Origin of the sequence: Streptomyces sp. NPDC006529, from assembly GCF_040611795.1 — a bacterium.
In the GTDB taxonomy this organism is placed as follows: Bacteria; Actinomycetota; Actinomycetes; order Streptomycetales; family Streptomycetaceae; genus Streptomyces.
Genome location: NZ_JBEXPB010000004.1, coordinates 56,295 through 112,321 on the forward strand (window position 1 = coordinate 56,295; position 56,027 = coordinate 112,321).

Consider the following 56,027-nt stretch of genomic DNA (forward strand, 5'->3'; position numbering starts at 1 on the left):
CGCCGACGAGCTGCACGCGGACGTCCTGATCGAGGACGGCCGGATCGCCGCGCTCGCCACGCACGGCTCGGCGGCCGCCACCGCCTGGACGGCCGACCGTACGATCGACGCGAGCGGGAAGTACGTCATCCCCGGTGGCGTCGACGTCCACACCCACATGGAACTGCCCTTCGGGGGCACCGCCGCCTCCGACACCTTCGAGACCGGCACCCGCGCCGCCGCCTGGGGCGGCACCACCACCATCGTGGACTTCGCCGTCCAGAGCGTGGGCCAGGCCCTGCGCGAGGGCCTGGACACCTGGTACGCCAAGGCCGACGGCAACTGCGCCATCGACTACGGCTTCCACATGATCCTCTCCGACGTCAACGAGGGCACCCTCAAGGAGATGGACCTGCTGGTCGAGGAGGGCATCACCTCCTTCAAGCTGTTCATGGCCTACCCCGGCGTCTTCTACAGCGACGACGGCCGGATCCTGCGCGCCATGCAGCGCTCCGCGCACAACGGCGGGCTGATCATGATGCACGCCGAGAACGGCATCGCCATCGACGTCCTCGTCGAACAGGCCCTGGCCCGCGGCGAGAGTGACCCCCGCCACCACGGCGAGGTCCGCAAGGTGCTCCTCGAAGCCGAGGCCACCCACCGGGCGATCGCCCTCGCGCGGGTCGCGGGCGCGCCGCTGTACGTCGTCCACGTCTCGGCGGAGGAAGCGGTGGCGGAGCTGGCGGCCGCCCGCGACAAGGGGCTCCCCGTCTTCGGCGAGACCTGCCCGCAGTACCTGTTCCTGTCCACCGACAACCTCGCCGAGCCGGACTTCCAGGGCGCCAAGTACGTCTGCTCCACGCCGCTGCGCCCCCGCGAACACCAGGCGGCCCTGTGGCGGGGCCTGCGGACCAACGACCTCCAAGTGGTCTCCACCGACCACTGCCCCTTCTGCTTCCGCGGCCAGAAGGAGCTGGGCCGCGGCGACTTCTCCAAGATCCCCAACGGGCTGCCGGGGGTGGAGAACCGCATGGACCTGCTCCACCAGGCCGTGCTGGACGGGCACATCAGCCGCCGCCGCTGGATCGAGATCGCGTGCGCGACCCCTGCCCGGATGTTCGGCCTCTACCCCAAGAAGGGCACCATCGCCCCCGGCGCCGACGCCGACATCGTCCTCTACGATCCGCACGCCGAGCAGGTCATCTCCGCAGAGACGCACCACATGAACGTGGACTACTCGGCGTACGAGGGCAGGCGGATCACCGGACGCGTCGACACGGTCCTCTCGCGCGGCGAACTCGTCATCGACCGGCGCGAGTTCGTGGGCCGTCCCGGGCACGGCGCCTTCGTACCCCGCGCCACCTGCCAGTACCTGTAAGCCGCACGCCCGCACGCCCGTACGCAGTAGCAAGGAGCCATGCATGGACTTCGGCCTCGTCCTGCAAACCGACCCGCCCGCCTCCCAGGTGGTCAGCCTCATGAAGCGCGCCGAGCGCAACGGCTTCCGCTACGGCTGGACCTTCGACTCGGCCGTGCTGTGGCAGGAGCCGTTCGTCATCTACAGCCAGATCCTGGCCAACACCCAGCGCATGCACGTCGGTCCGATGGTGACCAACCCGGGCACCCGCACCTGGGAGGTGACCGCCTCCACCTTCGCCACCCTCAACGACATGTACGGGAACCGCACCGTGTGCGGGATCGGGCGCGGGGACTCCGCGATGCGGGTCGCAGGCCGCGCGCCCAACACCCTGGCCCGTCTGGGCGATGCCATCGACGTCATCCGGGACCTGGCGGAGGGCCGCGAGGCGGAGGTGGACGGCAACCGGATCCGCATCCCGTGGATCCGGGACGGGAAACTGCCGGTGTGGATGGCCGCGTACGGGCCCAAAGCCCTCGCGCTCGCCGGCCGGAAGGCGGACGGCTTCATCCTCCAGCTCGCGGACCCCTTCCTCACGGAGTGGATGATCAGGTCGGTCCGCGAGGCCGCCACCGCAGCCGGCCGCGACCCGGCCGAGATCACCATCTGCGTGGCGGCCCCCGCGTACGTCACGGCCGACGACTCGGCACAGGCACTGGCCCACGCCCGCGACCAGTGCCGCTGGTTCGGCGGCATGGTCGGCAACCACGTCGCCGACCTCGTCTCCCGCTACGGCGAACACTCCGGCCTGGTCCCCGAGGACCTCACCGCCTACGTCAAGTCCCGCCAGGACTACGACTACAGCCACCACGGCCGCGCCGACAACGCGTCCGCCGACTTCGTCCCCGACGAGATCGTCGACCGCTTCTGCCTCCTGGGCCCGGCCGAGGCCCACATCGCAAAGCTCCGGACCCTGCGCGACCTGGGCGTCGACCAGTTCGCCGTCTACGACATGCACGACGCCCGCGAAGCCACCATCGACGCGTACGGCTCCACCATCATCCCGGCGCTCGGCTGAGGGCGCCGCCCACCGCCCGTCAGCGGACGAGCACGAAGACCGCCCCGGCCGTCACGGCCCCCAGCGCGGCCCCCACCCGACCCCGGCCAGTCGGTCGGCGTGCCACCCGGCGACGGCCACGGGGGAGTGACGGCCCGCATCGCTCAACGCGCGGGAGGGGTCACGCGCTCCCGAGAGGGGCCGCGCCGAAGGAGACGTCGAAGCGGTCGCACCAGATGGTGACGCTGCTGTAGTCGGCGAGGTTCACCGAGGCCGGGATCTCGTAGTTCTGGTCACCCTTGTCGCCCTTGAGCCTGCCGAGGCTGACGTACCGGCCGTCGTCGAAGACCCGCCAGCCGGCGACGCCTTCCTTGACCGGGGCGTCCGTGAGCCACACACGCAGGTCGGGCCCGTTGCTGGTGTCCAGGTCCTCCAGCCGCAGCACGTGGGCGCCGTCGGCCAGCCGGATCAGCTTCGCCGTGCCCGTCGTGGTGTGCTCGTGGCTGATGAAGGCGCCCCGGGCGAGCGTTGTCGGCTCCGCGGGGGAGCGGCCCGGGGCAGCCGCGGCGGGCGGCGCGGCCACGGCGGGGAGCGCCTCCCGGACGGTATTGGTCTGCCACAGCTTCCAGGGCTGGAACCAGTACAGCCCCGCGCCCAGCACCAGCACGGCCGGGACCAGCAGCCAGGTGAGCGCCCTGCGTCGTCGTTTCGTCCCTCTCACTTTCAGTCCCTTTCCCCCACTGAATCGTCACCCGCATTCAACAAGATCCGCAGCCCGGCCACCCCCTTCCTTCCGATGACGAAAGGCTTACGTCCTCCACCTGAGTGACCCCGCGCCCCGGCCGGTTTGGCTCCGGCGCCGCGGGGCACACGGCCGGGCGCCGTGCGAGGCCCGCGGCCCGGATCCGTGCCTGACGGGCGCGCGCGGTGACGGTCCCGCCCGGCCGGGCCCGCCGTGGTGTTCGCGTCCCTCTGAAGGAGCCACCGTGTCCGATGAGCAACCGCCGCACCGCCGAGCGGCCCCGGAGATCCGCGTCGCCTCCGTGCCCGCCGGTCACGTGTACGTACGGCACTGCTCGGCTCCCGAGCCCGACGGCGTACGGCGGCTGCGGGACCCCCGGCCGCTCGGGGCGCCCAGCACCTCGCAGCGCTGGTGGCCCCCGGTGATGCTGGACCCGGACTGGGTGAGCGCCCACCACCGCGACTTCGACGTCTTCCACCTGCACTTCGGTTTCGACGCCCAGAGCCCGGCCCAGCTGACCGCGCTCGTGGACGCCCTGCGTCGGCACGGCAAACCGCTGGTCTACACGGTGCACGACCTGCGCAACCCCCACCAGGCCGACCCCGCAGCCCACGACGCCGCCCTCGACGTGGTCGTGCCCGCCGCCGACCGCCTCGTCACCCTGACGCCCGGCGCCGCCCGGAGCATCCGCAGCCGCTGGAACCGGACGGCGACGGTGCTGCCCCACCCGCACGTGGTCGAACTGCCGCTCCTCGACCGCCCCCGGCCCGCCCGCGACCGCTTCCGCGTCGGCGTGCACGCCAAGAGCCTGCGCCCCAACATGGCGGTCCTCCCCGTCGTCCGGGTGCTCGCGGAAACCGTCGCCGAACTCCCCGACGCCGAGCTCCAGGTCAACATCCACCGCGAGGTGGCGGACCCCGCCTCCCCGGCCCACGCCCCGCAGGTGATGGGCGCCCTGGAGAAACTCGCCGACCGGGGCCGGCTCGCGCTCGTCGTCCACGACTACTTCGACGACGAGCAGCTGTGGGACTACCTCGCCTCGCTCGACCTGTCCGTCCTGCCCTACCACTTCGGCACCCACTCCGGGTGGCTGGAGGCCTGCCACGACCTGGGCACCGCCGTCGCCGCCCCCGACTGCGGCTTCTACGCCCAGCAGCGCCCCTGCCTGACCTACGGGCACACCCAGCGAGCCGGCCTCGACGGAGAATCGCTGCGGGAGGCCGTGCGGACGGCGTACAAGGAGCGGCCGGCACCCCGGGCCACCGCACGGCAGCGTGCGCACGAGCGCGACGACCTCGCCGCCGCGCACCGCGCCCTGTACGCGGAGGCCCTGCGATGAGCCGGGGCCTGCGGGTGGCCCTCATCGCCTCCGCGCGCTTCCCCGTCAGCGAGCCCTTCGCCGGAGGCCTCGAAGCCCACACGTGGTGGCTCGCGCACAGCCTGCGCCGCCGGGGCCACCACGTGGAACTCTTCGCCGCGCCCGGCTCCGACCCCGCGCTGAGAGTGCGCGAACTGCCGGTGCGCACAGTGGAGTTGAGCGCCGCGGCCCGCAGCGACGCGAGCATGCCCAGCGCGGCGTGGATGGCGGAACACCACGCCTACCTGGGCCTGATGCTGGACCTGGCCCGTGACGGCGAGCACCGGTTCGACGTCGTCCACAACAACAGCCTGCACTACCTCCCCGTCGCGATGGCCGCGGCCCTGCGGGTGCCGGTGGTCACCACCCTCCACACCCCGCCCACGCCCTGGCTGGAGTCCGCGATCACGGCCCAGGAGCGCTGCCCGGTGACGTTCACGGCCGTCAGCCGGTTCACCGCCGGGGCCTGGCGGGCGACCGCGCCGCGCGCCCGCGTCGTGCGCAACGGCATCGACACCGACTTCTGGCGGCCGGGCCCCGGAGGCGGCGACCTGGTGTGGACCGGCCGCCTCGTCCCCGAGAAGGGGCCCCACCTGGCGCTCGAAGCCGCCCGCGCGGCCGGCCTGCCCCTGCGGATCGCGGGACCGATCGCGGACCGGGCCTATTTCGAGAAGCGGATCGAACCCCTGCTCGGCGAGGACGCGCGCTACGTCGGCCACCTCGACCGGCGGGAACTCGCCGAGCTGCTGGGTTCCGCGAGCGCCGCCCTGGTCACGCCCTGCTGGGACGAACCGTACGGACTGGTGGTCGCCGAGGCGCTGGCCTGCGGCACGCCGGTGTGCGGGTTCGACCGCGGCGCGCTGTCGGAGATCCTCACCCCGGACTGCGGCCTGCTGGCCCCGCCGGGGGACGTCGAAGCCCTGGCGCGGCTCATCCCGCGCGCCGTGCGGCTCGACCGCCGGGCCGCCCGCCGACGGGCGGAGCGGTTCTGCTCCCTCGCCCGCACCGCCGACGCCTACACGCGGCTCTACGAGGAGGTGGCGCGGTGATCGGCTACTACGTCCACCACCAGGGCCGCGGACACCTGCACCGCGCCGTCAGCATCGCCGCGCACGTCCGGGGACCGGTGACGATCCTGTCCTCCCTGCCCCGGCCGCCCGGCTGGACCGCCGGCTGGGTGGCCCTGCCGCCGGACGCCGCGGACACCCCCGTGGATCCCACGGCGCACGGCCGCCTGCACTGGGTTCCGGTCCGCCACCCTGGCCACCGGGAGCGCATGGGGATCATCGCGGACTGGATCGCGCGGGAGGACCCCGCGCTGTTCGTGAGCGACGTATCGGTGGAGGCCGCGACCCTGGCCCGGCTCATGGGCACGCCCGTCGTCGTCGCCGCCATGCGCGGCGACCGGGGCGACCAGGCGCACCGGCTCGCCTACGACCTGGCGGACGCCCTCCTCGCCCCCTGGCCCGCGTCGCTGCCCGAGCCCGGCTGGCCCGGCCACTGGCACGCCAAGACGCTGCACACCGGGAGCATCTCGCGCTACGACGGCCGCCCGCGCCCGGCTCCCCGGGGCGCCGCCGCGGACGGGCGCGGGGAAGTGGTGGTGATGCTGGGGGCCGGCGGGGACGACCTCACCGAGCGGCGGCTGGCCGAAGCGGTCCGCGCCGCTCCCGCGTGGCGGTGGACCGTCCTCGGTGGTGCCGGGGGCGAGTGGACCGACGACCCCTGGCCGGTGCTGTGCCGGGCGGACGTGGTAGTCACCCACGCCGGACAGAACGCCGTCGCCGAGTGCGCCGCCGCCCGGGCCCCGGCCGTCGTCATCCCGCAGCAGCGGCCCCACGGGGAGCAGCACGCCACCGCGCGGGCCCTGCGCGCGGCGGGCCTGGCGACCGTACGGGAGAGCTGGCCGCCCCCGCAGGCCTGGCCCGGCCTGCTGGCGGAGGCGGCGGCCCGGCCGGACCGCTGGGCCCGCTGGTCCCCCGGAGACGGGGCCCGCCGCGCGGGACGCCTGCTCACCGATCTGGCCCTGCGCACCGCCGAGGGGGCGCCGTGCGCACCGCGGTGATCACCCTCGCGGCGGGCCGGCACCCGCACCTGCTGCTCCAGCAGGACGGCCTCGACCGCGGCACGCGCCGCCCCGACCACTATGTGATCGTCTCCATGGCCGACCCCGCCATCGCGGACCTCGTCGCCCGCCGGCGCCCCGCCGCGGACGTCGTCACCGTGCCCCTGGCCGACGGGCGCCTCCCGCTGGCCGCCGCCCGCAACGCCGGAGCCGCGCGGGCCCTCGCGGCCGGGGCCGAGCTGCTGGTCTTCCTCGACGTGGACTGCGTCCCGGGCGCCACCCTCCTGGAGGGCTACGCGCGGGCGGCGCGCGACGGCGCGCTGCTCTGCGGCACGGTCGCCTACCTCCCGCCCCCGCCCCCGGACGGCTACCGGCTCGACGCCCTGGCCGCCATGGCGGTGCCGCACCCGGCCCGCCCGGCCCCCGCGGACGGCACGGTCGTGCGCGGGGGAGACCACCGGTTGTTCTGGTCGCTGTCGTTCGCCCTGACGGCGCGCACCTGGGAGCGCGTCGGGGGATTCTGCGAGGACTACACCGGATACGGCGCCGAGGACACCGACTTCGCCGCCACCGCGGCCCGCCGGGGCGTGGACCTCTGGTGGGTGGGCGGCGCCCCGGCCCACCACCAGTACCATCCGACGCGGCGCCCGCCCGTCCGGCACCTCGACGACATCCTGCGCAACGGCGCCCTCTACAAGCGGCGTTGGGGCAGCTGGCCCATGGAGGGGTGGCTGCGGGACTTCGAGGCGCTCGGCCTGGTGCGCCACCTCCCGGACACCGACACGTGGTGCGCCACCGGCCCGGGCGGCCGGGGCGACGGCAGCGCTCCGGCGTCGGCGTGTCCGGAACGGCAAACCGGGTACACGCCCGACATGGGAGACATGACCGAAGGGAGATGACCGACCATGACACGGGCCGCGCGGGAGAGGAACGACGCCCAGTGGCGCCATGACGGCACGCCGCGGGACCGCAGTGGCGAGGACACCGACCCGTGGTCGGACTTCGTCCGCGTCCAGGGCCAGATGAGATGGCTGCTCACACCCCCGGGCGCGGAGCGCCGGAGCGCGGGCGCCGAGGACGGCTGACCGCGTGCGCGCGTTCCGCGGGAGCGGGGCCCCGCGTTCACCCGGGGGCCACCCGGAGGCCGGCCGTCGGCAGTGGGGATTGTCGGCGCGGCATGGTCTGATGGAGACATGATCGAAGAGTTTCTGGCCCGTGACCTGTCCGATGTAGAGGAAGCCGTCCGCAAGGCCGCCGCGGTCGAGATCATGCCGAGGTTCCGGCAGCTCGCCGACCACGAGGTCGACCAGAAGAGCGGCCCGCACGACCTGGTGACCGTCGCCGACCGGCGCGCGGAGGAGTACCTGACCGCCGCCCTCACCCGGCTGCTCCCGGGCTCGGTGGTGGTCGGCGAGGAGGCCGTCCACGCGGATCCCACCGTGTACGGGGCGCTGCGCGGCGAAGCCCCCGTCTGGATCGTGGACCCGGTCGACGGGACCCGCCAGTTCGTCGCCGGCGAGCCGGGCTTCTGCACCCTGGTCGCGCTGGCCGTGCGCGGCGAGATCCTCGCGTCCTGGACCTTCGCACCCGTCCTGGAGGAGATCGCGACCGCGGTGCGCGGCCAGGGCGCCTTCGTCAACGGCGAGGCCATACGGGCCGGTTCGCCGGAACCGGGCGCCGAGCTGCGGATCGCCATGGCCCACCCGCTCTACACGAGCGAGGAGGACAAGCGGACCCTGGCCAGCCTGGAGGTGCCGGGCGTGGCGGCACGCCCGTGCGGTTCGGCGGGCCTGGAGTACCTGAAGGTGGCCCGCGGCGAGATGGACGGCCTGGCCTTCACCTGGCCCTCGGCCTGGGACCACGCGGCCGGACTGCTACTGGTCGCCGAGGCGGGCGGCGCGCAGAGCACCGTCGCGGGCGAGCCCTACCGGGTCGACCGGGACAACGCACTGCCGTTCGCGGTCGGCCGCGACGAGGCGACGGCGCTGCGGATCCGGGACCTGCTGCGCGGCGAGTAGGGCGCGCGCAGCCGCGGAGCGGGCGGGCAGCGGGGCCGCGGCGGCGCCATATCCTGGGGTCTCCAGGGGCAGTTCCGCTGCCGGACGAAGGAGTCGCATGGTGCCGTCGATTCTCGATGCGGTCGTCGTGGGAGCGGGTCCCAACGGGCTGACGGCCGCGGTCGAACTGGCCCGGCGCGGCCACTCCGTGGCCGTGTTCGAGGCCGCCGGGACGGTCGGCGGCGGGGCCAGGACCGAGGAGCTGACCCTCCCCGGCTTCCGGCACGACCCCTGCTCGGCCGTCCACCCGCTCGGCGCGGGCTCGCCCGTCTTCGCGACCATGCCGCTCGCGCGGTACGGGCTGGAGTGGCTGCACGCCCCGCTCCCGATGGCGCACCCCTTCGACGACGGCAGCGCCGCCGTGCTCTCGCGGTCGGTCGCCGAGACCGCCGCCTCCTTCGGCTCCCGGGACGCGGGCGCCTACCGCCGCCTCGTCGCGCCGTACCTCGCCAAGTGGGACACTCTGGCCCGGGACTTCATGTCCCTGCCGTCCACCGCGCTGCCGACCGACCCGCTCACCCTGGCCCGCTTCGGGCTCACCGGCCTGCCGCCGTCCACGTGGCTGATGCGGCGCTTCCGGGACGAGCGCGCGCGGGCCCTCTTCGCGGGCCTCGTCGCGCACGTGATCGCGCCGCTGGGCGGGATCGGGACGGGCGCGGTCGGGCTGGTCTTCGCCCTCGCCGCGCACGCGAACGGCTGGCCGCTGCCGCGCGGCGGCTCCCAGTCGATCTCCGACGCGCTCGCCGCCTACCTGCGCGACCTCGGCGGCGTCGTGCACACCGGCTACGAGGTCAAGCGGCTGGACGACCTGCCGCCGGCCCGTGCCTACGTCTTCGACACCTCGCCGACCGCGCTGGCCCGGATCGCCCGGCTGGGGCGGGCGTACGACGGGTACCGGTACGGCGCCGGAGTGTTCAAGCTGGACTACGCCCTGGACGGCCCCGTCCCCTGGACCGCCGAGGCGGCGCGCCGCGCGGGCACCGTCCAGGTCGGACCGCGCACCCGGGACATCGACGCCGCGCTGCAGCTCACCGCGAGCGGCCGGGCTCCCCGTACGCCGTTCCTCATCACCGCGCAGCCCAGCCTGGTCGACCCCGGCCGCGCTCCCGCGGGCAAGCACGTCTTCTGGGCCTACGGGCACGTTCCCGCGGGCTGGGACGGCGACCTCACCGACGCCGTCGAACGCCAACTGGAGCGCTTCGCGCCGGGCTTCCGCGACCTGGTCCTCGCCCGCGCCACCGCGGGGCCGCCGCAGTTCGCCGCCCGCAACCCCAACTACGTCGGCGGCGACATCGCCTGCGGCGCCGCCTCCGGCCTCCAGCTCCTGCTGCGGCCCAAGCTCACCCTGTCCCCGTACACCACGGCCCACCCGGCCGTGTTCCTGTGCTCCTCCGCGACTCCGCCCGGGCCGGGCGTGCACGGCATGTCCGGCCACAACGCGGCGAAGGCGGTCTGGCGCCACCTGCGAAAGGGCTCGTCCTGATGGTCCGCATCACCCTGGTCCGCGGGGACATCACGACCCAGCGCGTGGACGCCGTGGTCAACGCGGCGAACTCCTCCCTGCTGGGCGGTGGCGGGGTGGACGGTGCGATCCACCGGCGCGGGGGGCCGGAGATCCTCGCGGCCTGCCGGGCGCTGCGCGCCTCCCACTACGGCAAGGGCCTCGCGACGGGCCGCGCGGTCGCCACCACGGCGGGCCGGCTTCCGGCCGCGCACGTGATCCACACGGTGGGGCCGGTGTACTCCCGCGAGGAGGACCGCTCGGAGCTGCTGGCCTCGTGCTACCGGGAATCCCTGCGGGTGGCGGGGGAGTTGGGGGCGCGTACGGTCGCCTTCCCGGCGATCTCGACCGGGGTCTACGGGTGGCCGATGGACGACGGGGCGCGGATCGCGGTGGGGGCGGTGCAGGGTGCGGTGGCCGGGCCGGTGGAGGAGGTCCGCTTCGTCCTCTTCGACGCGGCCGCGTACGCCGCCTTCGAGGCCGCCGTGTCCACCGCCGCCTAGCCCGGCCCCTCCCTCTCGCCTGCGGCGCGGCCGGCGTGCCTCCGGCGGTGCCTCAATCGCCGGCGGGGCTGGGGGTGGCTGCGTTGGGCCCGCGGCCTGGTCCCGGCTTGAGGTGCGGCTGTGCCCCGGCCCTGCGGGTGGCTGATGTGCCTCCGGCGGCGCCTCAAACGCCGGCGGGGCTGGGTATGGCTGGCATTGGGCCCGCGGCTCGGTTCCGGCCGTACGGCGCGGCTCGTGTGCCTCCGGCGGCGCCTCAAACTCCGGCGGGGCTGGGTTTGGCTGCGGCTGGGCTGCGGCTTTTCCCCGGCCCAGGGGGAGAATTTCAGCCTGCCCGGCGTTTGAGGGCCCGCCGGAGGCACGGCGGGGGGAGGGCCCGACCCGTTCCTCGTTTTGCTCTGCCCGGGAACGCCGCGGGCCCCCGCCCCCCGGTGAGGGGAGCGGGGGCCCGCGGCAGACGGCCCGGCCGGGTCAGAGAACGTCGGCGGCGATGTTCGCCGCGACCCGCTCCAGCAGCGGCCCGGCATTGGCGATGCACTTCGCCGTGTCCGGCTCGATCTCCGTCAGGGGGTACGCGCGCCGGATCCCGGCGGCCTGGAGGGCCTCCTGGGTCAGCGCGAGCCGCCCGCACACCGCGACCACGTCCTTGCCCGCCGCGCGCGCGGCGGCCGCCACGCCCGCCGGGGCCTTGCCGTGCAGGGTCTGCTCGTCGAGGGAGCCCTCACCGGTGATCACCAGCGTGGCCCGCTCCAGCGCCGGGGCGAAGCCCAGCACCTCCAGCATCAGCTCGATGCCCGGCCGGAAGGCCGCACCCAGCAGCAGCGCGCCGTAGCCGATGCCGCCCGCGCCGCCCGCCCCGGGAGCCAGCGCGTACTGCGCCGCCTTCGGGCCGACCGACTTCTCCAGCACCACCGCGAAGTGCGCCAGCGCCGCGTCCAGGGTCGCCACGTCCTCGGGCGTCGCACCCTTCTGCGGCCCGTAGACGGCCGGCGCGCCCTTCGGCCCGGTCAGCGGATTGTCCACGTCGCTGGCGAGGACGAACTCCACCTCGGCGAAGCGCGGGTCGATCCCGGACAGGTCGGCCGAGGCCAGCGAGGCCAGGGCACCACCGCCCGGACCGACCGGTTCACCGTTCGCATCCAGGAACACCGCGCCCAGCGCGGCCAGCATGCCCGCGCCGCCGTCGGTGGTGGCGCTGCCGCCCACGCCGAAGACGATCGAGCGCGCGCCCGCGTCCAGGGCCGCCTTCAGGACCTCGCCCGAGCCGTACGTGGTCGACGTCAGCGGAGCGAAGACGCCCGCCGGCAGCAGCTGGAGGCCGGAGGCCTCCGCCATCTCGACCACGGCGGTGCCGTCGCGCAGCGCGAAAGCGGCCGTGACCTGGTCACCGAGCGGTCCGGTGACCCGTACCTCCCGGCGCTCGAACCCGGCCGCCACCGCCGCCGCGACCGTGCCGTCGCCGCCGTCCGCGACCGGGAGGGTCTCGATCTCCACGCCCGGTACGGCCGCGCGCAGGCCCGCCGTCACCCGCTCGGCGACCTGCACGGCCGTGAGCGAGCCCTTGAATTTGTCCGCGGCGATGAGCACGCGCGCGGTCTCAGTTACTGCTCCGTCCGTCACCTTGCTAATCCCTTGCTATCGAACAGTGCAGTCGCGCCGCCCTGAGCCTATCCGGAGGATTCTCCAAAGCCCATGGGTGGCCCGGGACACACCCCGCGCGCCCTGGTCGGCAATGGGTACATTCCCCCGCATAGTGGGGCCGCATGAGTACGGATTCACGGGAACGGTCACGCTCCGACACCCCCGCGGGAGGCCCCGCGGCCGCGCAGGACGACGCGCCCGACCGGATGCTCGTCGGCATCGGAGTGATCGCCGTACTGGCCGTGGTCGCCTGGGCGGCGCTCGGCAAGCACTCCTTCGACACGGCCTCCGCCGCCGCGCTGACCTGGGTGCTGAACAACTTCGCCTGGCTGTTCGTGATCGCCGCCGACGTCTTCCTGGTCATGTGCGTCGTCCTCGCGATCAGCCGCTTCGGCCGCATCCGGCTCGGAGCCGACGACAGCGAACCCGAGTTCACCAACCTCGCGTGGATCGCCATGATGTTCAGCGCGGGCATGGGCATCGGCCTGATGTTCTACGGCGTCGGCGAGCCGCTCACCCACTACCTGAGCCCGCCCCCGGCCAGCGGCGCCGCCCCCGGCACCGGCGGCGCCGCGCGCGCGGCCCTGGAGTACTCCTTCTTCCACTGGACCCTCACGCCCTGGGCCATCTACGGCATCGCCGGCCTCGCCCTCGCCTACGCGACCTTCCGCAAGGGCCGCGGCAACCGCCTCAGCTCCGCCTTCGTCCCGCTCATGGGCCGGGAGCGGGCCGACGGCTGGCCGGGCCGCGCCATCGACCTGCTCGCCGTCTTCGCGACCGTCTTCGGCACCGCGACCAGCCTCGGCCTCGGCGCCCTCCAGGTCGCCAAGGGCCTGAACATCACCACCGGCGCCGAGGACTCGACCACCCTCGAACTGATCATCATCGGCTCGCTGTCCGCCGCCTTCGTGCTCTCCGCCTTCTCCGGCCTGCACAAGGGGGTGAAGTGGCTCAGCACCGCCAACATCGTGCTGGCCGCCGTCCTGATGCTCTTCGTGTTCCTGCTCGGCCCCACCGTCTACGTCCTCGACGTCATCCCCGCCAGCGTCGGCGGCTACCTGCACCAGCTCCTCCCGATGGCCAGCCGCACCGGCGCCTTCACCGACAGCGCGTGGCTCGGCGCGTGGACGATCTTCTACTGGGCCTGGTGGCTCTCCTGGGCGCCCTTCGTCGGTACCTTCATCGCGCGGATCTCCCGCGGCCGCACCATCCGCGAGTTCCTCGTCGGCGTGCTGCTGGTGCCCAGCGGCGCGACCGTCATCTGGTTCTGCGTGATGGGCGGCACCGCGATCCGCCTGGACTCCACCGGCGCCGTCGACTTCGCCGCCGAGATCAAGGACGGCACCGAGGCCTCGCTCTTCGCGATGCTCGACGCCCTGCCGCTCGGCACGCTGACCTCGTACGTCGCCATGGCCCTGGTGATGACCTACTTCGTCACCAGCGCCGACTCCGCCTCGCTGGTGATGGGCTCGCTGACCAGCCGCGGCTCGCTGCACCCTCCCACCTGGCTGGTGGTCACCTGGGGCGTGCTGATGGCGGCCGTCGCCGCCGTGCTGCTCGTCGCGGGCGGCCTGAAGTCCCTCCAGACCGCGACCATCCTGGTGGCGCTGCCCTTCGTCCTCGTGATGCTCCTCGTCTGCTGGGCGCTGGTGAAGGAGCTGCGCGCCGACCCGGGGGCCGGGCCCGCCCGCGCCCACGCGCTGCACGGGGTGCGCGACGCGGTGCGGGCCATGGTCGGCGACGCCCTCACCGAGCAGGGTCCGGCCCGGCACCCCCGGCTGCGGCGCGTCGCGGAGTCCCGCGCCCGCGACCGCGGGGACGACGACGGCCCGGCCTGAGCGGCCCCGGGCCCGCGGCGCAGCCGCGGCGCGCCCGGAGCGGCTCGGTAGGCTGGCGCGGTGACCACCACTGAGGACTACGCCACCTACATCGCGAGCCTGCCCCGGGTGCTGGCCGGCGCGGCCGCCCTGTACCGGGACACCGCGGGCCGGGTGCTGCTCGTCGAACCGAACTACCGCGAGGGCTGGGCGCTGCCCGGCGGAACCATCGAGTCCGACCGGGGCGAGTCACCGCGCGCCGCCGCCCGCCGCGAGAGCGCCGAGGAGATCGGGCTCGACCTTCCGCTCGGCCGGCTGCTCGCGGTGGACTGGGTGCTCGGCTCCGCCCGCCCGCCGCTCGTCGCGTACGTCTACGACGGCGGCGTGCTGGACGCCAAGCAGCTGGCCAGGGTCACCCTCCAGGAGGAGGAGCTGACGTCCTGGCGGCTGGTGGAGCCGGCGGAACTGACCGCCTACCTGCCCGGCGCGCTGGGCCTGCGCACCGCGGAGGCCTACCGGGTCCTGCGGTCGGGCGAGGGCACCGCGGAGCTGGAGAACGGCCGCCGCCCGCAGTAGCGCCACGGGCCGCCGGCCCGGAAGGTGACCCGTGACACGATGCCTACATCGGACGGGACACAATAACCGGATGATCACGATGTACGCCTGGCCCAGCACCGCCGACGGGCCCGACGCCCTGCCCATGGTCCACTTCACCACCGAGGAGCAGGCAGGCGCGGATGTCACGCCCGAAGGCGTACCCGTCTGGCTGTTCGACACCGCGATACGCGACGGCGGCTGGGCCCACTTCACCGACTACGACGGCTGGGCGGCCCCCGCGCCCGGCTGGAGCGCCGCCTACCGCCGTGCCGACGACGTCCTGTTCGTCAGCGGCCCCGGCGCCTGCGAGGGCTGGTACCAGGGCAACCTGGGCGCCGCTGCCGAGTGGGTGGAGGCGGCCGCCGCCCAGCAGAGCGTGGTGCTCCTCGCGGCCCCCGTGCCGCACCCCTCGCTCTACGGGTACGCGGTCGAGGCCGGGGCCGCCTTCGCCCTCCTCGTCCCGCTGATGGTGGTCTAGAACAGGCCCTCCGCCGTGACCGTCCGGCCGGTCCGGCCGGACTCGAACTCCAGCAGCCGCACCTTGCGCTCCACCCCGCCGCCGTACCCGGTCATGCTCCCCGAGGCCCCGATCACCCGGTGGCACGGGACGATGATGCTGATCGGGTTCTTCCCGTTGGCCAGGCCCACCGCGCGCGAGGCGCTCGGCTTGCCCAGCCGGGCCGCCAGCTCGCCGTACGACCAGGTCTCGCCGTAGGGGATGCGCGTCAGCTGGTCCCAGACGCCGCGCTGGAAGTCGGTGCCCTCCAGGCGCAGCGGCAGGTCGAAAGCGGTCCGTTCCCCGGCGAAGTACGCGCTCAGCTGCGCCACCACGGCGGGGAAGGGCCCCTCCGCGGCCGCGACGCGGTCCCCGAAGGACTCCTCCGGTGGCCGGTGGCGCTGTCCGGTCATGTACAGGCCGCTGAGGACGCCGCCGGTGGCGACGAGGGTGAGCGGGCCGTACGGGCTGTCGACGACGGCGTGCTGCCTGCCGGTGCCGGTGGTGCCGGTGGTGCTGCTGTCCATGAGGGTGTCTCCTCGTGCGGTGCGTGCGGAGTATGCGGTGCGTGCGGTCGTACGCGTTCTGCGGCGCGGCCGGGTCAGCCCGGCAGGTGGTTGATCGGATGGTCGTCCGTCGCCCACAGGTACTGGACGGCGTACGCCCGCCAGGGCCGCCAGGCGGCCGCCCGGGCGGTCAGCGCGGCCGGCGTGGACGGCAGCCCGAGCCCCCGCGCGGCCCGCCGCACCCCGAGGTCGGAGGGCAGGAACGCGTCCGGGTCGCCCAGCGCCCGCATCGCGATCACCTCGGTGGTCCAGGGACCGAAACCGGGCAGCGCGCCGAGCCGGGCCCGCGCCGCCTCCCAGTCGCTGTCGATGTCCAGCGCCAGCGTCCCGTCGGCCAGGGCGCCGACCAGCGTGGTCAGGGTCGTGCGCCTGCTGCGGGGCAGGGCGAGCGCCTCGGGATCCAGCGCGGCCAGCGCCTCGGCGCAGGGGAAGAGGTGGGTGAGCCCGCCCGCCGGATCCGGATCGGTGACCGGCTCGCCGTACGCGCTCACCAGGCGGGCCGCGTGGGTGCGCGCCGCCGCCGTGGACACCTGCTGCCCGAGCACCGCCCGTACGGCGAACTCCGCCGCGTCGACGCTGCGCGGGACCCGGCGCCCGGGGGCCTTGTCCACCAGCGGCGCGAGCAGCGGGTCGCGGCGCAGCTGCTCGTCCACGGCCTCCGGGTCGGCGTCCAGGTCGAGCAGCCGGCGGCACCGGCTGATCGCGATCGTGAGGTCCCGCAGGTCGGTCAGGGCCAGCTGGCAGGCGATGTGGTCGGGCCGGGGGGCGAGGGCCACCACCCCGGTGCCGTAGGGCAGCCGCAGGGTGCGGCGGAACGCACCGTCGCGCCACTCCTCCACCCCGGGCACGGCGGTCGCCGCGAGGTGCCCGAAGAGGTTGTCGGGGGTGAGGGGGGCGCGGAAGGGCAGCCGCAGCGAGAGGGAGCCGGGGATCCGGGGCTGCGGGGCGCCCCGGTGGGTCCTGCGCGCCCGCTGCCGCAGCTCCCCGGGGGCGAGGGCGAAGACCTCGCGCACGGTGTCGTTGAAGGTGCGGATGGAGGAGAACCCGGCGGCGAAGGCGATGTCGCCCATCGGCAGCTCGGAGGTCTCCACCAGCAGCCGCGCGGTCTGCGCCCGCTGGGCCCGGGCCAGGGCCAGCGGACCGGCTCCCAGCTCCGCGTTCAGCTGCCGCTCTACCTGCCGCGTCGAGTAGCCCAGGCGCGCGGCCAGCCCGGGGACGCCCTCGCGGTCGACCACCCCGTCCTGGATGAGCCGCATGGCGCGGGCGACGGCGTCGGCGCGGGCGTTCCACTCGGGGGAGCCGGGGCTGGTGTCGGGGCGGCAGCGCTTACAGGCGCGGTAACCCGCCTGCTGGCAGGCCGCGGCACTGGGCAGGAAGCTCATGTTCGCCACCTTGGGCGGCACCGCCGGGCAGCTGGGACGGCAGTAGATCCCGGTCGTCCTGACCGCGGTGAAGAACCACCCGTCGAAGCGGGCGTCCTTCGACCGGACGGCCCGTACGCAGCGCTCGGTGTCGGTGTGCATGACTCAAGGATCGGACATCGGCGGGGGCTCGGCTGGCGGTTTTCCGACATGGACCTCGGGCGCACGCGAAGGGCCCCGGTCGCCTGGTCGGCGGCCGGGGCCCTTCGTACGGTTGCGTCGCGCCGAGCGCGCCGCCGGTTACGGCAGCTGGCCGGCCCGTGCCTCGCGCCGGTTGTGGCGGAAGGTGTTGGCCCGCCGCGTGGTCGCGAACAGCGGGATGGTCGCCGCGAGGGCGATCTGGAGCGCGCAGCCGGTCTGGAGCAGGAGCTGACCGCCCGGGGCGTCGAACGCCCAGGCCGCCAGCAGCCCCATCGCGCCGACGATCCAGCTGAGCATCGCCACCGCGAGGACGCCCCGGGGCTTCGGGTACTCGACCCGGCTCACCATCAGCCACGCCACCCCGATGATCGCCATCGTGGTCGGGATGAACGGCAGCTCCAGCAGCACGATCGAGACGACCGTCAGCGCGCCGAAGGGGCTCGGCATGCCCTGGAACATGCCGTCCTTCATCGTCACGCAGCTGAATCTCGCGAGTCTGAGGACGACGGCGAGCAGCACGACGATCGCGGCCAGCGCGGACACCCGCTGGTGCGCGTCGTCGGCGACCATGCCGTAGACGAGCACGAAGTACGCGGGAGCCAGCCCGAAGCTGATCAGGTCGGACAGGTTGTCCAGCTCCGCGCCCATGGGAGAGCTGCGCAGCTTGCGGGCCACCAGGCCGTCGCAGAGGTCGAAGACCGCGGCGAGCAGCATCAGTATCACGGCGGTCGCGGCGCTGTGGCGCGCCATGCCCGACTCGTCACTGCCGGTGAGGTGCGGGATGAGGATCCCGGTGGTGGTGAAGTACACCGCCATGAATCCGCACGTCGCGTTGCCGAGGGTGAGGGTGTCCGCTATCGACAGCCGCAGCGAGAGGGGCATCTCCTCGCCGTCGGTCTCCTCCTCGGCCTCGGGCACCCAGTCGGACCGGCCGGGGCCGGTCGTCGTGAGGTCCGCCCGGCTCGCCGGTGTTTCGGGATCAGTCACGGTCAATTCGAGTCACCCCCGCGGTGGTGGCCTGTCCGACCTCGACCGCGACCTCGACACCTTCGGGAAGGTAGATGTCGACGCGCGATCCGAAGCGGATCAGACCGATGCGCTCACCCTGCTCGACCTTCGTGCCGGCCGGCAGGTAGGGAACGATGCGACGGGCGACCGCTCCCGCGATCTGCACCATCTCGATGTCGCCGAGCTCGGTGTCGAAGTGCCACACCACGCGCTCGTTGTTCTCGCTCTCCTTGTTGAACGCCGGAACGAATCCACCGGGGATGTGCTCCACGGACGTCACCGTGCCCGCGAGGGGCGCCCGGTTGACATGGACGTTCAGCGGGCTCATGAAGATCGCGACCCGGGTGCGCCCGTCCTTCCACGGCATGATGCTCTGCACCACACCGTCGGCGGGCGAGATGACGCGGCCCTGGGCGATCTCTCGCTCGGGGTCGCGGAAGAACCACAGCATGCCCGCCGCCAGCGCAGTGGTGGGCACGGCGACGGCGGCCCAGCGGCCGGACTTGCGGGCCCGGCTGAGGCTGAGCGCAGCGGTGGCGACGGTCGGCAGAAGCCACGGCGATGCTCCGCGCGCGAGGCGTCCACCGAGGAGGCCGACGCGAGGTGCAGAGGTTTGGCTGTGGGGCATGGATGACCTTCGTAGCGGGTGATTGCCGCGCCGCAAACTGGGGGACGGGACGGCGGCTTTACTGGAATGCTATCGGTTGCACGCAACAACTGGGCAAGCCAGAAGCCGAGTCGGTGTCCGTCGGCCAGTGACTGGATGTGACCTTTTCGCCAAAATGATTCGGACATTTCGGGTCGAAAAGGTGTTTTCAGCCCTGGAGCCGGTACTCCTCGAGCAGGCGTCGCCCAATGATCATTTTCTGGATCTCGGCGGTACCTTCACCGATCAGCAGCATCGGAGCCTCCCGGTAGAGGCGCTCGATCTCGTACTCCTTCGAGAACCCGTAGCCGCCGTGGATGCGGAAGGCGTCCTCGACCACCTCCTTGCAGTACTCGGAGGCGAGGTACTTCGCCATCCCCGCTTCGAGGTCGTTTCGTTCCCCGGAGTCCTTTTTGCGTGCCGCATTGACCATCATCGCATGGGCGGCCTCGACCTTGGTAGCCATCTCGGCCAGCTTGAACTGGATGGCCTGGTGCTCGGCGATGGCCTTGCCGAAAGTGTGACGCTGCTGGGCATATGAGACACCCAACTCGAAGGCACGCTGAGCGACGCCACAGCCACGTGCCGCCACGTTGACACGGCCGACCTCGACCCCGTCCATCATTTGGTAAAACCCTCGGCCGGTTGCCCCACCAAGGACCCGATTGGCCGGAATGCGCAGTCCGTCCATGATCATCTCGGTGGTGTCGACACCCTTGTAGCCCATCTTGTCGATCTTGCCCGGGATGGTCAGGCCGGGGCGCACCTCCCCGAAGCCGGCCTCCTTCTCGATCAGGAAGGTCGTCATCGACTTGTGCGGGGCGGTGCCCTCGGGGTGGCCTTCGTCACTGCGCACGAGGACGGCGACCAGCGTCGAGGTGCCGCCGTTCGTCAGCCACATCTTCTGGCCGTTCAGGACGTACTCGTCGCCGTCCCGCACCGCCTTCGACGTGATGGCCGACACGTCGGAGCCGAGCCCCGGCTCGGACATCGAGAACGCGCCGCGGATCTCGCCCGCCGCCATCCGCGGGAGGAAGTGGTCCTTCTGCTCCTGCGTACCGTGCTGCTTGATCATGTACGCCACGATGAAGTGGGTGTTGATGATGCCCGAGACGGACATCCAGCCCCGCGCGATCTCCTCCACGCACAGGGCGTAGGTGAGCAGGGACTCACCCAGGCCGCCGTACTCCTCCGGGATCATCAGACCGAAGAGGCCGAGTTCCTTGAGGCCGTCGACGATCTGCTGCGGGTACTCGTCGCGGTGCTCCAGCTGGGTGGCGACCGGGATGATCTCCTTGTCGACGAACTCCCGGACGGTTTTGAGGATCTCCCGCTGGACGTCGTTGAGGCCGGCGGTCTGGGCAAGTCGGGTCATGGTGCTACTTCCCCTGTTCCTTCAGCGTGGGGCGGCCGGGCTGCTCGCCGCCGCGCTCCTTGATGTACGTCTCGGTCGGGACCATCACCTTGCGCCGGAAGACGCAGACGAGGGTGCCGTCCTGCTTGTAGCCCTTGGTCTCGACGTAGACGATGCCGCGGTCGTTCTTCGACTTCGACGGCGTCTTGTCCAGGACGGTCGTCTCGCCGTAGATCGTGTCGCCGTGGAAGGTCGGTGCCACGTGCCGCAGCGACTCGATCTCCAGGTTGGCGATCGCCTTGCCCGAGACGTCCGGCACGGACATGCCCAGCAGCAGCGAGTAGATGTAGTTGCCGACGACCACGTTCTTGCCGAAGTCGGTGGTGTTCTCGGCGTAGTTGCTGTCCATGTGGAGCGGGTGGTGGTTCATGGTCAGCAGGCAGAAGAGGTGGTCGTCGTACTCGGTGACGGTCTTCCCGGGCCAGTGCTTGTAGACCGCGCCGATCTCGAACTCTTCGTAGGTGCGTCCGAACTGCATGGTCCTAGCCCTCCGGGATCTCGAACTTGGTGGTGCGCCGCATGCCCGCCGCGCGGCCCTTGCCCGAGATGACCAGGGCCATCTTGCGGCTGGCCTCGTCGATCATCTCGTCGCCGAGCATCGCGGAGCCCTTCTTGCCGCCGGCCTCCGAGGTGCACCAGTCGTACGCGTCGAGGATCAGCTCGGCGTGGTCGTAGTCCTCCTGCGAGGGGGAGAACACCTCGTTCGCCGCGTCGACCTGGCCGGGGTGCAGCACCCACTTGCCGTCGAAGCCCAGCGCCGCGGCGCGGCCGGCGACCTCGCGGTAGCCGTCCACGTTCTTGATCTGGAGGAAGGGGCCGTCGATCGCCTGGAGGTCGTGCATGCGGGCCGCCATCAGGATCCGCATCAGGATGTAGTGGTAGGCGTCCGCGCCGTAGCCGGGCGGCTGCATGCCCACGACCAGCGACTTCATGTTGATCGAGGCCATGAAGTCGGCCGGGCCGAAGATGATCGTCTCCAGCCGCGGCGAGGCGGCGGCGATCGCGTCGACGTTCACCAGGCCCTTGGCGTTCTCGATCTGCGCCTCGATGCCGATCTTGCCGACCTCGAAGCCCATGGTCTTCTCGATCTGCGTCAGCAGCAGGTCGAGGGCCACCACCTGCTGGGCGTCCTGGACCTTCGGCAGCATGATGCAGTCGAGGTTCTGGCCCGCGCCCTCGACGACCGTGATCACGTCGCGGTAGGTCCAGTGCGTGGTCCAGTCGTTGACGCGCACGACCCGGGTCTTGCCGGTCCAGTCGCCCTGGTTGAGGGCGTCCACGATGGTGTGGCGGGCGCCTTCCTTGGCGAGCGGGGCGCAGGCGTCCTCCAGGTCGAGGAAGACCTGGTCGGCGGGCAGGCCCTGGGCCTTCTCGAGGAAGCGCGGGTTGGAACCCGGCACCGCGAGGCAGGAGCGGCGCGGCCGCAGCCGGTCGACCGGGGAAGAGGGCGTGGTCATGCGGGGACCTCCGTGCTTGCGACGTTCTCTAGTGGGTGGAGCTTGTTCGCCTTGCGGATCTCGTCGACGATACGGCCGATGATCTCCGTGATGCCGAAGTCCTTGGGCGTGAACACGGCAGCGACACCGGCCGCCTTCAGGGTGACGGCATCGGCGTTCGGAATGATGCCTCCGACGATGACGGGGATGTCACCCGCCCCCGCCGCCCGCAGGCGTTCGAGGACGTCCGGGACCAGCGCGCAGTGCGAGCCGGACAGGATGGACAGCCCCACGCAGTGCACGTCCTCGGCCAGGGCGGCCGCGGAGATCTCCTCCGGGGTCAGCCGGATGCCCTGGTAGACCACCTCGAACCCGGCGTCGCGGGCCCGTACGGCGATCTGCTCGGCGCCGTTGGAGTGCCCGTCCAGGCCGGGCTTGCCGACCAGCAGCCGCAGCCGCCCGGCGCCCAGGTCCTCGGCCGTACGGGCCACCTTGGCGCGGACCTCGGCCATCGGCGTGCCGGGCTCGGCCGTGACCGCCACCGGCGCCGAGGAGACCCCGGTCGGTGCGCGGAACTCGCCGAACACCTCGCGCAGGGCCGTCGCCCACTCGCCGGTGGTGACACCGGCGCGGGCGCACTCCAGGGTGGCCTCCATCAGGTTCTCGGTGCCGGCCGCCGCCTCCTTCAGGCGCTCCAGCGCCTGCCGGGTGGTGGGGAAGACGAAGGGGTCGCCCTCGCCCTGCCGGTCCGAGGACTCCTCCCGCTCGGCGCGCCAGCGGACGATGCGCTCGACGGTCAGCGCCTCCACGGCTCCGTCCACCGTCATGATCGCGCCGTCCAGATCGGCGGTCAGCGGGTTCGGCTCGGTCTGCTGGAAGCAGTTGACGCCGACGATCTTGTCCTCGCCGTCCTCGATCCGGGCCCGCCGCTCGGCGTGCGAGGAGACCAGCTGCGACTTCAGGTAGCCGGACTCGACGGCGGCCATCGCCCCGCCCATCTCCTGGATCCGCGCGATCTCCGCCATGCACTCGGTGACCAGCGAGTCCACCTTGGCCTCGATGACGTGCGAGCCCGCGAAGATGTCCTCGTACTCCAGCAGGTCGCTCTCCAGCGCCAGCACCTGCTGGATGCGCAGCGACCACTGCTGGTCCCACGGCCGGGGCAGGCCCAGCGCCTCGTTCCAGGCCGGCAGCTGCACGGCGCGGGCCCGGGCGTCCTTGGAGAGGGTGACCGCCAGCATCTCCAGCACGATCCGCTGGACGTTGTTCTCCGGCTGCGCCTCGGTCAGCCCCAGCGAGTTGACCTGGACGCCGTACCGGAAGCGCCGCTGCTTCTCGTTCTCGATGCCGTAGCGCTCCAGGGTGATCCGGTCCCAGATCCGGCCGAAGGCGCGCATCTTGCACATCTCCTCGATGAAGCGGACGCCCGCGTTCACGAAGAAGGAGATCCGGGCGACGACCTCGCCGAAGCGCTCCTCGGGCACCTGGCCCGAGTCGCGCACCGAGTCGAGGACGGCGATCGCGGTGGACATCGCGTACGAGATCTCCTGGACCGGGGTGGCCCCGGCCTCCTGGAGGTGGTACGAGCAGATGTTGATCGGGTTCCACTTCGGGATGTGGTTCACCGTGTACGCGATCATGTCCGTCGTCAGGCGGAGCGAGGGCCCGGGCGGGAAGACGTGCGTCCCGCGCGAGAGGTACTCCTTGACGATGTCGTTCTGGGTGGTGCCCTGGAGCTGCGCGATGTCCGCGCCCTGCTCCTCGGCGGCCACCTGGTAGAGCGCCAGCAGCCACATGGCGGTGGCGTTGATCGTCATCGAGGTGTTCATCTGCTCCAGGGGGATGTCCTGGAACAGCCGCCGCATGTCGCCCAGATGGGAGACCGGGACCCCGACCCGGCCGACCTCGCCGCGGGCGAGGACGTGGTCGGGGTCGTAGCCGGTCTGCGTCGGCAGGTCGAACGCGACCGACAGGCCGGTCTGGCCCTTGGCGAGGTTGCGGCGGTACAGCTCGTTGGACGCCTCGGCCGTGGAGTGGCCGGCGTACGTCCGCATGAGCCACGGACGGTCTTTCTGGCGCTCTGTCATCTCAGGCTGTCCCTTTGGCCCTTGAACGATCTCGGACGGATCAGACGGATCGGACGAAGGATCAGATGTCGCGGAAGCGGTTGATCGCTTCGAGGTGCGTCGCCCGCATCTCGTGGTCGCGCACGCCCAGGCCCTCCTCGGGGGCCAGCGCGAGGACGCCGACCTTGCCCTGGTGGAGGTTGCGGTGGACGTCGTAGGCGGCCTGGCCGGTGTCCTCCAGGGAGTACACCTTCGAGAGGGTGGGGTGGATCTTGCCCTTCGAGATCAGGCGGTTGGCCTCCCACGCCTCGCGGTAGTTCGCGAAGTGCGAGCCGATGATGCGCTTGAGCGACATCCACAGGTAGCGGTTGTCGTACTCGTGCATGTAGCCCGAGGTCGACGCGCAGGTGGTGATGGTGCCGCCCTTGCGGGTGACGTAGACGCTCGCGCCGAAGGTCTCGCGGCCGGGGTGCTCGAAGACGATGTCGATGTCCTCGCCGCCGGTCAGCTCGCGGATGCGCTTGCCGAAGCGCTTCCACTCCTTGGGGTCCTGGGTGTGCTCGTCCTTCCAGAACTTGTAGCCCTCGGCGTTGCGGTCGATGACCGCGGTCGCGCCCATCGCGCGGCAGATGTCGGCCTTCTCCGGGCTGGAGACCACGCAGATGGGGTTGGCGCCGCCGGCCAGGGCGAACTGCGTGGCGTAGGAGCCGAGGCCGCCGCTCGCGCCCCAGATCAGGACGTTGTCGCCCTGCTTCATGCCGGCGCCGTTGCGGGAGACCAGCTGGCGGTAGGCGGTGGAGTTGACCAGACCGGGGGAGGCGGCCTCCTCCCAGCTGAGGTGGCCGGGCTTGGGCATCAGCTGGTTGGACTTGACCAGGGCGATCTCCGCCAGGCCGCCGAAGTTGGTCTCGAAGCCCCAGATGCGCTGCTCGGGGTCGAGCATCGTGTCGTTGTGGCCGTCCGAGGACTCCAGCTCGACCGAGAGGCAGTGCGCGACGACCTCGTCGCCCGGCTTCCAGGCGTTCACGCCGGGGCCGGTGCGCAGGACCACGCCCGCCAGGTCGGAACCGATGACGTGGTACGGCAGGTCGTGCCGCTTGGTCAGCTCCGAGAGGCGCCCGTAGCGCTCCAGGAAGCTGAAGGTGGACACGGGCTCGAAGATCGAGGTCCACACGGAGTTGTAGTTGACCGAGGAGGCCATGACGGCCACCAGGGCTTCGCCCGGGCCGAGTTCGGGCACGGGGACCTGGTCCAGGTGCAGCGACTTGCGCGGGTCCTTCTCGCGGGTGGTGAGCCCCGCGAACATCTCTGCCTCGTCCTTGTGCACGGTGATCGCGCGGTAGGACTCGGGCAGCGGCAGGGCCGCGAAGTCGGCGGCCGTCGCGGCCTGCGACTGGATCGCGTCGAGGATGTCCTTCACGGTGGTGCCTCCGGCTGAGCGTTGAGGGAAACGCTGAGGGTTTTGTCGAAGGTGGAGCAAGGGCGAGGGGGTGGAGCTGGGGGTGGAGCGGTGGCGCTGAGGGTGGAGCTGTGGTGCTGAGTGGCGCTGTTCGAGGTGTGCCGTCGGTCCGGCGGGGTGGTGCGTGGCCACGCGCGGGTGGCGCGGAGGGTGCCTGTGACGCAGGCGTCCGGGGCGCGCTCCGTGCCGTGGTGGGCGTGGATCGCGGGGACATCCGGACGAGATTCAACGTATGGCACCCCGTGTCACTCGGCAAGGCACTGCGTGCCAAAAACTTCTCTCATTTGCCGATTGACCTGCGCAGATGAGCGATGATCGATCAGAGTTACCGGCGAGTAGGGACAAGCTGGACAGAAAGAAAGGGCCGCCCCCGGAACGGGAGCGGCCCTTGTGACGGATGTCGCTATCTGTTGCGCAGCGCCTCTTCGATCGTCCGCATGACCTCGTCGAGCGGCGCGTCCGTACGGGCCACCGCGACCAGTACCTCGCCCTCGGTGCGGACCGCTGCGGGAGCCTGCGCCCCGGCCTGCGAGCGCCCCGCGCCGATCCCCGAACCGAAGGTCTTGCGCACGATCGAGAAGGCGTGGTCCAGCTGCCCCTCGACGTCGCCCTGGCCGCCGGCCCGCAGCCAGCGCCGCAGCACGTGGTTGTGGGCGGTGACCACCGCGGAGGCGGCCACCTCGGCGAGCAGCGGATCGTCGTTGCCGGCGTGGTGGTCCTGCTCGTCGAAGTGGGCCAGCAGGTAGCGGGTGAAGAGCCGCTCGTAGCGGGCCACCGAGGCGATCTCGCGCTCGCGCAGCGCCGGCACCTCACGGGTCAGCCGGTAGCGCTCCACCGACACCGCCGGGGAGGCGGCGTACATCTTCATGACTTCCTTGATCCCGCGGCACACCGTGTCGAGCGGGTGCTCGTGCGCGGGGGCCACGTCCAGCACCGCCTCGGCCCGGGTCAGGGTGTCGTCGTGGTCCGGGAAGATCGCCTCTTCCTTCGAGCGGAAGTGGCGGAAGAAGGTCCGCCGCGCGACGCCCGCGGTCGCGGCGATCTCGTCGACCGTCGTCGCCTCGTACCCCTTGGTCGCGAACAGCTCCATGGCCGCGGCGGCCAGCTCGCGGCGCATCTTCAGGCGCTGGGCGGCCGCCCGGGTACCCGCGGCGCTCTCCGGGGCGTCGGAGGCCGAGGCGGCGCGGGGCGAGGTCTTGGCGGGCTGGGACATAGACCGAAAGTACTTCATGCGCGCGGGCGAGCGTGCCTGTGGGGCCCGCGACGGGGATGGATGCGGGGGAGGGCCCGCACTGGGCTCGGTGGGTGTGTCCCGCCGTGAGGGTCCGGCAGTCCCGAGCAGCCCTCCCCACGCATCCGGCTCGGATGCCCGCCGGCCGGGCCGTGGCTCACCGGCGGGGGTGCTCACCGGCTTACCGGCGGGCGTACTCACGGAAACCGCGGCCGGTCTTGCGGCCGAGGCAGCCCGCCGCCACCAGGTGCTCCAGCAGCGGGGACGGGGCCAGGCCCGGGTCCCGGAACTCCTTGTGGAGGACCTTCTCGATCGCCAGCGAGACGTCGAGGCCGACCACGTCGAGCAGTTCGAAGGGACCCATCGGGTACCCGCCGCCCAGCTTCATCGCGGCGTCGATCTCGTCCAGGCTCGCGTAGTGCTGCTCGACCATCTTGATCGCGTTGTTCAGGTACGGGAACAGCAGCGCGTTCACGATGAACCCCGCCCGGTCCCCGCAGTCCACCGGGTGCTTGCGCACCTTCGCGCAGATCCCGCGGACGGTCGCGTGCACGTCGTCGGCGGTCAGCACGGTCCGGACCACCTCGACGAGCTTCATCGCGGGCGCCGGGTTGAAGAAGTGCATGCCGATCACGTCCTGCGGCCGCGAGGTCGCGCGGGCGATCGCGATCACCGGCAGGGAGGAAGTGGTCGTCGCGAGCACCGCTCCCGGGCGGCACACCTTGTCCAGGGCCGCGAACAGCTCCTGCTTGACGGCCAGGTCCTCCGCGACCGCCTCGACGGCCAGGTCCACCTCGGCGAAGGCCTCCAGGGACCCGGCCGGGGAGATCCGGTCCAGGGTCCGGGCGGCGGCCTCCGCCGTCAGCCGGCCCTTGTCGACCGCGCGGGTGAGGGACTTGCCGATCGCGGCCTTGGCCGCCTCCGCCTTGTCCTGGCTGCGCGCCGCCAGCACCACCGAGTAGCCCGCCTGCGCGAAGACCTGCGCGATGCCACTGGCCATCGTGCCGGAACCGGCCACGCCGACCGTGGAGACGGGACGGCTGGAGGCGATCACCGCCCCGTCCAGCGGGGTCTGCAGGTCGCGCACGATGACCGGGCTGCCCTGGGCCTCGTACGTGTAGAAACCGCGCCCGGACTTGCGGCCGGTCAGCCCGGCTTCCGCGAGGTGGCCGAGGATCGGCGCCGGAGCGTGCAGGCGGTCGCCGGAGGAGGCGTACATGGCCTCCAGGACGGTCCGGGCGGTGTCGACCCCGATCAGGTCGAGCAGCGCCAGCGGGCCCATCGGCAGGCCGCAGCCCAGCTTCATGGCCGCGTCGATGTCCTCGCGGGAGGCGTACTTCGCCTCGTACATGGCGGCGGCCTGGTTCAGGTAGCCGAAGAGCAGTCCGTCCGCGACGAAACCGGGCCGGTCGCCGGCCGACACGGGCTCCTTGCCCAGCTCGCGGGCCAGCGCCGTGACCGCCTCGACGGCCGCCGGTGCGGTGAGCACGCAGGAGACGATCTCGACGAGCTTCATCGCCGGGGCCGGGTTGAAGAAGTGCAGGCCCAGCACCCGCTCGGGGCGCAGCGACTCGGCGGCGAGCCGGGTCACCGACAGCGCGTTCGTGCCGGTGGCGAGGATGGCGTCGGGGCGCACGACCCGGTCCAGCGCGGCGAAGACCTGCTGCTTCAGCTCGTAGGACTCCGGGACGACCTCGATGACGAGATCGGCGTCCGCGGCCGCGGACAGCTCGCCGAAGGTGCGGAAGCGGGACAGGACGGCGTCGCGCTCCTGCTCGGTGAGCTGCTCGCGGGTCACCGAGCGGGCGGTGGCGGCGGCCAGCGCGGCGGTGGCCCGCCGGGCGGCGCTCTCGTCGATGTCGATGCCGATGACCTCACGGCCGGCCCGGGCGAGGACCTCGGCGATGCCGGTGCCCATGGTGCCGAGGCCGACGACGGCGATCGTCTGCGGGGAGGAGCCGCAGGAGGGCGGGGTGGGCTGACTGGACTGACGGTCCATCGCGGGACTCCAGTGAGAGTGACGACTGAGGGGAGGGCGCGCGTCGAAGGCGCGCCGGATGCCGTGCGGGGCGTGCGGCCGGTACGGGCCGGGGGCCCGGGCGGGCGGATGCCGTGCAGGGCGGTGCCGTGCGGGGCGGAGAGCGGCGGACCCTGTCCCGGGGCCGCGCCGTACGAAACATCGGTACCCGAGTGATCGGGACACCGGACCGACGGACACGGGGGCGGCTGCGTCACCAGGCCGCCCTCGTTCGTGTTGAGAAGGACAGTAACCCGTCGGTAACCGGTTGGCCAGAGCACGGGAGATGTGACGTACGCCTCTCACCCCCGCTCCCGCCGCCCTAGGGTGGGCGGGTGAACGTGCTGGAGCGGCTACGGGCAGAGGCGGATCAAGCGCCGGAGTACGAGGCGCTGTTGACGGCGCGGCCGGACGCGCTCGCGGCTTCGCTGACGGCGGCGGGCCGCCCGCTGTGGGCCCGCGAACTGGCGGCGTACCGGCTCGGGCTGGCCGGTGACCGGCGCGCCTTCGAGTCCCTGGTGCTGCTGCTCAACCACCGGGACCCGCCCCGCTGCGAGGCCGCCGCGCAGGCCCTCGCCGTACTGAACGACCCCCGGACCGCCCGGGCGGCGGCGGCGCTGGCCACCAACGAGCTGCGCACGGCCTACGCCCTGCACCCCGTCCGGCTCCTGGTCGCCCTGCGCGCCCCGGAATCGGTCCCCACCCTGATCGCCACCCTGGGCCGGCTGCTGGGTCCGCACGATCCGTACGGGCGGGTGGCGCTCGCCTGCGTGGAGGGGCTGGGCGCGCTCGGCGACCCGCGGGCCCGGGAGGTGCTGACCCGGGCCCAGTCGCTCCCGCGGCTCGCGGTGGCGGCGACGAAGGCGCTGCGGGAGCTGGACGCTCACTAGGACTGCGGCCCCGGCGCCCGGCGGGGTTCAGCCGCGGAAGCCCAGCATCCCGTGCAGGGCCGCGCCGCCCGCCGTCGGCGGCACCGCGCGGGTGGCCGCGGCCGGCGCGGGGTCGGGGCGGGCGGCGCAGGTCGCGTCGGCCGCCGCGCCCGTGGCCAGGTACGCCGCCAGCTTCTCGTCCAGGCACGTGTTGCCGCTGAGCGCGACGCCGTGGTTGCCGCCGCCCTCCTCGACGACCAGCGCCGAGTTCTTGAGCTTCTCGTGCATGCTCCTCCCGCCCTCGAACGGGGTCGCCGCGTCCAGGGTGGCCTGGAAGAGCAGCGCGGGCGGCAGCGCCGCGTTCGTGACGTCCGGCGCGTCGAGCGGCTCAGTGGGCCAGAACGCGCACGGCGCGTTGTACCAGGCGTTGTTCCAGGTCATGAAGGGCGCCTCGGCGTGCGTGCGCCACATGTCGGCGCGCCAGCGGTTCCAGTCCTTCGGCCAGGCCGAGTCCCGGCACTGCACCGCCGTGTAGACGCTGTAGCTGTTGCCCGCCGAGGGCTCCACCGCCCCGAACCGCTCGTAGGCGGCCACCAGCGGCTTGGTCTCGCCGCGCGCCGCGTAGGCGGCGAAGGCCTCCGCCAGGCCGGGCCAGTAGCCGTTGTAGTAGCCGCCCGGCATGAAGGTGTCCTCCAGCTCGGCCGCGCCCACCTTGCCGCCCGCCGGGGCGGTGCGCAGGTCCGCGCGCATGGCGTACCAGCGGGCTTCGACCGCCGCCGGGTCGGTGCCCAGGTGGTAGGTGGCGTCGTGGCGGGCCACCCAGGCCAGGAACGCCTTGTGGCGCGCGTCGAAGGCGCGGTCCTGGGCGAGGTTGTCGCCGTACCAGACGCCGCCCGGGTCGACGACGGAGTCGAGCACCAGCCGGTGCACGCGCTCGGGGTGCAGCTTCGCGTAGACGGCGCCCAGGTAGGTGCCGTAGGAGTAGCCGAAGTAGCTGATCCGCGGCGCCCCGAGGGCCGTGCGCAGCACCTCGATGTCGCGGGCGGCGGAGACGGTGCCGATGTACGGCAGCACGTCCGCGTGCCGGGCCTGGCAGGACGCGGCGAAGGACTTCACCCGGTCCAGGTTCGCCCGCTCCACCTCCGGGTCCAGCGGCACCGAGTCCGGGCGTACGGGCTTGAAGTGGTCCACGCCGCAGTCCAGGGCGGGCTCGCTCTTGCCGACGCCGCGCGGGTCGAAGCCGATGACGTCGTACTGCGCGGCCACCGCCTTGGGGAGCGCGGAGGCGACGTACCCGGCCAGGGCGCGGCCGCTGCCGCCGGGGCCGCCGGGGTTGACGAGCAGCGGGCCCTGGGAGGTCCTGGCGGTGTGCGGGACCCGGGTCAGGGCCAGCGAGATCTGCCGCCCGCCGGGACGCGCGTGGTCCAGCGGGACGGAGAGGGAGGCGCACTGCAGGGTGGGGTAGCGGGCCGTCTTGCAGTCGGTCCAGCGCAGCGCGGGACCGGCGGGGGCGGCGGCCGTGACCGGGGTGGCCAGGGCGGTGGCGACCGTGGCGACGGACAGCAGCACCGCGGCGCGCTTCTTCAAGGGGCGGATCATGGGGCCTCCCAGCCGAGGGTTCTGGCGGGAATCGTCCCGGAAGCGGTGCGCGGAAGCCGGGATTGTGCGGCGCGTTGGCCCGATCTGATGACGCCTCGGCGCCGGCGCCGGCCGCAGATGGAGTACCGGGGGCGGACCGCGGGCGGTCCCGGGACGGATTTGGGCGGCCGACCCGGAGGTGATTGGCTTGCGCGGGACGACGGAACACAACTGCTGGAGGAACAGCTATGGCGCAGGTCGAGGCCACCACGGAGCGGATCATCGCGGCTGACGCGGAGACCGTGTTCGACGCGCTGGCGGACTACAGCGGTACCCGGGGCAAGCTGCTCCCCGAGCACTTCAGCGAGTACGAGGTGCGCGAGGGCGGCGACGGCGAGGGCACCCTGGTCCACTGGAAGCTCCAGGCCACCAGCAAGCGCGTGCGCGACTGCCTGCTGGAGGTCACCGAACCCACCGACGGGCAGCTCGTGGAGAAGGACCGCAACTCCTCCATGGTGACCACCTGGACCGTGACCCCGGCCGGTGAGGGCCGGTCCAAGGCCGTGGTCTCCACCGTGTGGAACGGTGCGGGCGGCATCGGCGGCTTCTTCGAGCGCACCTTCGCACCCAAGGGCCTGGGCCGCATCTACGACGCCGTGCTGGCGAACCTGGCCACCGAGGTCGAAAAGGCCTGACCTCTCCCGACGCGGACCGGTGGGCGCGCCCTCGGCGGCTCACCGGTTCGAGTGGACGTCCCGCCCCGGCGCCCCGGCGCGCCGCGGGCCCGGCGCGGGCGGGGGCCGCGGATAGGCTGGGGCACCTGTGCCGTGACCGACCGCCCGGGGGCCCCGATGAAGATCCTCGTCTCCGCGGACATGGAGGGCGCCACCGGCGTCACCTGGCCCGCCGACGTGCTGCCCGGCACCCCCCAGTGGGAACGCTGCCGGGCGCTGTTCACCTCCGACGTGAACGCGGCGGCCCTCGGCTTCTTCGACGGCGGCGCCGACGAGGTGCTCGTCAACGAAGCCCACTGGACCATGCGCAACCTGCTGCTGGAACGGCTCGACGAGCGCGTGCAGATGCTCACCGGCCGGCACAAGGCCCTCTCCATGGTGGAGGGCGTCCAGCACGGGGACGTCGACGGGATCGCCTTCGTCGGCTACCACACGGGCGCGGGCGAGCAGGGCGTCCTCGCCCACACCTACCTCGCCAACTCCATCACCGGGGTCTGGGTGAACGGCGTCCGCGCGAGCGAGGGGCGGCTCAACTCCCTCGTCGTCGCCGAGTACGGCGTCCCCGTGGTCCTGGTCACCGGCGACGACCTGACGTGTGCGGACGCCGCCGGTTACGCGCCGCTCGCCCGGACCGTGGCCGTGAAGGACCACGTCTCGCGCTACGCCGCGGTGTGCCGCACCCCCGCCCGGACCGCCGCCGACATCCGCGCCGCCGCGAAGGCGGCCACCGCGCTCGCCGTGCGCCACGCACCGGCGGCCGACGGCCCCTTCACGGTCGAGGTGGAGTTCGACGCCGAGCACCTGGCGATGGCGGCGACCGTCGTGCCGGGGGTCGAGCGGAGCGGGGAGCGCAGGGTCGCCTACACCAGCGGGGCGATGTTCGAGGGGATCCGGACCTTCAAGGCGGTCACGACGATCGTCTCCGCGGCGGTGGAGGAGCAGTATGGGTGACATGGAACAGGTTCTTGACGCGACGGAAGCGACGGACGCCACGGGCGCCACGGCCGCGGCGGATGCGACGCGGGGGCCGGGCGCGGCCGTCGACCGACGGGCGCTCGACGAGGTCGTCGAGTTCACCTCCGGTCTCATCCGCATCGACACCACCAACCGGGGCGGCGGCGACTGCCGGGAACGCCCCGCCGCCGAGTACGCCGCCGAGCGCCTCGCGGACGCCGGGCTGGAGCCCGTCCTGCTGGAGCGGACCCCGGGCCGCACCAACGTGGTCGCCAGGATCGCGGGCACCGACCCGGGAGCCGACGCGCTCCTCGTCCACGGCCACCTGGACGTGGTGCCCGCCGAGGCCGCCGACTGGAGCGTGGACCCCTTCTCGGGCGAGGTCCGCGACGGGGTGGTCTGGGGCCGCGGGGCCGTCGACATGAAGAACATGGACGCGATGGTCCTCGCCGTCGTACGGGCCTGGGCCCGGGCGGGCGTCAGGCCGCGGCGCGACATCGTGATCGCCTTCACCGCCGACGAGGAGGACAGCGCCGTCGACGGCTCCGACTTCCTCGCCCGGCAGCACGCGGACCTCTTCGAGGGCTGTACGGAAGGACTCAGTGAATCCGGGGCCTTCACCGTCCACACCGGACCCGGCAGCGCCGTCTATCCCGTCGCGGCCGGCGAACGCGGCACCGCCTGGCTCACCTTGACCGCGCACGGAATCGCCGGACACGGCTCGAAGCCGAACAAGGCCAATGCGGTGACCCGGCTCGCCGCCGCCGTCGCCCGGATCGGCGAGCACGAATGGCCGGTGCGGATCACCGACACCGTCGCCGCGTGCCTGACCGAACTCGCCGCGCTCCAGGGCCTGTCGGTGGATCCCAGAGCCCCCGGCTTCGACCTCGACGCGGTGCTGGATCGGCTCGGACCCGCCGCGATGCTCGTCGAGGGGACCGTCCGCAACAGCGCCAACCCCACGATGCTGGGCGCGGGTTACAAGCTGAACGTCATCCCGGGGCGCGCCACGGCCCACATCGACGGCCGGATGGTGCCCGGCGGCGAGGCGGAGTTCCGCGCCACCCTGGACGCGCTGACCGGCCCGCACGTCGACTGGGAGTTCCACCACCGCGAGGTGGCCCTCGAAGCACCGGTCCACGGACGGACCTTCGAGATCCTGCGGGAGGCCGTCGAGCACTTCGACCCCGAAGGCCGCGTGGTGCCCTTCTGCATGGCCGGCGGCACCGATGCCAAGCAGTTCTCCCGCCTCGGCATCACCGGTTACGGCTACTCCCCGCTCAAGCTGCCGCCCGGCTTCGACTACTGGTCGCTCTTCCACGGCGTGGACGAGCGGGTGCCCGTCGACGCCCTGCACTTCGGGGTCAAGGTCCTCGACCGCGCGCTGCGGACCCTGTGATGGCCTCCGCCGCACCCGCGGGCGCCGGGGTCCCCGCCGTGCCGACCGCTCCCTACGGCAGCTGGCCCTCGCCCATCGACGCGGCGCTCGCCGCCGCCCACGACGGGCGGCCCGAGTACGTGGGCACGGTCGGCGCCGAGGTGTGGTGGACCGAGCCCCGCCCGGACGAGGGCGGCCGCCGCACCCTGGTCCGGCGCCCCGCCGACGCGGGCCCCGCCGCCTCGGTGCTGCCCGCGCCGTGGAACGTGCGCAGCCGGTTCACCGAATACGGCGGCCGCCCCTGGGCGGGCGCCGAACGGCCGGACGCAATCGGGCCGTTGCTGGTCTTCGTCCACTTCGCCGACCAGCGGCTGTACGCGTACGAGCCGGACGCGCCCGGCGCCGCTCCCCGCCCGCTGACCCCCCTCGGCCCCACCGGCGGCGGGCTGCGCTGGGTGGACCCGGTGCTGCGCGACGACGCCGTGTGGTGCGTGATGGAGGAGTTCACCGGCCCCGCGCCGAGCGACGTGCGCCGCGTCCTGGCCGCCGTACCGCTGGACGGATCCGCCGCGCAGGACCGCTCCGCCGTGCGCGAACTCACCGATGACCGGCACCGGTTCGCCACCGGCCCGCGCCTGTCCCCGGACGGGCGGCGGGCCGCGTGGCTGGTCTGGGACCATCCGCGGATGCCCTGGGACGGGACCGAGCTGCTGCTGGCCGAGGTCACCGCCGACGGCGGCCTCGCCGGGATCCGCACCGTGCTCGGCGGACCCGCCGAAGCGGTCGCGCAGACCGCGTGGGCGGCCGACGGGAGCCTGCTGGCGGTCAGCGACCGGAGCGGCTGGTGGAACCCCTACCGGGTCGACCCCGGCGGCGGCCCGCCCGTCAACCTGTGCCCTAGGGAAGAGGAGTTCGGCGGCCCGCTCTGGAAGCCGGGCCTCGAATGGATGGCGCCCCTGGCCGAAGGGCCCGTGGCCGTCCTGCACGGCCAGGGATCCTCGGTGCTGGCCGTCCTGGACCCGGAGAGCGGCGACCTGGTGGACGCGGCCGGTCCCTGGACCGCCTGGCAGCCCACCCTCGCCGCGCACGGAACCCGCGTCTACGGCGTCGCGGCCAGCCCGCGCAGCGCCTACGAGGTGGTCGAGCTGGACACGGCGAGCGGCCACGCCCTGCCCGTCGCCACCGACGGCGGCGGCCGCCGCCGCGGCCCCGTGGACCCGGCCTACTACCCCGAACCGCTGAGCAGGACCTTCCTGGGCCCCGACGACCAGGAGATCCACGCGCACGTCTACCCGCCCCACCACCCCACCCTGCGGGCACCCGCCGACGAACTGCCGCCCTACGTGGTGTGGGCGCACGGCGGCCCGACCGACCACGTGCCGCCCGTACTGGACCTGCACATCGCCTACTTCACCTCCCGCGGCATCGGCGTGGCCGAGGTCAACTACGGCGGTTCCTCCGGCTACGGGCGGGCCTACCGCGAACGGCTGCGCGAGCAGTGGGGCGTGGTGGACGTGGAGGACTGCGCGGCGGTGGCCCGCGCGCTGGCCGCCGAGGGCACCGCCGACCCGGCCCGCCTCGCCATCCGGGGCGGCAGCGCGGGCGGCTGGACCGCGGCGGCCTCGCTGGCCGCGACCGACCTGTACGCCTGCGGGACGGTCATCTACCCGGTGCTCGACCTCACCGGATTCGCCGCCGAGACCCACGACCTGGAATCCCGCTACATCGACGGGCTCGCCGGGCCTCCCGACGCCCTGGCCGTCCGCTGCCGGGACCGCTCGCCGCTGGCCCGCGCCGACCGGATCACCGCGCCCTTCGTCCTGCTCCAGGGACTGGACGACGCGGTGTGCCCGCCCGCCCAGGCCGAGCGCTTCCTCGCGGCCCTGCGCGGCCGTTCCGTGCCCCACGCCTACCTCGCCTTCGAGGGCGAGGGCCACGGCTTCCGCCGGGCGGACACCATGGTGCGCGCGCTGGAGGCCGAACTCTCCCTGTACGCCCAGACCTTCGGCTTCGCGCGCCCCGACGTCCCGCGCCTGGAGCTGCGCGACTGAGGCGGCCGCCGGTTAATCTGACCGGATGTCGCAGCTCCCTTCCCCCCGCTACCTCGCCGAAGGACCCCGCGTGGGGCTGCGGCGCATCCGCCCCGCCGACGGCCCCGAGTTCATCCGGCGCGCGCGGGAGAGCGAGGCGCTGCACCGGCCGTGGCTCTTCCCGCCGCGGACGCCCGAGGAGTACGAGGCCTACGCGGCCCGGCTCGACGGCGCCGGGGGTCCGGACGGCGCCGAGGCCGTACGCGCCGGATTCCTGGTGTGTGAACGCGACGGCGGGGCGATCGCCGGATTCGTCAACGTGAACAACATCGTGCGCGGAGCGTTCCGGTGCGGGGCCCTCGGCTACGGCGCCTTCGCGCACGCGGCGGGACGGGGGCTGATGACCGAGGGGCTGGGGCTGCTGCTCCGGTACGCCCTGACGGACCCGGCACCGGGCGGCTCCGCCCCCCGCGGAGCCGAGGCCGCCCCGGGTCTGGGGCTGCACCGGCTGGAGGCGAACGTCCAGCCCGGCAACACCGCCTCGACCGCGCTCGTGCGCCGCCTCGGCTTTCGCCGGGAGGGCTTCTCGCCCGACTTCCTGTTCATCGACGGCGCCTGGCGCGACCACGAACGCTGGGCGATCACCGGGGAGATGCTCGACCGGGCGGTGCCGCATCACGCAGGATGAGGGGATGCGAACGATCGTGCTCCTTGACGCCCCGTCCAATCTCGGTCTGCGCCCGCCCGCTCCCGGAACCGTGCCCGGGGTCTACAAACTCGCCGGGGCACTGCGCGAACAGGGCCTGCTGGCCCGGCTCGGCGCACGCGAGGGCGGTGTCGTCGTACCACCGCGCTACGACCGCGGTGACTGGCGGGAGGGGGACGGCGTCTTCCACGCCGCCGCCCTCGCCGCCTACACCGTCACCCTCGCCGACCGGATCGAGAAGCACCTGAGGGACGGGGAGTTCCCCGTCGTCCTCGGCGGTGACTGCTCGATCCAGCTCGGCGCCTCCCTCGCCATGCGCCGGCTCGGCCGGTACGGCCTGGCTGCCATCGACGGCTCCGCCGACTTCCGCCACCCGGGCAACACGGCGGTGAACGGGCCCGTCGGGGCGGCGGGAGGCGAGGAACTGGCCCTGGCCACCGGCCGCGGCCAGGCCGACCTGTCCGACATCGAGGGCCGCTCGCCCTACCTGCGGGACGAGGACGTGCGGCTCTTCGGGCTGCGGGACGGCGACGCGGACCTCCCCGAACTGGCCGCCGCCGGGATCATGGCCGTCACCGTCGGACAGCTCCGCGAGGCCGGCGCCGGGCCGGTGGCGCGGGTCGCGCTGGAGGGTCTGCGGCCGCCGGTCACCGAAGGCTTCTGGGTGCACCTGGACGCCGACGCGCTGGACCCCCGGATGATGCCCGCCGTGGACAGCCCCGAGCCGGGCGGACTGCTCCCCGACGAACTGGGCGAACTGCTCGCCGTCCTCGTGAAGTCCCCGCGCTGCGTCGGGCTCAACATCACGGTCTACGACCCGGACCTGGACCCGGACGCCAGTGCGGGCGCGCTCCTCGCCGACCTGGTGGCCGGGGCCTTTGCGTAATCCTGACCGGGCGTGATCCGCCGAACGGCTGTGCTCCGGCCGCCGTGGCGTGTTCCATTTCCCTCATGGCCACGATCGTCCGACGTTCCGTAGTGACGCTGCCCGCAGCCCCGTTGGGGCCCGAGAACCCGCTGCCCACCCTGGGTGCGCCCGCCGAGATCCACACGCTCGACGAGCGCTCCCGGGACGGGCTGCCCCGCGAGATGGCCCGGCAGATCGGCTACGAACCGCTGAGATCGCTGCTGCCCGTCCGGGTGCTCGACGGCTACCGGCGGGAGCGCACCGAGCGCGAGTTCGAGAGCATCGTGCTGGAGAACGCGCACCTGCGGGTGACCGTCCTGCCCGGGCTCGGCGGGCGCGTGCACTCGATCGTCCACCTCCCGACCGGACGCGAACTGCTCTACCGCAACCCGGTGTTCCAGCCCGCCGCCTTCGCCCTCAACGGGGCCTGGTTCTCCGGCGGCATAGAGTGGAACATCGGCGCGACCGGACACACCACCCTGTCCTGCGCCCCGTTGCACGCCGCGCTCGTCCCCGCGCCCGACGGCACCACCATGCTCCGGATGTGGGAATGGGAGCGGCTGCGCGACCTGCCGTTCCAGGTGGACCTGTGGCTGCCCGAGGACTCGGAGTTCCTGTACGTCGGCGTGCGGGTGCGCAATCCGCACGAGCGGGCCGCCCCCGTGTACTGGTGGTCCAACATCGCCGTCCCGGAGGACGCGGGCACCCGCGTGCTCGCCCCCGCCGACGAGGCCTGGCACTTCGGGTACGAGCGCGCACTGCGCCGGATCCCGGTGCCGCGCTGGGAGGGCGCGGACCGCACGTACCCGCTGCGCGGCGAGTACCCCGCCGACTACTTCTACGAGGTGGCGCGGGGCGAGCGGCCCTGGATCGCCTCGCTCGACGCCGCCGGGTACGGGCTGGCGCAGACCTCCACCGCACGGCTGCGCGGCCGCAAGCTCTTCGTGTGGGGCGCGGGCCGCGGCGGGCGGCGCTGGCAGGAGTGGCTGACCGAGCCCGGCACGCCGGGGTACGCGGAGATCCAGGCCGGGCTCGCGCGGACGCAGCTGGAGCACGTACGGCTGGAGGCGGGGGCGGAGTTCAGCTGGCTGGAGGCGTACGGGCCCCTGGCCGCGGAGGCCGCGGCGGTGCACGGCGACGACTGGGCGGCGGCCCGCGGCGAGGCCGGGCGGGCGCTGGAGGCGGCGCTGCCGCGGGAGCGGGTTGACGCGGCGTACGCGGCGTGGCGGCCGTACGCCGACCACGAGCCGGGGGAGCGGCTGGCCACCGGGTCGGGCTGGGGCGCGCTGGAGGTGCTGTGCGCCGGGCACGAACTGCCGGGCACGCCCTTCGCCGAGACCGATCTCGGGGAGGACCAGGCGCCCTGGCTGGAGCTGTGGCGCACCGGGGTCTTCCCCAGCCCGCGCCGGGTCGCCCCGCCCGGGCCGAGCCTGGTCGCCGCGCACTGGCGGGACATGCTGGAGACCGCTCCGGCGGACCCGCTGACCGAGTACCACCTCGGGGTCGCCCAGTGGCACGCGGGCGACGTGGCCCAGGCGGTGCGCAGCTGGGAACGCGGCCTGGCGCTGGCCCCCTCGCGCTGGCCGTTGCTGCGCTGCATGGCGGTCGCGGACCGGCTGGCGGGCGACCGGGAGCGGGCGGCCGACCGGTACGCGGAGGCCTTCGCCGACCTGGCCGGGGAGAGCAGGGGCGGCGCCGCCTGGACCGCCGCCGAGTCCGCGCTGGGCCGGGAGGCGATGGCCGCGCTCCTGGCGGCGGGCCGCCCGGCCGGTGCCCGCGCGGTGTGGGAGCGGCTGCGCCCCGGCCTGCGCGAACAGGGCCGGTTCCTGCTGCTGGCCGCCCGCATGCTGGCGGCCGAGGGTCACGTGGGCGCGGCGCTGCGGGTGTTCGAGGAGGGCTTCGAGGTGGCGGACCTCCGCGAGGGGGACGAGGTGCTGGGAGAGGTGTGGTCGTCCCTCACGGGCCGCCCGCTGCCCGCGCGCTACGACTTCCGGATGCGGCCGGCCGCCCCGGGGGCGACGGACCCGGGGTGACGGACCCGGCCGCGGGTTGGCCCGGGGGAGGGGCGGCCGACCGCCCCGGGGTCACCCCCGCCGGGCTCCACCGGCCCACCCCGGCCGGGCGCGACCGCCCTGGGTGCCCCGGCCGCCCCGATCCGCTCACACCCTGCACAGCACCTCGCCGTTCAGCACCGAGAACCAGGCGTCCGGCTCCCGGCCCCAGGCGCGCCAGGCGTCGGCGATGCCGGCCAGTGCCCCGGCCGTGGCGTGGCCGCCCCCGGTGGTCACGCCGGCGTACGAGGACGCCGTCGTCCGGTCCGCCCACAGCCCGCTCCACCAGGCCACCTCCTCGGGGGTCGCGTAACACCACGCCGTGGCAGTCGCCGTGACGTCCGTGAACCCGGCGGCCTTCGCCCAGGACAGCAGGCGCCGCCCCGCGTCCGGCTCGCCGCCGTTGGCGCGGGCCACCCGCCGGTACAGGTCCTGCCAGTCGTCCAGCCCGGGCACCCCGGGGAACCAGGTCATCGCCGCGTAGTCCGCGTCGCGCGCGGCGACGATCCCGCCCGGGCGGCACACGCGGCGCATCTCGCGCAGGGCCCGGACCGGGTCGCCCACGTGCTGGAGCACCTGGTGGGCGTGGACGACGTCGAAGGAGTCGTCCGGGAAGTCCAGCGCGTGCACGTCGGCGGTGGCGAAGACGATGTCGCGCAGACCGCGCTCCTGCGCGTACGCCCGCGCCTGGGCGACGACGTCCTCGGCGGCGTCCACGGCCGTGACCCGGCCCGGGGCGACCAGCTCGGCCAGGTCGGCGGTGATCGTGCCCGGCCCGCAGCCCACGTCCAGCACGCTCATGCCGGGGCGCAGCGCGCCGGTCAGGTAGGCGGCCGAGTTCGTCGCCGTGCGCCAGCGGTGCGAGCGCAGCACCGACTCGTGGTGCCCGTGGGTGTAGACGGCGGTCTCGCGGGTGGTCTCGGGCGCGCTCTCCATGGCGGTGACTCCTCGTCGTCGAAGCGGTCTCGCAGCGGCCTCGAAGCGGTCTCGAAGCGGTGCCACCACGGTAGAGGATCATGTCGCGATATGAGATAGCTGTATTGCCATGTGGACAGGAGGCTTACGGGGAAAGCCTGGTGGGCGGTCCGGTAGCCGGGGAATCGCAGCCGGAGGACAGTGGGCCCCAGGAGGCGGAGCCCGAGCGAGAGGACGGTGGGACCCGTGGGAGAACGCCGGCCGGACACCCTGCTCGACCAGCACGCGAAGGCGCTGGAACTCTTCGGCGCGTACGTGCGCAGGATCGCCGACGACCAGTGGGGCGCGCCCACCCCCTGTACCGGATGGACCGTGCGCGATCTGGTCAACCACGTCACCGGTGAGCAGCTCTGGGTCCCGCCGCTGGTGACCGGCGGGCGGACGGTCGAGGAGGTCGGCGACGCCTACTCCGGTGACGTGCTCGGCGCGGACCCGGACACCGCCTGGGGACTGGCCGCGGCCGCCGCGCACGCCGCCTTCACCGCTCCCGGGGCGATGGAGCGGACCGTGCGGCTGTCCTACGGGCCGACCGGCGCGGCGGCGTACTGCGCCGAATTGACCGCGGACTGCGTCGTGCACGCCTGGGACCTGGCGCGGGGCATCGGGGCCGACGACCGGCTCCCGGACGGCCTCGTCGAGTTCTCGATCAAGGAGGTCATGCCGTACGCCGATGGGCTCGCCGCGAGCGGGGCGTTCGCCCCTCCGCTGGACGTGCCGGCGGGCGCGGACGCCCAGACGCGGCTGCTGGCCCTGGTCGGACGCGCGGGCTGAAGGCGGGCAGGGGGCGGGCAGGCGGCGCGGACTGGCCGCGCCGTCCGGCGGGCGGCTGAACCCGGCCCGCGCCGCGCGTGATCACCACACAAGCAGCACATCATCTCAAAGGACCGTATAAAGGTCGGGTCAGCGGTGTCGGCCGGAGGTCGGACGGAAGCGGTGGTGCAGGCGGTGGCGTGGATGCGGCGCACGGCGGCAGAGGGACGCGGTCCGGTCCGGTACGGACCCCCGGCCCCGGAACCCGGCCTGCCCGTGCTGCCCGAGCTCACCGCCGTCCTCGCGGACGCCGCGGGCCGCTCCGCCCCCGAACCCCCCGGCGGCGGCGCACCCGTGCGCGAGGCCGCCTGCCGCCACTGGGCCCGCCGCGGCCTGCCCGCCGACCCGGACGCTGTGGCCGCCGGACCCGGGGCCCCCGCGCTACTGCTCGCCCTGCTCGGCGCCTACGGCGGTGACGTGCTGCTGCCCCGCCCCTGTCCCGCCTGGTGGACCCCGCAGGTCCGGCTGCTGGGACGGCGCGCCTACCACGTGCCCACCCCGGCGGAATGCGGCGGCGTGCCCGACCCATACGCCCTGCTGGAGACCGTACGCCGGGTGCGCGCCGAGGGCGGCGACCCGCGCGTGCTGCTCCTGTCGGTGGCCGACGACCCCACCGCGACCGTGCCGCCGCCGGAGGTGCTGCGCGAGGCGTGCGAGGCGGCCGAATCCGCCGGACTGTTCGTGGTCAGCGACGAGACCTGGCGCGACACCCTGCACCGGCCGCACCAGGACGCCGTGCTGAGCCCCGCCGAGATGCTGCCCGACCAGGCCGCCGTCCTGCTCGACCTCTCCGGCGCGCTGCTGCCCGGCGGGTGGCCCGCGGCCGTCGTGCGCTTCCCCGGCACGCCGCGCGGCACCTGGCTGCGCGCCCGGACCCTCGACGTCCTCACCGCCACCGGCGCGCTCGTCGCGGGGCCCGTCGCCGTCGCCGCCGCGCACGCCCTGGACGAACCCGCGGCCGTCGTCGCCCGCGGCCGCTCGGCCGCCGCCCTGCACGCGGCGGTGGCCGCGGCCGCCCACCGCGAACTGCTGGCCGTCGGAGCCCTGGCCCGGCCCCCGCGCGCCGGACGCCACCTCTACGCCGACCTGACCCCGCTGCGCGCCGGACTCGCCCGCCACGGCGTCGGCGACGCCATGGAACTGGAGGACCACCTGGGCACCCGGCTCGGCGCCCCCGCCCCCGGCGGCCAGCGCTTCGACGACGATCTGGGCGCGCTGCGCTTCCGGCTGTCGACCGGCCCGTTCCTCGGCGCGACCCCGGAAGAGCGGCTGGCCGCCCTGGAGGCCGCCGACCCGCTCGGACTCCCGCACGTACGGCGCTCGCTCGACCGGTTCGGGTCGGTGCTCGCCGAACTGACCTGACCCCCGCCCCGGCCGCCCGCCGCGCCACCGACCCACCCCGCGCCCGATGTGCCGGTGAACGGAGACTTCTCGATGAGGGACCACACCTGATGAGGGACCAGACGGGACGCCGCGCGAGCGCCTCCGGCGCGGAAGCGGCCGCGGATGATCCCCCGAGCGCCCGCCGGGGCTCCGCCGACCGCCGTACGGACCCCCGGACCGAGGGCCGTCCAGCCGGTCCGGACCCCCGCGCCGAGCCCCGCCCGGCCGGACCGGGTTCCGCGCGCCGGGGCGGGACCCGGCCGCTCGGGGAAGTGCGGCGGTGGCCGCGCTCCTTCGCCGGCCGGCTGACCACCCCGCTGCCCGGGCTGCGGGACTTCGCGCGGCTCGCGCGGGAGGGAACGCTGCGGCCCGGCCCCGCCGGCCTGCGGGGGATCCCCGACCTCCCCTACGCGCCCGGACCGCTGCCCGCCGCCGCCCCCGGAAAGGTCGCCGTCACCTGGGCCGGGCACGCCGGCTGGGTGCTGCGGATCGGCGGGCTGACCGTGCTGACCGACCCGGTCTGGTCCCGCCGGATCCTCGGCACCCCGGCCCGGCTGACCCCCGTCGGGGTCCGCTGGGAGGACCTGCCGCCCGTCGACGCCGTCGTGATCAGCCACAACCACTACGACCACCTCGACGCGGCCACCCTCAAACGGCTGCCCCGGCACACGGCCCTCTTCGTCCCGGCCGCGCTGGCCCGCTGGTGCCGCCGCCGCGGGTTCACCCGGGTCACCGAGCTGGACTGGTGGGAATCCGCCGAACTGGGCGGCGTCCGCTTCGACTTCGTCCCGGCCCACCACTGGTCCAAACGCTCCCTGCTGGACACCTGCCGCACCCTGTGGGGCGGCTGGGTCCTCACCGACCTCGGCTCCGGCAAGAAGGTCTACTTCGCGGGCGACACCGGCTACGGGCACTGGTTCGGCGAGATCGGCCGCCGCCACCCCGGCATCGGCCTGGCCCTGCTGCCGATCGGCGCGTACGCCCCGCGCTGGTGGCTGCGCGACGTGCACACCGACCCGGAGGAAGCCGTACGGGCCTTCCTCGACCTGGGGGCCCGCCGGATGGCCCCCATGCACTGGGCCACCTTCGTCCTCTCCGCCGAACCGGTCATGGAACCGCTGCTGCGCGCCCGCGCCGCCTGGAGCCGCGCAGGGCTGCCCCGCGAAGACCTCTGGGACCTGCCGATCGGATCCTCGCGGGTGTTCTAGTACGTGGCCGAAGGCCCCCTCCTCGCGGGGCGCGGATCGGAGTAGGGTCGGGCGGCATGGATGAGCTGCGCGTCGCCGCAATCGCCAGCCTGACCCCGCTCGAGGAACTGGACGCCGATCCCTTCATCGTGGACACCCGCACCCAGCACGCCATGTGCGCGCGCTGGGCCGCCGACCACGGCTACGTCGTGACCCGGCAACTGCTGGTCTACGGGCTGCGCGCCGACCACTGCGGACTGTGGTCCGACATCGACGCCGGCCAGGTCGACCTGTTCGTCGCCCCCAACCACCGGGTGCTGCGCCGGGCGCTGCGCTCGGTCGAGGAGTTCACCGCCGAGTGCGAGCGGCGGGGCGTCCGGCTGGAGACCGCCGGACAGCAGGAGCCCGCCTACACCTCCGGCATGAAGGCCGAGGTGCACCGCCGGATGTCGATGCCGACGGCGGGGTACGACGGCACCTGACCGCCCGGTTCGCCCCGCGCCGCCCGCGCGCGGGACCGCGCAGGGCCGCGGGCGCCGGTGGAAGATCGCCGGTCCGGAGCCGCCGAGAGCGGAACACTTCCTTCCGTACCGGTGGCCGGGCCGGACGAAACCCGCTGATTTGGCGCGGACCACGCCGTCACCGAGCATGTGTCGACCTGCCCGCTGTCCACCATGTGAAACGACCGAGGCGCACCACCGTGAGCACCACCCCTGCCGTCCGCCCGCCCGCCGCCCGCCCCCCTGCCGGGCCCGCGCCCGACGGGCCGCGGCCCGACCGGACCGCGTCCGACCGGCCCGGACCGGACGCCGGCCCGCACGCCCGCCGCTTCGGCCTCCCCGTCGCCACCTGTCTGGTGATGGGGAACATCGTCGGCGGGGGCATCTTCCTGCTGCCCGCCTCGGTCGCCCCCTTCGGCACCATCAGCCTGGTCGCCTTCGGGATCCTCAGCCTCGGCGCGATCGCCCTCGCGCTGGTCTTCGGCCGCCTCGCCGGGCGCCTCCCGCGGACCGGGGGACCGTACGTGTACGCCCGCGCGGCCTTCGGAGACTTCGCCGGGTTCCTGGCGGCGTGGAGCTACTGGATCACCACCTGGGTCTCCAACGCGGCGCTGGCCGTCGCCGCGGCCGGGTACCTCACCGTCCTCTTCCCGGGGATCGGCGCGCACCGGTGGTCGATGTGCCTGGCCGCGCTCGCCGTGCAGTGGCTGCCGGCGCTCGCCAACCTGGCGGGCACCCGCTACGTCGGCGCGGTGCAGGTCGTGTCCACCGTGCTGAAGTTCGCCCCGCTCCTGCTGGTCGCGGTGGGCGGCCTGTTCTTCTTCGACCCCGCCCACCTCGGGCCCTTCCGGGCCACCGACCAGAGCGCGGCCGGCGCGGTCTCGGCCTGCGCCGCGATCCTGCTCTTCTCCTACCTCGGCGTGGAATCGGCCGCGGTCAGCGCGGGCGAGGTCCGCGACCCGGCCCGCAACGTGGGGCGGGCGACCCTCCTGGGCACGCTCGGCGCCGCGGCCGTCTACCTGCTGGGCACCGTGTCCGTCTTCGGCCTGGTCGCCCACGACGCGCTGGTCTCCTCCGCGGCGCCCTTCAGCGACGCGGTGAACGCCGTGTTCGGCGGCACGTGGGGCGGCACCCTGGTCGCCTGCGCCGCCGTGGTCTCGATGATCGGCGCGCTCACCGGCTGGACCCTGCTCAGCGCGCAGACCCCGTACGCGGCGGCGCAGGACGGCCTCTTCCCGAAGGTCTTCCAGGCGAAGAGGCGCGGGGTCCCGGTGGCCGGGGTGCTCGTCACCGCCGTCCTGGCGTCGGCGCTGACCGTCTACAACTACACCTCGGGCACCCGGGGCGTCTTCGAGGTCCTGGTCCTGGTCACCACCTTCACCGCGACCGTGCCCTACCTGCTGTCCACCGCCGCCCAGATCCACTTCCTCGTGTCCGGGCAGGGCGAGCGGGTGGCGCGCGGCCGGCTCGTCCGGGACGGGATCCTGGCCGGCCTGGCCTTCGGCTTCTCGATGTGGCTGGTCGCCGGCTCCGGCTACGAGGCCGTCTACCAGGGCGTGCTCTTCCTCTTCGCGGGCGTCCTGGTCCACGCCGTGATGTCGGCCCGCAGGAAGCGCGCGGCGGCGTAGGCCGTCCGCGGCCCCCGGACACGCGGGAGCCCGCGCCGTACCGGCTGCCCCGTCGCCGATGGCGACGCTGGCGGCCGGTACGGCGCGGGCTCCCGTCCGGACTTTTTTTAGTCCAGGTAGTCGCGCAGCACCTGCGAGCGCGACGGGTGGCGAAGCTTCGACATCGTCTTCGACTCGATCTGGCGGATCCGCTCACGCGTGACGCCGTACACGCGGCCGATCTCGTCCAGCGTCTTCGGCTGGCCGTCGTTGAGGCCGTAGCGCATGGAGACCACGCCCGCCTCGCGCTCCGAGAGCGTGCCCAGGATGGACTGGAGCTGCTCCTGGAGGAAGGTGAAGGAGACCGCGTCGGCCGGGACGACCGCCTCGGAGTCCTCGATGAGGTCACCGAACTCGCTGTCGCCCTCCTCACCCAGCGGGGTGTGGAGCGAGATCGGCTCGCGGCCGTACTTCTGGACCTCGATGACCTTCTCGGGGGTCATGTCGAGTTCCTTGCCCAGCTCCTCCGGGGTGGGCTCGCGGCCCAGGTCCTGGAGCATCTGGCGCTGCACGCGGGCGAGCTTGTTGATGATCTCGACCATGTGCACCGGGATGCGGATGGTGCGGGACTGGTCGGCCATGGCGCGGGTGATCGCCTGGCGGATCCACCACGTCGCGTACGTGGAGAACTTGAAGCCCTTGGTGTAGTCGAACTTCTCCACCGCGCGGATCAGGCCGACGTTGCCCTCCTGGATCAGGTCCAGGAAGAGCATGCCGCGGCCGGTGTAGCGCTTGGCCAGCGAGACCACGAGGCGGAGGTTGGCCTCCAGCAGGTGGTTCTTGGCCCGGCGGCCGTCCTCGACGAGGATCTCCAGCTCGCGCTTGAACGCGGGCTTGTGGTCCTCCTCCTCTTCGAGCTTGTACTCGGAGAAGAGGCCGGCCTCGATGCGCTTGGCCAGCTCCACCTCCTGCTCGGCGTTGAGCAGCGGCACCTTGCCGATCAGCTTGAGATAGTCCTTGACCGGGTCGGCGGTGGCACCGGCGACCATGACGGTCTGCGCCGGGGCGTCGTCCTCGTCGTCGTCCGACAGCACGAAGCCCTGGGTGCCGCCGACCTTGGGAGTCTTCTCCTCCTCCTCGTCGGCCAGGTCCTCCGCGGCCCAGTCCACGCCCTCGGGCGCGGCGGGCTCGCCCTCGTCGCCGTCCTTGGCGCCCTTCTTCGCGGCGGCGGTCTTCTTGGTGGCCGTCGTCTTCTTCGCGGCGGTCTTCTTGACCGTCCGCTTCTTCGGCTCGGCGGTGGTCTCGGCCGCCGCCTCCTCCTCGGTCCCGGAGGCCGGCGGTGCGGATATCGCCGCCGCGGCGGCGGGGGCCGCGGTCTTGCGCGCGCCGATGGGGCGCGGCGCGGCGGCCTTCTTGGTCACGGCGCGGGCGGGGGCCGCCGCCTTGCGAGCCTTCTTGACGGGGGCCTTCGCGGCCGGGGCGGCGCTGACGTGCAGCGCGACGCCCTCCTCGTCCAGAACCTGGTTCAGGCTGCGCAGGACCCGCTTCCACTGGTCCACCGGGATGCGGCCGGCCTCGAAGGCCTGGCGCACGTCGTCACCGTTGATGTGACCCTGTTCGCGGCCACGCTCGACGAGCGCGACCAGGGCCTCGGATTCGGCGATCTCCGGAGGGAACGTACGGGACGGGCTGAGCGACACAAGGAGCCTCTCGTTGCGGCAGATATAAGGGCGGGACGGGACATCATCGCGCGAACTCGTGGAACGGGCCCGAGGGGGGTCGTTATTCCGGCGCCGCGCGAAGACACCTGTCGCTTCATCGCATGCCCGAGTCGATTCGTTACGCCATGAATTGAGTGACCTGCGCCACGCTGTGTCCGCGCAACCTTTCGGCCACGGATCCGTCCGCCCTTTTCACCGTTCCGGTTTGCGGGCCTCGATGAGGAATCGTGCGGTGTGCGCCACGAACGGTCCTTCGCGATCGATCTGTTCGTGGAGCTCGCGGAGCCGGTCGCGGTACCGGTGGACCGTGAAGCCGGGCACCATCCAGATGACCTTCCGCAAGAAGTAGATCACGGCTCCGATGTCGTGGAACTCGGTGCGCAGCCGCTCCGAGCGCAGATCGGCCACTTCCAGCCCCGCCGCCCCGGCCGCGGCCACTGCGTCGTCGGGGTGCCGGGCGCGCCGGACCTCCGGCGGCTGCGGGCCGAGGAAGTACTCGACGAGTTCGAAGACGCTCGCCGGGCCGACCTGCTGCGAGAGGTAGCTGCCGCCGGGGCGCAGCACGCGCGCGATCTCCTCCCACCAGACGGTCACCGGGTGCCGGCTGCTGACCAGGTCGAAGGCTTCGTCGCCGAAGGGCAGCGGCGGCTCGTCCGCGTCCGCGACGACGACCGCCCCCTTCGGGTGCAGCAGCCGGGTCGCCTTGGCGATGTTCGGCGGCCACGACTCGGTGGCCGCCATCAGGGGCGGCAGGGCGCCCGCTCCGGCGAGCACCTCGCCCCCGCCGGTCTGGATGTCCAGGGCCGCCCGTACGCCCCCCAGGCGCTCGCCCAGCAGCCTCTGGTAGCCCCAGGAGGGGCGCTGCTCGGTCGCCCGGCCGTCGAGCCAGGAGAACTCCCAGCCGTCCACGGACACGGACTCCGCCTCGGCGACGAGCTGATCGAAATGAGGTGTCATGCCGCGATCGTCCCAGCTCGATGCCGGGTGATCCACTCGATTCCGCGCCGCGGCGGCCGCGGTCCGCCCCCGCCCGCCCGCCCGCGCGGCCCGGCGCACGCCGCGGGCGTCGACTACAGTGGTCGGCGGGCCGTGACTGGCGCTTGGGTGGATCACCACCGGGGAGCGGCCCGGCGTACCGCGGCACCGAGGTGTCCGTACGCCGACTGCCGCGCGCCTGGGCGATCCGCGATCCCGCAGCGACGTTCAGGAGACCCCGTGACGACTGCCCAGACCGTTCAGGCCCAGGACCGTACCGCCCGGCTGATGGACGGCACCGCCCTCGCCCGCCGCATCTCGGAGCGCACCGCCGTGCTGGCCGCCGGGCTCACCCGCCGCACCGGCACCGCGCCCTGTCTCGCGACGGTGCTGGTCGGCGAGGACCCCGCGTCCGTGACGTACGTACGCATGAAGCAGAACCGTTGTGCCAAGGCGGGCATCACCTCCCGCCACGTGGAGCTCCCGGCCTCGACGACCACCGAGGAACTGATCACCACCCTCACCGCGCTCTCCGTGGACCCCGAGGTCAGCGGCATCCTGCTGCAGCACCCGGTCCCGCACCACATCGACGAGCGCGCCGCCTTCGAGGCCATCGCCCCGGGCAAGGACGTCGACGGCGTCACCATGCACTCCTTCGCCGCCATGGGCTTCGGGCTGCCGGGCTTCGTGTCCTGCACCCCGGGCGGCATCATGCGGCTGCTCGCCGAGTACGAGGTCGACCTCGCCGGCAAGCACGCCGTGGTCGTCGGCCGCAGCGCCATCCTCGGCAAGCCCGCCGGCATGCTGCTGCTCGGGCAGAACGCCACCGTCACCTACTGCCACTCCCGCACCGAGGACCTGCCCTCGATCATCCGCCAGGCAGACGTGCTGGTCGCCGCCGTCGGCAAGGCCGAGTTCATCCGGGGCGAGGACATCAAGCCGGGCGCGGTGGTCCTGGACGCCGGGTACGACGGCAACCGCGGCGACGTCCACTTCGAGTCGGCCGCCGCCCGCGCCTCCCTGATCACCCCGGTCCCCGGCGGCGTCGGCCCGATGACCATCGCCGTCCTGCTGGAGCAGACCGTGCAGGCGGCCGCCGCGCAGGCCGGGCTGAGCCTCGCCGACCTCGGCTGACCTCTCCCCGCGCCGGCCGCACGACCCCCGGGGTAATCGACCCGGCGGGCGGCGGACGGGAGAGTGGGGGCACCGGATCCCGGGCCGCCGCACTGCGGTCCGGGATCCGGCCCTGCTGAGCACCTACGGCGCGGCCGTCGGGTGGCTCGCCTCCCGCGAGCGGCCCGCCAGCGCCCTGGTCGCGGCGGTGCGGGGCTCAAGGACCCAGTGAGCGCAGGTACTTCGCCGTCGCCGGATCGGCCGGCAGCAGGGTCTCGACGGCCAGCTCGGCGACGGTCACGTCCATCGGGGTGTTGAAGGTGGCGATGGTCGACACGAAGGACAGCACCTGCCCCTCGTGCTCGATCCGCAGCGGCAGCGCGAAGGGCGTCGCCGCGGATCCCGCCGGGTCCGCCGGGGCCGCGGCGTCCGCCGGGACGGTTCCGGCCGCCGCACCCGTGACGGGGTACGCCGCCACCTCCTCGTACAGCGCCCGCAGCGGCTCCGAACGGGCCAGCGCGATCTGCCGGTCCATCTGGGCCAGCAGGTGGCCCCGCCACTCGGCGAGGTTGTGGATCCGGGGCGCGAGCCCTTCCGGGTGCAGGGTGAGGCGCATCGCGTTCAGCGGCGGCTCCAGCAGGTGCGCGGGCAGTCCGTCCAGCAGCATCGCGATGCCCCGGTTGGCCGCGACGACCGTGTACGTCCCGTCCACGACCAGTGCCGGGTAGGGCTCGTAGGCCGTCAGCAGCCGCTCCAGTCCCTCCCGCAGCGCCTCCAACTCCGGCGCGTCCAGCGGGGTGTGCGCGTACCGCGGGGCGTAACCGGCCGCCAGCAGCAGGGCGTTGCGCTCGCGGACCGGCACGTCGAGCCGGTCGGCCAGCCGGATCACCATCTCCTCGCTGGGCCGGGACCGGCCGGTCTCCACGAAGCTGATGTGCCGGGAGGAGGAGTCCGCGCGGCCCGCCAGCTCCAGCTGGCTGATCCCGCGCCGCTCCCGCCAGGCCCGGAGCAGAGGTCCCACCGACATCGTCATGCGGGCGACGTTAGCCCAGGCGCGCCACGGCGCGAAGGGTCCGCCCGGGCATGCGCTGTGGGAACCTTGACGACACGTCACGGGGACGACGTCCGGAGACGACATCACGGGGACAAAGGAGCCTGCCCATGCCGAGTCAGCCGCTGTCGCAGAAGGAGATCGAGGACCGGTTGCGGGAACTCCCGGGCTGGGCCTTCGAGAACGACCGGATCGTACGGACCTACCGGCTGGGATCGCACGTCGCCGCGAGCGCGCTCGTGGCCCACATCGCCGCCGTACAGCACGAGTTGAACCACCACGCGGACCTCACCCTCGGCTACGACACGGTCCGGCTCGCGGTGAACACCCACAGCGCGGGCGACGCCGTGACCGAGACCGACTTCGGCCTCGTCCAGCGGGTCCACGACCTGGCCCCCGCCCACGGCGCGAGCTGACCCGCCGCCCGCCGGCTCACCCGTCCGGGGGGACGGCCTCCAGCCGCCACCACTGCGCGGGCGAGTCGGTGTCCTCGGCCTGCCGGACGCGCCCGTCCCCGGCCGCCTCCAGCGGCAGTCCGCTGATGCACGCGACCAGCGAGACCACGCCCGGCGCGTCGAGGTGCTCCTCGACCAGCCACTCCTGCGCGCCGAAGGCGTTCGCCCGCCACAGCTGGACCCGCGCGCCGCTCTCCGTCGAGGCGTTCGCAACGTCGAGCAGCCTGCCGTTCAGCGCGCTGACCACGTGGAACACCGCGCCGCCGCCGTGCACCGGTACGACGTCCCACAGCTGGGCGGCCGGCAGTGGCGGCGGGCCCTCGGGCCCGACCCGCACCCGGGACGTGCCCTCGGCCTCCAGCAGCAGACCGCCGGCGACGTTCCGGATGCGGTGCACGCGGCTCAGGCGTCGAAGCCGGCCGGGTCGGGGCCGATGCGCCCGCCCGCCGACGACAGCGCGTCGAGCGCGGCGATGTCCTCGGCGTCCAGCTCGAAGCCGAAGACGTCCAGGTTCTCGCGGATGCGGGCCGGGGTGACCGACTTCGGAATCGCGATGGTGCCGAGCTGGAGGTGCCAGCGCAGCACCACCTGGGCGCCGGTGCGCCCGTGCTTGGCGGCGACCGCGGCGACCGCGGGGAGGGTCAGCAGGTCCTTGCCCTGGCCCAGCGGGGACCAGGCCTCGGTGGCGATCCCGAGGTCGGCGTGCACGGCGCGCAGCTCCGCCTGGTTGAAGAGGGGGTGCAGCTCGACCTGGTTGACGGCCGGGACCAGCGGGCTCTCCTCGGCCAGCCGCGCCAGCTGAGGCTGCCCGAAGTTGGAGACGCCGACGGCCTTGGCGCGGCCGCTCGCGGCGATCTCCTCGAAGGTCTTCCAGATGGCGAGGTAGTCCTCGCGCATCGGGCGCGGCCAGTGGATCAGGTACAGGTCGACGTGGTCGAGGCCCAGCTTGGCGAGCGAGGCGTCGAACTCGCGCAGGACGTTGTCGCGGCCCCAGGTCTCGGACGGGCCGTTCCACAGCTTGGTGGTGACGAACAGTTCCTCGCGGGGCAGGCCGGAGGCGGCGAGGGCCTTGCCGGTGCCGGTCTCGTTCCCGTAGATCGAGGCGGTGTCGATGCTGCGGTACCCGGCTTCCAGGGCGCTCCCGACGGCCCGCTCGGCCTCGGCGTCCGGGATCTGCCAGACGCCGTAGCCGAGCTGGGGCATGAGCGTGCCGTTGTTGAGCTTGATGGTGGGGACCTGGTTCACGTGGTCGTTCCCTCGACTCGGTGCGGTGCTGTTCAGTACGGTGCTGTTCCGTGCGGTGGGGCGCCGTTGCGTGCGGGGGCACGCCGGCGCCACGGCCCCGGGGGGCCGTACGACCGGCGACAACCGGCCATCCTGGCGCTCTATTCCCCCTACCCGCGGCCGCCCCCCTCACGCGCCGCCCAGGTACGCCTCCCGGACCAGCGGGTCCGCCCGCACCCGCGCCGGCGTGCCCTCGGCCAGTACCGTTCCGAGGTCCAGCACCACCACGCGGGCGCACAGCTCCATCACGAACGCCACGTCGTGCTCGACCAGCAGCACCGCGCACCCCTCCTCCGACGCGAGCCGCCGCACCACCGCGGCCAGCTGCTCCCGCTCGGGCGCCGGCATCCCCGAAGCCGGCTCGTCCAGCAGCAGTACCCGGGGCGGATCGGCGACCGCCCGGGCCAGTTCCACCATCCGGGCGCTCCCCACCGGCAGGCCGCCCGGGTACGCCGCTCCGAGCGCCCCCAGCCCGCAGTCCGCCAGCACCCGCTCCGCCCGGGCCCTGCGCTCGCGCTCCCGGCGCCGCCGGGTCGGCGAGCCGACCAGGTCCGCGGCGAGGCCCCCGCCCCCGCCCCGCCACTCCTGGGCCACCAGCAGGTTGTCGGCCACGCTGAGCTGCCCGAACAGCTGCCGGCGCTGGAAGGTGCGGCGCATCCCGTGCCGGGCCCGCCACACGGCGGAGCGGCGCGTGACGTCCACGCCGTCGAGCAGCATCCGGCCGCCGTCGGGCCGCCGGATGCCCGACAGGACGTCGAACAGGGTGGTCTTGCCCGCCCCGTTCGGCCCGATCAGCCCGCACACCTCGCCCGCCCGGACGCCGAGGGACACCCCGTCCAGCGCCCGGACCCCGCCGAACCGCACGGAGATCTCCCGGGCCTCCAGGACGTACGGGCCCGCCTGCGCCGCCGCGCTGCCGGCCGGGCCCCCTTCCGCGGTCCGCGTCATGAGCCGATCCCCAGGTAGGCCTCGGTGAGCCGGTCCGCCTCCACCTCGGCGCGCGGTCCGCACCAGGAGACCCGGCCCTGGGACAGGCAGGCGACGGTGTCGGCGACGCCGAGGATCCCGGCGGCCTTCTCCTCCACCAGCAGCAGCGCGGTCCCCGCGTCGCGCAACTCGGCGAGCAGGCCGTACACCTCCTCCACCACCCGCGGCGCCAGCCCCAGCGAGGGCTCGTCCGCGATCAGCACCCGCGGCGGGCGCTGGAGCAGCGGGGCGAGGGCGAGCATCTGCTGCTCCCCGCCGGACAGGGACCCGGCGGCCAGGCCCCGGCGCTCTCGCAGCCGGGGAAAGCGCGCGTACACGGCCTCCCGGGCGGGGGCCTCGGGGAGGTACACGGCCAGGTTCTCCTCGACGGTGAGCGAGGGGAAGATGCCGCGCCCCTCCGGCGCGAGCAGCACCCCGGCGCGGGAGCGGCGTACGGGCCCGTCCCGGGTCGCGTCCCGCCCGTCGACGTACACGCTCCCGGCCGCGGCACCGAGGAGCCCGGCGGCCACCTTGCAGGCGGTGCTCTTCCCGGCGCCGTTGGGCCCGAGCACGGCCAGGATCTCCCCGCGCCGGACGGTGAGGTCCACCCCGAGCAGCACGGTGCCCCCGTCGTACCCGGCGCGCACCCCGCGCAGCTCCAGGACGGCTCCCTCGGCGCCGGCCGGCGTGCGGAGGGCGGCGGTGTCGGGGGCGGGGCCCTTCTCCGGGGCCTGCGCAGGGACCGCCCCGGCCGCGGCCGTGGCCCCGGCCGCGGCCCGAGCCGCGGTCCGCCGCCGGGCCAGCCGGGTCGGGAGCGCCGCGCAGTAACCGTCCGGGTCGTTGGCCAGGGCCACGCCCGCCAGCCCGAACAGGATCACCGGCAGGTGGGCCGAGGCGGTCACGTAGTCCGCCAGCACCCGCGGCGCCACCGCGAAGACGAGCCCCGCGACCACCGCGTACTGCGGCCTGCGCACACCGGCGGCGACGACCACGGCCAGCCACACCAGCCCGGTCAGCGCGGTGAAGTCGGTCGCCGTGATCCGGGTGTTGTAGGAGGCGTAGAGCACGCCCCCGAAGCCGGCCAGTCCCGCCGACAGCGTGAACAGCAGCAGCTTCGTGCGCAGGACCGACACCCCCGACGCCACGGCCGCCGCGGGGGCGGAGCGTACGGCGAGCATCGCCCGCCCCGACGGGGAGCCGCGCAGCGCGCTCAGCCCGGCCGCGACCAGCGCCACCAGCACCACCAGGGCCACGCCCATCGCCCGGTCGTCGGAGAGGTCCACCGGCCCGGCCGCGGGACGAGGCAGGGACCACCCGGCGTCGCCGTTGCGCAGCCACGGCAGCTGGAAGAGGACCTGGTCCGCCAGGAACGCCAGCGCGAGCGTGGCCAGCGCCAGCGAGCGCCCGCCGAGCCGCAGCGCGGGCAGCGCCACCAGCGCGCCGAGGACGGCGGCGGCGCAGGTGCCGGCGGCGAGCGCGGCGGCGAAGGGCCACCCGTGGCTCATCAGCAGCCCCGCGACCAGCGCCGCGCCCGTCACGAAGGTGGCCTGGGCCAGTGAGACCATCGAGCCGAGGCCGGTGAGCACGGTGAAGGACATGAACACCAGCGCGATCGCCAGGCCCTGCGCGATCAGCCCGCTCCAGAACGGCGTGGTCACGGTGTACAGGGCCGTGCACAGCAGTGCCGCGGCCGCCGCCCAGGGCCCCCAGCGCCGCCGCCACGGGGCGCCCGCGAGGTGGTCGGGCGGCGGTGCGTCGGCGGCGGCCGTCCCGGCGGTCCGGGCCCGCCGGGTCAGGACGAGCAGTCCGGCGAAGAGGATCAGGAACGGTACGGCGGTACGGAACCCGGTGATCCGCTCGGTGAAGGAGGCGTACCCGGCGACCAGGTTCTGCAGGACGCCGAGGCCGAGCCCGCCCGCGAAGGCGAGCGGGACCGAGACGAACCGCCCCAGCACCGCCGCCGTCGCCGACACGAAGAGGAACAGGGTGAAGTCGTGCGCGGACAGCCCGAGCAGGGGAGTGGCCAGTACCCCGGCCAGCCCCGCCAGCGCCGAGGCGATCATCCACGCGATGGAGGAGAGCCGGTCGGCGCTGATCCCGCGCAGCTCGGTGAGCGAGCGGTTGTCCACGGACGCCCGCAGCCGCAGCCCGAGCCGGGTGCGCCTCATCAGCACCCACAGGGCCACCGCCACCACGGCCGTCACCACCCAGGTGATCAGCTG

The 56,027-nt window shown here is 73.7% G+C and carries 50 protein-coding genes and 1 riboswitch (2 of these 51 cut by a window edge); of the genes, 28 read left to right on the top strand and 22 right to left on the bottom strand.

Going from position 1 to position 56,027, the window contains the following annotated elements:
- Together hydA and ABZY31_RS05160 are read left to right on the top strand one after the other, a co-directional pair.
- Window positions 1–1,357, top strand: the 3' portion of a protein-coding gene (gene hydA, locus ABZY31_RS05155) for a dihydropyrimidinase (protein WP_356404979.1). It extends 44 nt beyond the left edge of the window; the window shows 1,357 of its 1,401 coding nt (coding positions 45–1,401); its start codon lies beyond the left edge, outside the window; it ends in the stop codon at window positions 1,355–1,357.
- Between the two features lie 43 nt (window positions 1,358–1,400).
- Window positions 1,401–2,414 carry a TIGR03842 family LLM class F420-dependent oxidoreductase gene (locus ABZY31_RS05160; protein WP_356404980.1) on the top strand — a complete coding sequence of 338 codons (1,014 nt, stop codon included), beginning with the start codon at window positions 1,401–1,403 and terminating at the stop codon, window positions 2,412–2,414.
- 160 nt (window positions 2,415–2,574) lie between these two features.
- On the opposite strand, the gene ABZY31_RS05165 is transcribed toward ABZY31_RS05160, so the two are convergent.
- Complete coding sequence (locus ABZY31_RS05165; RefSeq protein WP_356404982.1) at window positions 2,575–3,114, bottom strand: DM13 domain-containing protein; 540 nt, start codon at window positions 3,112–3,114, stop codon at window positions 2,575–2,577.
- A gap of 265 nt (window positions 3,115–3,379) precedes the next feature.
- On the opposite strand from ABZY31_RS05165, the gene ABZY31_RS05170 reads away from it, so the two are divergent.
- The 8 genes from ABZY31_RS05170 (at window position 3,380) to ABZY31_RS05205 (ending at window position 10,618) form a co-directional block, all read left to right on the top strand.
- Window positions 3,380–4,474, top strand: coding sequence for a glycosyltransferase family 1 protein (locus ABZY31_RS05170; RefSeq protein ID WP_356404984.1), 1,095 nt, complete (start codon window positions 3,380–3,382; stop codon window positions 4,472–4,474).
- Window positions 4,471–5,541, top strand: a complete 1,071-nt coding sequence (locus ABZY31_RS05175; RefSeq protein ID WP_356404986.1) for a glycosyltransferase — start codon at window positions 4,471–4,473, stop codon at window positions 5,539–5,541. The genes ABZY31_RS05170 and ABZY31_RS05175 overlap by 4 nt, the downstream gene beginning before the upstream one ends.
- The gene (locus ABZY31_RS05180) at window positions 5,538–6,557 is read left to right on the top strand and encodes a glycosyltransferase (RefSeq protein ID WP_356404988.1); all 1,020 of its coding nucleotides are present in this window, start codon (window positions 5,538–5,540) and stop codon (window positions 6,555–6,557) included. Before ABZY31_RS05175 ends, ABZY31_RS05180 begins: the two co-directional genes overlap by 4 nt.
- Complete coding sequence (locus ABZY31_RS05185) at window positions 6,542–7,456, top strand: galactosyltransferase-related protein (protein WP_356404990.1); 915 nt, start codon at window positions 6,542–6,544, stop codon at window positions 7,454–7,456. Before ABZY31_RS05180 ends, ABZY31_RS05185 begins: the two co-directional genes overlap by 16 nt.
- A 6-nt stretch (window positions 7,457–7,462) precedes the next feature.
- Window positions 7,463–7,642 (top strand): hypothetical protein, encoded by a 180-nt coding sequence (locus tag ABZY31_RS05190; protein WP_356404992.1) that lies wholly within the window; start codon window positions 7,463–7,465, stop codon window positions 7,640–7,642.
- Between the two features lie 108 nt (window positions 7,643–7,750).
- Entirely contained in the window at window positions 7,751–8,575 is an 825-nt protein-coding gene (locus ABZY31_RS05195) for an inositol monophosphatase family protein (RefSeq protein ID WP_356404994.1), read from the top strand.
- Between the two features lie 100 nt (window positions 8,576–8,675).
- Complete coding sequence (locus ABZY31_RS05200; protein WP_356405286.1) at window positions 8,676–10,097, top strand: NAD(P)/FAD-dependent oxidoreductase; 1,422 nt, start codon at window positions 8,676–8,678, stop codon at window positions 10,095–10,097.
- Window positions 10,097–10,618, top strand: a complete 522-nt coding sequence (locus tag ABZY31_RS05205) for an O-acetyl-ADP-ribose deacetylase (protein WP_356404996.1) — start codon at window positions 10,097–10,099, stop codon at window positions 10,616–10,618. The genes ABZY31_RS05200 and ABZY31_RS05205 overlap by 1 nt, the downstream gene beginning before the upstream one ends.
- 468 nt (window positions 10,619–11,086) lie before the next feature.
- Here ABZY31_RS05205 and ABZY31_RS05210 read toward each other — a convergent pair whose 3' ends face one another.
- Window positions 11,087–12,235: a glycerate kinase gene (locus tag ABZY31_RS05210; RefSeq protein ID WP_356404998.1), complete on the bottom strand. Its 1,149-nt coding sequence runs from the start codon at window positions 12,233–12,235 to the stop codon at window positions 11,087–11,089.
- Between the two features lie 227 nt (window positions 12,236–12,462).
- Between ABZY31_RS05210 and ABZY31_RS05215 the strand changes: the two genes are divergently transcribed.
- The 3 genes from ABZY31_RS05215 to ABZY31_RS05225 all read left to right on the top strand — a co-directional run bounded on the left by ABZY31_RS05215 (window position 12,463) and on the right by ABZY31_RS05225 (window position 15,148).
- Window positions 12,463–14,094, top strand: coding sequence for a BCCT family transporter (locus ABZY31_RS05215; protein WP_356405288.1), 1,632 nt, complete (start codon window positions 12,463–12,465; stop codon window positions 14,092–14,094).
- Window positions 14,095–14,154: 60 nt separating this feature from the next.
- Complete coding sequence (locus tag ABZY31_RS05220) at window positions 14,155–14,649, top strand: NUDIX hydrolase (RefSeq protein WP_356405000.1); 495 nt, start codon at window positions 14,155–14,157, stop codon at window positions 14,647–14,649.
- 70 nt (window positions 14,650–14,719) lie between these two features.
- Window positions 14,720–15,148, top strand: a complete 429-nt coding sequence (locus tag ABZY31_RS05225) for a hypothetical protein (protein ID WP_356405002.1) — start codon at window positions 14,720–14,722, stop codon at window positions 15,146–15,148.
- Here ABZY31_RS05225 and ABZY31_RS05230 read toward each other — a convergent pair.
- The 11 genes from ABZY31_RS05230 to ABZY31_RS05280 all read right to left on the bottom strand — a co-directional run bounded on the left by ABZY31_RS05230 (window position 15,145) and on the right by ABZY31_RS05280 (window position 28,553).
- Window positions 15,145–15,693 carry a methylated-DNA--[protein]-cysteine S-methyltransferase gene (locus tag ABZY31_RS05230; RefSeq protein ID WP_356405003.1) on the bottom strand — a complete coding sequence of 183 codons (549 nt, stop codon included), beginning with the start codon at window positions 15,691–15,693 and terminating at the stop codon, window positions 15,145–15,147. The genes ABZY31_RS05225 and ABZY31_RS05230 overlap by 4 nt on opposite strands.
- Before the next feature lie 74 nt (window positions 15,694–15,767).
- On the bottom strand, window positions 15,768–17,255 hold the full coding sequence (locus tag ABZY31_RS05235) for an AlkA N-terminal domain-containing protein (protein ID WP_356405005.1): 1,488 nt from the start codon (window positions 17,253–17,255) through the stop codon (window positions 15,768–15,770).
- A gap of 138 nt (window positions 17,256–17,393) precedes the next feature.
- Complete coding sequence (pssA, locus tag ABZY31_RS05240) at window positions 17,394–18,176, bottom strand: CDP-diacylglycerol--serine O-phosphatidyltransferase (RefSeq protein ID WP_283452907.1); 783 nt, start codon at window positions 18,174–18,176, stop codon at window positions 17,394–17,396.
- A gap of 97 nt (window positions 18,177–18,273) precedes the next feature.
- On the bottom strand, window positions 18,274–18,930 hold the full coding sequence (locus ABZY31_RS05245; RefSeq protein ID WP_356405007.1) for a phosphatidylserine decarboxylase: 657 nt from the start codon (window positions 18,928–18,930) through the stop codon (window positions 18,274–18,276).
- A 187-nt stretch (window positions 18,931–19,117) separates the two neighbouring features.
- On the bottom strand, window positions 19,118–20,323 hold the full coding sequence (locus ABZY31_RS05250; protein ID WP_356405009.1) for an acyl-CoA dehydrogenase family protein: 1,206 nt from the start codon (window positions 20,321–20,323) through the stop codon (window positions 19,118–19,120).
- A gap of 4 nt (window positions 20,324–20,327) precedes the next feature.
- The gene (locus ABZY31_RS05255; protein WP_053681718.1) at window positions 20,328–20,840 is read right to left on the bottom strand and encodes a MaoC family dehydratase; all 513 of its coding nucleotides are present in this window, start codon (window positions 20,838–20,840) and stop codon (window positions 20,328–20,330) included.
- Window positions 20,841–20,844: 4 nt separating this feature from the next.
- Window positions 20,845–21,819, bottom strand: a complete 975-nt coding sequence (locus tag ABZY31_RS05260) for a CoA ester lyase (RefSeq protein WP_356405010.1) — start codon at window positions 21,817–21,819, stop codon at window positions 20,845–20,847.
- Complete coding sequence (locus ABZY31_RS05265) at window positions 21,816–23,885, bottom strand: protein meaA (RefSeq protein WP_356405012.1); 2,070 nt, start codon at window positions 23,883–23,885, stop codon at window positions 21,816–21,818. The genes ABZY31_RS05260 and ABZY31_RS05265 overlap by 4 nt, the downstream gene beginning before the upstream one ends.
- 61 nt (window positions 23,886–23,946) lie before the next feature.
- Window positions 23,947–25,284: a crotonyl-CoA carboxylase/reductase gene (gene ccrA, locus ABZY31_RS05270; protein ID WP_356405014.1), complete on the bottom strand. Its 1,338-nt coding sequence runs from the start codon at window positions 25,282–25,284 to the stop codon at window positions 23,947–23,949.
- Window positions 25,285–25,726: 442 nt separating this feature from the next.
- Window positions 25,727–26,536, bottom strand: a complete 810-nt coding sequence (locus ABZY31_RS05275) for a TetR family transcriptional regulator (protein WP_356405016.1) — start codon at window positions 26,534–26,536, stop codon at window positions 25,727–25,729.
- Between the two features lie 199 nt (window positions 26,537–26,735).
- Complete coding sequence (locus tag ABZY31_RS05280; protein WP_356405018.1) at window positions 26,736–28,553, bottom strand: 3-hydroxybutyryl-CoA dehydrogenase; 1,818 nt, start codon at window positions 28,551–28,553, stop codon at window positions 26,736–26,738.
- Window positions 28,554–28,906: 353 nt separating this feature from the next.
- On the opposite strand from ABZY31_RS05280, the gene ABZY31_RS05285 reads away from it, so the two are divergent.
- Window positions 28,907–29,461: an adenylosuccinate lyase gene (locus tag ABZY31_RS05285; RefSeq protein WP_356405020.1), complete on the top strand. Its 555-nt coding sequence runs from the start codon at window positions 28,907–28,909 to the stop codon at window positions 29,459–29,461.
- A 27-nt stretch (window positions 29,462–29,488) separates the two neighbouring features.
- Here the strand turns inward: ABZY31_RS05285 and ABZY31_RS05290 are convergent, their stop codons facing one another.
- Entirely contained in the window at window positions 29,489–31,039 is a 1,551-nt protein-coding gene (locus ABZY31_RS05290; protein WP_356405022.1) for an alpha/beta hydrolase, read from the bottom strand.
- A gap of 227 nt (window positions 31,040–31,266) precedes the next feature.
- Here ABZY31_RS05290 and ABZY31_RS05295 point away from each other — a divergent pair, with 227 nt between their 5' ends.
- From ABZY31_RS05295 to ABZY31_RS05325, 7 genes are all read left to right on the top strand, one after another.
- Entirely contained in the window at window positions 31,267–31,713 is a 447-nt protein-coding gene (locus ABZY31_RS05295; protein WP_356405024.1) for an SRPBCC family protein, read from the top strand.
- 156 nt (window positions 31,714–31,869) lie between these two features.
- A complete protein-coding gene (locus tag ABZY31_RS05300) occupies window positions 31,870–32,703 on the top strand; it encodes a M55 family metallopeptidase (protein WP_356405290.1) in 834 nt (277 codons plus the stop codon).
- Window position 32,704: 1 nt separating this feature from the next.
- Complete coding sequence (locus ABZY31_RS05305; RefSeq protein ID WP_356405026.1) at window positions 32,705–34,105, top strand: M20/M25/M40 family metallo-hydrolase; 1,401 nt, start codon at window positions 32,705–32,707, stop codon at window positions 34,103–34,105.
- Complete coding sequence (locus ABZY31_RS05310; protein WP_356405028.1) at window positions 34,105–36,135, top strand: prolyl oligopeptidase family serine peptidase; 2,031 nt, start codon at window positions 34,105–34,107, stop codon at window positions 36,133–36,135. The genes ABZY31_RS05305 and ABZY31_RS05310 overlap by 1 nt, the downstream gene beginning before the upstream one ends.
- A 25-nt stretch (window positions 36,136–36,160) precedes the next feature.
- The gene (locus tag ABZY31_RS05315) at window positions 36,161–36,802 is read left to right on the top strand and encodes a GNAT family protein (RefSeq protein ID WP_356405030.1); all 642 of its coding nucleotides are present in this window, start codon (window positions 36,161–36,163) and stop codon (window positions 36,800–36,802) included.
- A gap of 4 nt (window positions 36,803–36,806) precedes the next feature.
- Window positions 36,807–37,706: an arginase family protein gene (locus tag ABZY31_RS05320; protein WP_356405032.1), complete on the top strand. Its 900-nt coding sequence runs from the start codon at window positions 36,807–36,809 to the stop codon at window positions 37,704–37,706.
- Window positions 37,707–37,771: 65 nt separating this feature from the next.
- Window positions 37,772–39,760, top strand: coding sequence for a DUF5107 domain-containing protein (locus tag ABZY31_RS05325; RefSeq protein WP_356405034.1), 1,989 nt, complete (start codon window positions 37,772–37,774; stop codon window positions 39,758–39,760).
- 126 nt (window positions 39,761–39,886) lie between these two features.
- On the opposite strand, the gene ABZY31_RS05330 is transcribed toward ABZY31_RS05325, so the two are convergent.
- Complete coding sequence (locus ABZY31_RS05330; protein ID WP_356405036.1) at window positions 39,887–40,714, bottom strand: class I SAM-dependent methyltransferase; 828 nt, start codon at window positions 40,712–40,714, stop codon at window positions 39,887–39,889.
- Window positions 40,715–40,939: 225 nt separating this feature from the next.
- On the opposite strand from ABZY31_RS05330, the gene ABZY31_RS05335 reads away from it, so the two are divergent.
- The 5 genes from ABZY31_RS05335 to ABZY31_RS05355 all read left to right on the top strand — a co-directional run bounded on the left by ABZY31_RS05335 (window position 40,940) and on the right by ABZY31_RS05355 (window position 46,261).
- Entirely contained in the window at window positions 40,940–41,524 is a 585-nt protein-coding gene (locus tag ABZY31_RS05335; RefSeq protein ID WP_356405038.1) for a TIGR03086 family metal-binding protein, read from the top strand.
- A 183-nt stretch (window positions 41,525–41,707) separates the two neighbouring features.
- A complete protein-coding gene (locus tag ABZY31_RS05340; protein ID WP_356405291.1) occupies window positions 41,708–42,925 on the top strand; it encodes an aminotransferase class I/II-fold pyridoxal phosphate-dependent enzyme in 1,218 nt (405 codons plus the stop codon).
- Between the two features lie 89 nt (window positions 42,926–43,014).
- The gene (locus ABZY31_RS05345) at window positions 43,015–44,154 is read left to right on the top strand and encodes an MBL fold metallo-hydrolase (protein ID WP_356405040.1); all 1,140 of its coding nucleotides are present in this window, start codon (window positions 43,015–43,017) and stop codon (window positions 44,152–44,154) included.
- 56 nt (window positions 44,155–44,210) lie between these two features.
- On the top strand, window positions 44,211–44,615 hold the full coding sequence (locus ABZY31_RS05350; RefSeq protein WP_356405042.1) for a hypothetical protein: 405 nt from the start codon (window positions 44,211–44,213) through the stop codon (window positions 44,613–44,615).
- Window positions 44,616–44,833: 218 nt separating this feature from the next.
- Window positions 44,834–46,261 (top strand): amino acid permease, encoded by a 1,428-nt coding sequence (locus ABZY31_RS05355; protein WP_356405044.1) that lies wholly within the window; start codon window positions 44,834–44,836, stop codon window positions 46,259–46,261.
- Window positions 46,262–46,368: 107 nt separating this feature from the next.
- On the opposite strand, the gene ABZY31_RS05360 is transcribed toward ABZY31_RS05355, so the two are convergent.
- Complete coding sequence (locus tag ABZY31_RS05360) at window positions 46,369–47,940, bottom strand: RNA polymerase sigma factor (protein ID WP_356405046.1); 1,572 nt, start codon at window positions 47,938–47,940, stop codon at window positions 46,369–46,371.
- A 213-nt stretch (window positions 47,941–48,153) separates the two neighbouring features.
- The gene (locus ABZY31_RS05365) at window positions 48,154–48,918 is read right to left on the bottom strand and encodes a class I SAM-dependent methyltransferase (RefSeq protein ID WP_356405048.1); all 765 of its coding nucleotides are present in this window, start codon (window positions 48,916–48,918) and stop codon (window positions 48,154–48,156) included.
- A gap of 122 nt (window positions 48,919–49,040) precedes the next feature.
- Window positions 49,041–49,148: riboswitch (ZMP/ZTP riboswitch) on the top strand.
- Window positions 49,149–49,224: 76 nt separating this feature from the next.
- Between ABZY31_RS05365 and ABZY31_RS05370 the strand changes: the two genes are divergently transcribed.
- The gene (locus ABZY31_RS05370; RefSeq protein WP_356405293.1) at window positions 49,225–50,070 is read left to right on the top strand and encodes a tetrahydrofolate dehydrogenase/cyclohydrolase catalytic domain-containing protein; all 846 of its coding nucleotides are present in this window, start codon (window positions 49,225–49,227) and stop codon (window positions 50,068–50,070) included.
- Between the two features lie 196 nt (window positions 50,071–50,266).
- On the opposite strand, the gene ABZY31_RS05375 is transcribed toward ABZY31_RS05370, so the two are convergent.
- The gene (locus ABZY31_RS05375) at window positions 50,267–51,082 is read right to left on the bottom strand and encodes a helix-turn-helix transcriptional regulator (protein WP_356405050.1); all 816 of its coding nucleotides are present in this window, start codon (window positions 51,080–51,082) and stop codon (window positions 50,267–50,269) included.
- A 128-nt stretch (window positions 51,083–51,210) separates the two neighbouring features.
- Between ABZY31_RS05375 and ABZY31_RS05380 the strand changes: the two genes are divergently transcribed.
- Window positions 51,211–51,516 carry a 4a-hydroxytetrahydrobiopterin dehydratase gene (locus ABZY31_RS05380; RefSeq protein ID WP_356405052.1) on the top strand — a complete coding sequence of 102 codons (306 nt, stop codon included), beginning with the start codon at window positions 51,211–51,213 and terminating at the stop codon, window positions 51,514–51,516.
- 16 nt (window positions 51,517–51,532) lie between these two features.
- Here ABZY31_RS05380 and ABZY31_RS05385 read toward each other — a convergent pair whose 3' ends face one another.
- The 4 genes from ABZY31_RS05385 to ABZY31_RS05400 all read right to left on the bottom strand — a co-directional run.
- The gene (locus ABZY31_RS05385) at window positions 51,533–51,952 is read right to left on the bottom strand and encodes an RICIN domain-containing protein (RefSeq protein ID WP_356405054.1); all 420 of its coding nucleotides are present in this window, start codon (window positions 51,950–51,952) and stop codon (window positions 51,533–51,535) included.
- 5 nt (window positions 51,953–51,957) lie between these two features.
- Window positions 51,958–52,800, bottom strand: coding sequence for an aldo/keto reductase (locus tag ABZY31_RS05390; RefSeq protein ID WP_356405056.1), 843 nt, complete (start codon window positions 52,798–52,800; stop codon window positions 51,958–51,960).
- A gap of 168 nt (window positions 52,801–52,968) precedes the next feature.
- Window positions 52,969–53,787 (bottom strand): ABC transporter ATP-binding protein, encoded by an 819-nt coding sequence (locus ABZY31_RS05395; RefSeq protein WP_356405058.1) that lies wholly within the window; start codon window positions 53,785–53,787, stop codon window positions 52,969–52,971.
- On the bottom strand, window positions 53,784–56,027 hold the 3' portion of the coding sequence (locus ABZY31_RS05400; RefSeq protein WP_356405060.1) for an ATP-binding cassette domain-containing protein. It continues 468 nt past the right edge of the window; only the last 2,244 of its 2,712 coding nucleotides appear in the window; its start codon lies off the right edge, out of view; its stop codon occupies window positions 53,784–53,786. The genes ABZY31_RS05395 and ABZY31_RS05400 overlap by 4 nt, the downstream gene beginning before the upstream one ends.

Bases quoted from the DNA above. Each gene is read 5' to 3' on its own strand.
- ABZY31_RS05275 (WP_356405016.1), bottom strand. From the start codon at position 26,536: ATGTCCCAGCCCGCCAAGACCTCGCCCCGCGCCGCCTCGGCCTCCGAC.
- ABZY31_RS05250 (WP_356405009.1), bottom strand. From the start codon at position 20,323: ATGACCCGACTTGCCCAGACCGCCGGCCTCAACGACGTCCAGCGGGAG.
- ABZY31_RS05315 (WP_356405030.1), top strand. From the start codon at position 36,161: ATGTCGCAGCTCCCTTCCCCCCGCTACCTCGCCGAAGGACCCCGCGTG.
- ABZY31_RS05395 (WP_356405058.1), bottom strand. From the start codon at position 53,787: ATGACGCGGACCGCGGAAGGGGGCCCGGCCGGCAGCGCGGCGGCGCAG.
- ABZY31_RS05345 (WP_356405040.1), top strand. From the start codon at position 43,015: ATGAGGGACCAGACGGGACGCCGCGCGAGCGCCTCCGGCGCGGAAGCG.
- ABZY31_RS05365 (WP_356405048.1), bottom strand. From the start codon at position 48,918: ATGACACCTCATTTCGATCAGCTCGTCGCCGAGGCGGAGTCCGTGTCC.
- ABZY31_RS05175 (WP_356404986.1), top strand. From the start codon at position 4,471: ATGAGCCGGGGCCTGCGGGTGGCCCTCATCGCCTCCGCGCGCTTCCCC.
- ABZY31_RS05260 (WP_356405010.1), bottom strand. From the start codon at position 21,819: ATGACCACGCCCTCTTCCCCGGTCGACCGGCTGCGGCCGCGCCGCTCC.
- ABZY31_RS05230 (WP_356405003.1), bottom strand. From the start codon at position 15,693: ATGGACAGCAGCACCACCGGCACCACCGGCACCGGCAGGCAGCACGCC.
- ABZY31_RS05350 (WP_356405042.1), top strand. From the start codon at position 44,211: ATGGATGAGCTGCGCGTCGCCGCAATCGCCAGCCTGACCCCGCTCGAG.
- ABZY31_RS05160 (WP_356404980.1), top strand. From the start codon at position 1,401: ATGGACTTCGGCCTCGTCCTGCAAACCGACCCGCCCGCCTCCCAGGTG.
- ABZY31_RS05195 (WP_356404994.1), top strand. From the start codon at position 7,751: ATGATCGAAGAGTTTCTGGCCCGTGACCTGTCCGATGTAGAGGAAGCC.
- ABZY31_RS05330 (WP_356405036.1), bottom strand. From the start codon at position 40,714: ATGGAGAGCGCGCCCGAGACCACCCGCGAGACCGCCGTCTACACCCAC.
- ABZY31_RS05370 (WP_356405293.1), top strand. From the start codon at position 49,225: ATGGACGGCACCGCCCTCGCCCGCCGCATCTCGGAGCGCACCGCCGTG.
- ABZY31_RS05325 (WP_356405034.1), top strand. From the start codon at position 37,772: ATGGCCACGATCGTCCGACGTTCCGTAGTGACGCTGCCCGCAGCCCCG.
- ABZY31_RS05215 (WP_356405288.1), top strand. From the start codon at position 12,463: ATGCTCGTCGGCATCGGAGTGATCGCCGTACTGGCCGTGGTCGCCTGG.
- ABZY31_RS05380 (WP_356405052.1), top strand. From the start codon at position 51,211: ATGCCGAGTCAGCCGCTGTCGCAGAAGGAGATCGAGGACCGGTTGCGG.
- ABZY31_RS05295 (WP_356405024.1), top strand. From the start codon at position 31,267: ATGGCGCAGGTCGAGGCCACCACGGAGCGGATCATCGCGGCTGACGCG.
- ABZY31_RS05225 (WP_356405002.1), top strand. From the start codon at position 14,720: ATGATCACGATGTACGCCTGGCCCAGCACCGCCGACGGGCCCGACGCC.
- ABZY31_RS05265 (WP_356405012.1), bottom strand. From the start codon at position 23,885: ATGACAGAGCGCCAGAAAGACCGTCCGTGGCTCATGCGGACGTACGCC.
- ABZY31_RS05305 (WP_356405026.1), top strand. From the start codon at position 32,705: ATGGAACAGGTTCTTGACGCGACGGAAGCGACGGACGCCACGGGCGCC.
- ABZY31_RS05280 (WP_356405018.1), bottom strand. From the start codon at position 28,553: ATGGACCGTCAGTCCAGTCAGCCCACCCCGCCCTCCTGCGGCTCCTCC.
- ABZY31_RS05320 (WP_356405032.1), top strand. From the start codon at position 36,807: ATGCGAACGATCGTGCTCCTTGACGCCCCGTCCAATCTCGGTCTGCGC.
- ABZY31_RS05255 (WP_053681718.1), bottom strand. From the start codon at position 20,840: ATGCAGTTCGGACGCACCTACGAAGAGTTCGAGATCGGCGCGGTCTAC.
- pssA (WP_283452907.1), bottom strand. From the start codon at position 18,176: ATGCCCCTCTCGCTGCGGCTGTCGATAGCGGACACCCTCACCCTCGGC.
- ABZY31_RS05290 (WP_356405022.1), bottom strand. From the start codon at position 31,039: ATGATCCGCCCCTTGAAGAAGCGCGCCGCGGTGCTGCTGTCCGTCGCC.
- ABZY31_RS05310 (WP_356405028.1), top strand. From the start codon at position 34,105: ATGGCCTCCGCCGCACCCGCGGGCGCCGGGGTCCCCGCCGTGCCGACC.
- ABZY31_RS05340 (WP_356405291.1), top strand. From the start codon at position 41,708: ATGCGGCGCACGGCGGCAGAGGGACGCGGTCCGGTCCGGTACGGACCC.
- ABZY31_RS05205 (WP_356404996.1), top strand. From the start codon at position 10,097: ATGGTCCGCATCACCCTGGTCCGCGGGGACATCACGACCCAGCGCGTG.
- ABZY31_RS05235 (WP_356405005.1), bottom strand. From the start codon at position 17,255: ATGCACACCGACACCGAGCGCTGCGTACGGGCCGTCCGGTCGAAGGAC.
- ABZY31_RS05245 (WP_356405007.1), bottom strand. From the start codon at position 18,930: ATGCCCCACAGCCAAACCTCTGCACCTCGCGTCGGCCTCCTCGGTGGA.
- ABZY31_RS05375 (WP_356405050.1), bottom strand. From the start codon at position 51,082: ATGACGATGTCGGTGGGACCTCTGCTCCGGGCCTGGCGGGAGCGGCGC.
- ABZY31_RS05190 (WP_356404992.1), top strand. From the start codon at position 7,463: ATGACACGGGCCGCGCGGGAGAGGAACGACGCCCAGTGGCGCCATGAC.
- ABZY31_RS05300 (WP_356405290.1), top strand. From the start codon at position 31,870: ATGAAGATCCTCGTCTCCGCGGACATGGAGGGCGCCACCGGCGTCACC.